This is a genomic window from Campylobacter sp. BCW_6468 (assembly GCF_001762865.1).
GTDB classification, from domain to species: Bacteria; Campylobacterota; Campylobacteria; order Campylobacterales; family Campylobacteraceae; genus Campylobacter_D; species Campylobacter_D jejuni.
The window spans coordinates 172,553-230,223 of record NZ_MJXQ01000030.1 but is presented as its reverse complement, the minus strand read 5'-3'; the positions used below and the strand labels follow the sequence as shown (position 1 = coordinate 230,223).

55 protein-coding genes, 1 other RNA gene and 2 pseudogenes (2 of these 58 running past the window's edge) are annotated in these 57,671 nt (G+C 30.8%); 45 read left to right on the top strand and 13 right to left on the bottom strand.

Going from position 1 to position 57,671, the window contains the following annotated elements; genetic code table 11:
- On the top strand, positions 1-476 hold the 3' portion of the coding sequence (locus AJ889_RS03955; RefSeq protein WP_002855055.1) for an ammonium transporter. 760 nt of this gene lie to the left of the window's left edge; 476 of the gene's 1,236 nt are visible here — the last part of the coding sequence; its start codon lies off the left edge, out of view; it ends in the stop codon at positions 474-476.
- Between the two features lie 59 nt (positions 477-535).
- Here AJ889_RS03955 and hemH read toward each other — a convergent pair whose 3' ends face one another.
- Genes hemH through AJ889_RS03940 form a run of 3 tightly spaced genes read right to left on the bottom strand, consistent with a single transcriptional unit; the run spans position 536 to position 3,388 of the window.
- Positions 536-1,447 carry a ferrochelatase gene (gene hemH / locus AJ889_RS03950; protein WP_002859048.1) on the bottom strand — a complete coding sequence of 304 codons (912 nt, stop codon included), beginning with the start codon at positions 1,445-1,447 and terminating at the stop codon, positions 536-538.
- On the bottom strand, positions 1,444-2,310 hold the full coding sequence (locus AJ889_RS03945) for a Gfo/Idh/MocA family protein (RefSeq protein ID WP_002859910.1): 867 nt from the start codon (positions 2,308-2,310) through the stop codon (positions 1,444-1,446). The genes hemH and AJ889_RS03945 overlap by 4 nt, the downstream gene beginning before the upstream one ends.
- A gap of 4 nt (positions 2,311-2,314) precedes the next feature.
- The gene (locus tag AJ889_RS03940) at positions 2,315-3,388 is read right to left on the bottom strand and encodes a DegT/DnrJ/EryC1/StrS aminotransferase family protein (protein ID WP_032584726.1); all 1,074 of its coding nucleotides are present in this window, start codon (positions 3,386-3,388) and stop codon (positions 2,315-2,317) included.
- A gap of 114 nt (positions 3,389-3,502) precedes the next feature.
- On the opposite strand from AJ889_RS03940, the gene alaS reads away from it, so the two are divergent.
- The 3 genes from alaS to AJ889_RS03925 are packed head-to-tail and all read left to right on the top strand — an operon-like array spanning position 3,503 to position 8,510.
- Positions 3,503-6,031 (top strand): alanine--tRNA ligase, encoded by a 2,529-nt coding sequence (gene alaS / locus AJ889_RS03935; protein ID WP_032584724.1) that lies wholly within the window; start codon positions 3,503-3,505, stop codon positions 6,029-6,031.
- A complete protein-coding gene (maf, locus tag AJ889_RS03930) occupies positions 6,031-6,582 on the top strand; it encodes a septum formation inhibitor Maf (RefSeq protein ID WP_002886141.1) in 552 nt (183 codons plus the stop codon). Before alaS ends, maf begins: the two co-directional genes overlap by 1 nt.
- On the top strand, positions 6,579-8,510 hold the full coding sequence (locus AJ889_RS03925; RefSeq protein WP_032584039.1) for a penicillin-binding protein 1A: 1,932 nt from the start codon (positions 6,579-6,581) through the stop codon (positions 8,508-8,510). The genes maf and AJ889_RS03925 overlap by 4 nt, the downstream gene beginning before the upstream one ends.
- A 27-nt stretch (positions 8,511-8,537) precedes the next feature.
- On the opposite strand, the gene AJ889_RS03920 is transcribed toward AJ889_RS03925, so the two are convergent.
- Together AJ889_RS03920 and AJ889_RS03915 are read right to left on the bottom strand one after the other, a co-directional pair.
- Positions 8,538-11,111 (bottom strand): ATP-dependent Clp protease ATP-binding subunit, encoded by a 2,574-nt coding sequence (locus tag AJ889_RS03920; protein WP_002867667.1) that lies wholly within the window; start codon positions 11,109-11,111, stop codon positions 8,538-8,540.
- Between the two features lie 111 nt (positions 11,112-11,222).
- On the bottom strand, positions 11,223-11,513 hold the full coding sequence (locus tag AJ889_RS03915) for a metal-sensing transcriptional repressor (RefSeq protein WP_002869864.1): 291 nt from the start codon (positions 11,511-11,513) through the stop codon (positions 11,223-11,225).
- Between the two features lie 126 nt (positions 11,514-11,639).
- Between AJ889_RS03915 and AJ889_RS03910 the strand changes: the two genes are divergently transcribed.
- From AJ889_RS03910 to AJ889_RS09175, 12 genes and pseudogenes are all read left to right on the top strand, one after another.
- Complete coding sequence (locus AJ889_RS03910; protein WP_002859915.1) at positions 11,640-12,974, top strand: S41 family peptidase; 1,335 nt, start codon at positions 11,640-11,642, stop codon at positions 12,972-12,974.
- A 1-nt stretch (position 12,975) separates the two neighbouring features.
- Positions 12,976-13,686: a phosphoribosylaminoimidazolesuccinocarboxamide synthase gene (purC, locus tag AJ889_RS03905; RefSeq protein WP_002854922.1), complete on the top strand. Its 711-nt coding sequence runs from the start codon at positions 12,976-12,978 to the stop codon at positions 13,684-13,686.
- An 8-nt stretch (positions 13,687-13,694) separates the two neighbouring features.
- Entirely contained in the window at positions 13,695-13,940 is a 246-nt protein-coding gene (gene purS, locus AJ889_RS03900; protein WP_002858611.1) for a phosphoribosylformylglycinamidine synthase subunit PurS, read from the top strand.
- 1 nt (position 13,941) lies between these two features.
- Positions 13,942-14,614: pseudogene (gene purQ, locus AJ889_RS03895) on the top strand (phosphoribosylformylglycinamidine synthase I).
- Entirely contained in the window at positions 14,586-15,782 is a 1,197-nt protein-coding gene (locus AJ889_RS03890; protein WP_002935280.1) for an SH3 domain-containing protein, read from the top strand. The pseudogene purQ and the gene AJ889_RS03890 overlap by 29 nt, the downstream one beginning before the upstream one ends.
- A complete protein-coding gene (locus AJ889_RS03885; protein ID WP_002867672.1) occupies positions 15,763-16,455 on the top strand; it encodes a lysophospholipid acyltransferase family protein in 693 nt (230 codons plus the stop codon). Before AJ889_RS03890 ends, AJ889_RS03885 begins: the two co-directional genes overlap by 20 nt.
- Entirely contained in the window at positions 16,449-16,817 is a 369-nt protein-coding gene (gene crcB, locus AJ889_RS03880) for a fluoride efflux transporter CrcB (RefSeq protein ID WP_074484744.1), read from the top strand. The genes AJ889_RS03885 and crcB overlap by 7 nt, the downstream gene beginning before the upstream one ends.
- Positions 16,818-16,889: 72 nt before the next feature.
- Positions 16,890-18,716: a molecular chaperone HtpG gene (htpG, locus tag AJ889_RS03875; RefSeq protein ID WP_002866408.1), complete on the top strand. Its 1,827-nt coding sequence runs from the start codon at positions 16,890-16,892 to the stop codon at positions 18,714-18,716.
- Positions 18,713-19,030: a rhodanese-like domain-containing protein gene (locus AJ889_RS03870; RefSeq protein ID WP_002870957.1), complete on the top strand. Its 318-nt coding sequence runs from the start codon at positions 18,713-18,715 to the stop codon at positions 19,028-19,030. Before htpG ends, AJ889_RS03870 begins: the two co-directional genes overlap by 4 nt.
- Complete coding sequence (locus AJ889_RS03865) at positions 19,030-19,464, top strand: hypothetical protein (RefSeq protein WP_002858595.1); 435 nt, start codon at positions 19,030-19,032, stop codon at positions 19,462-19,464. Before AJ889_RS03870 ends, AJ889_RS03865 begins: the two co-directional genes overlap by 1 nt.
- Before the next feature lie 142 nt (positions 19,465-19,606).
- Positions 19,607-20,359 (top strand): annotated as a pseudogene (locus AJ889_RS09640) (Na/Pi symporter).
- A gap of 37 nt (positions 20,360-20,396) precedes the next feature.
- The gene (locus tag AJ889_RS09175; protein WP_140442134.1) at positions 20,397-21,239 is read left to right on the top strand and encodes a hypothetical protein; all 843 of its coding nucleotides are present in this window, start codon (positions 20,397-20,399) and stop codon (positions 21,237-21,239) included.
- A gap of 14 nt (positions 21,240-21,253) precedes the next feature.
- On the opposite strand, the gene AJ889_RS03850 is transcribed toward AJ889_RS09175, so the two are convergent.
- The 5 genes from AJ889_RS03850 to mltG form a co-directional block, all read right to left on the bottom strand.
- Positions 21,254-23,044 (bottom strand): penicillin-binding protein 2, encoded by a 1,791-nt coding sequence (locus AJ889_RS03850; RefSeq protein ID WP_070293268.1) that lies wholly within the window; start codon positions 23,042-23,044, stop codon positions 21,254-21,256.
- 6 nt (positions 23,045-23,050) lie between these two features.
- Complete coding sequence (fliE, locus tag AJ889_RS03845) at positions 23,051-23,347, bottom strand: flagellar hook-basal body complex protein FliE (RefSeq protein ID WP_002856884.1); 297 nt, start codon at positions 23,345-23,347, stop codon at positions 23,051-23,053.
- 6 nt (positions 23,348-23,353) lie between these two features.
- A complete protein-coding gene (gene flgC / locus AJ889_RS03840; protein WP_002855235.1) occupies positions 23,354-23,848 on the bottom strand; it encodes a flagellar basal body rod protein FlgC in 495 nt (164 codons plus the stop codon).
- Between the two features lie 9 nt (positions 23,849-23,857).
- Positions 23,858-24,289, bottom strand: a complete 432-nt coding sequence (flgB, locus tag AJ889_RS03835) for a flagellar basal body rod protein FlgB (protein WP_002935284.1) — start codon at positions 24,287-24,289, stop codon at positions 23,858-23,860.
- Between the two features lie 80 nt (positions 24,290-24,369).
- A complete protein-coding gene (gene mltG / locus AJ889_RS03830) occupies positions 24,370-25,371 on the bottom strand; it encodes an endolytic transglycosylase MltG (RefSeq protein WP_002935286.1) in 1,002 nt (333 codons plus the stop codon).
- Between mltG and AJ889_RS03825 the strand changes: the two genes are divergently transcribed.
- The 21 genes from AJ889_RS03825 to AJ889_RS03725 all read left to right on the top strand — a co-directional run bounded on the left by AJ889_RS03825 (position 25,286) and on the right by AJ889_RS03725 (position 47,013).
- Positions 25,286-27,856, top strand: a complete 2,571-nt coding sequence (locus AJ889_RS03825; RefSeq protein ID WP_002935287.1) for a DUF3971 domain-containing protein — start codon at positions 25,286-25,288, stop codon at positions 27,854-27,856. The two genes, mltG and AJ889_RS03825, sit on opposite strands and share 86 nt — an antisense overlap.
- 116 nt (positions 27,857-27,972) lie before the next feature.
- The gene (locus AJ889_RS03820) at positions 27,973-30,177 is read left to right on the top strand and encodes an NADP-dependent isocitrate dehydrogenase (RefSeq protein WP_002867678.1); all 2,205 of its coding nucleotides are present in this window, start codon (positions 27,973-27,975) and stop codon (positions 30,175-30,177) included.
- Complete coding sequence (locus AJ889_RS03815; protein WP_032584719.1) at positions 30,174-31,076, top strand: malate dehydrogenase; 903 nt, start codon at positions 30,174-30,176, stop codon at positions 31,074-31,076. Before AJ889_RS03820 ends, AJ889_RS03815 begins: the two co-directional genes overlap by 4 nt.
- Complete coding sequence (gene sucC / locus AJ889_RS03810; protein ID WP_002858590.1) at positions 31,077-32,240, top strand: ADP-forming succinate--CoA ligase subunit beta; 1,164 nt, start codon at positions 31,077-31,079, stop codon at positions 32,238-32,240. It begins immediately after the preceding gene.
- Positions 32,241-32,249: 9 nt separating this feature from the next.
- On the top strand, positions 32,250-33,119 hold the full coding sequence (gene sucD, locus AJ889_RS03805) for a succinate--CoA ligase subunit alpha (protein WP_032584717.1): 870 nt from the start codon (positions 32,250-32,252) through the stop codon (positions 33,117-33,119).
- 13 nt (positions 33,120-33,132) lie between these two features.
- The gene (locus AJ889_RS03800) at positions 33,133-33,444 is read left to right on the top strand and encodes a 4Fe-4S binding protein (protein ID WP_002854819.1); all 312 of its coding nucleotides are present in this window, start codon (positions 33,133-33,135) and stop codon (positions 33,442-33,444) included.
- A gap of 8 nt (positions 33,445-33,452) precedes the next feature.
- Positions 33,453-34,577 (top strand): 2-oxoglutarate synthase subunit alpha, encoded by a 1,125-nt coding sequence (locus tag AJ889_RS03795; RefSeq protein WP_032589522.1) that lies wholly within the window; start codon positions 33,453-33,455, stop codon positions 34,575-34,577.
- Positions 34,578-35,423: a 2-oxoglutarate ferredoxin oxidoreductase subunit beta gene (locus AJ889_RS03790; RefSeq protein ID WP_002854895.1), complete on the top strand. Its 846-nt coding sequence runs from the start codon at positions 34,578-34,580 to the stop codon at positions 35,421-35,423. It abuts the gene before it with no gap.
- Positions 35,420-35,977 carry a 2-oxoacid:acceptor oxidoreductase family protein gene (locus AJ889_RS03785; RefSeq protein WP_002812564.1) on the top strand — a complete coding sequence of 186 codons (558 nt, stop codon included), beginning with the start codon at positions 35,420-35,422 and terminating at the stop codon, positions 35,975-35,977. The genes AJ889_RS03790 and AJ889_RS03785 overlap by 4 nt, the downstream gene beginning before the upstream one ends.
- A 138-nt stretch (positions 35,978-36,115) precedes the next feature.
- Positions 36,116-36,379: a DUF2018 family protein gene (locus AJ889_RS03780; RefSeq protein ID WP_002854834.1), complete on the top strand. Its 264-nt coding sequence runs from the start codon at positions 36,116-36,118 to the stop codon at positions 36,377-36,379.
- Positions 36,380-36,381: 2 nt separating this feature from the next.
- Complete coding sequence (locus AJ889_RS03775) at positions 36,382-36,918, top strand: hypothetical protein (protein ID WP_002858491.1); 537 nt, start codon at positions 36,382-36,384, stop codon at positions 36,916-36,918.
- A gap of 13 nt (positions 36,919-36,931) precedes the next feature.
- Positions 36,932-37,825: a hexaprenyl-diphosphate synthase gene (locus tag AJ889_RS03770; RefSeq protein WP_002864642.1), complete on the top strand. Its 894-nt coding sequence runs from the start codon at positions 36,932-36,934 to the stop codon at positions 37,823-37,825.
- Positions 37,825-39,123, top strand: a complete 1,299-nt coding sequence (gene hemA / locus AJ889_RS03765) for a glutamyl-tRNA reductase (protein WP_002854989.1) — start codon at positions 37,825-37,827, stop codon at positions 39,121-39,123. The genes AJ889_RS03770 and hemA overlap by 1 nt, the downstream gene beginning before the upstream one ends.
- On the top strand, positions 39,107-40,816 hold the full coding sequence (locus tag AJ889_RS03760; RefSeq protein ID WP_074484741.1) for a proline--tRNA ligase: 1,710 nt from the start codon (positions 39,107-39,109) through the stop codon (positions 40,814-40,816). The genes hemA and AJ889_RS03760 overlap by 17 nt, the downstream gene beginning before the upstream one ends.
- Positions 40,813-41,202: an FxsA family membrane protein gene (gene fxsA / locus AJ889_RS03755; protein WP_002854991.1), complete on the top strand. Its 390-nt coding sequence runs from the start codon at positions 40,813-40,815 to the stop codon at positions 41,200-41,202. Before AJ889_RS03760 ends, fxsA begins: the two co-directional genes overlap by 4 nt.
- The gene (gene hemC / locus AJ889_RS03750) at positions 41,199-42,122 is read left to right on the top strand and encodes a hydroxymethylbilane synthase (RefSeq protein ID WP_002820769.1); all 924 of its coding nucleotides are present in this window, start codon (positions 41,199-41,201) and stop codon (positions 42,120-42,122) included. The genes fxsA and hemC overlap by 4 nt, the downstream gene beginning before the upstream one ends.
- Complete coding sequence (locus AJ889_RS03745) at positions 42,119-43,921, top strand: menaquinone biosynthesis decarboxylase (protein WP_002935291.1); 1,803 nt, start codon at positions 42,119-42,121, stop codon at positions 43,919-43,921. The genes hemC and AJ889_RS03745 overlap by 4 nt, the downstream gene beginning before the upstream one ends.
- A gap of 156 nt (positions 43,922-44,077) precedes the next feature.
- Positions 44,078-44,443: a FlaG family protein gene (locus tag AJ889_RS03740; protein ID WP_002858519.1), complete on the top strand. Its 366-nt coding sequence runs from the start codon at positions 44,078-44,080 to the stop codon at positions 44,441-44,443.
- A 2-nt stretch (positions 44,444-44,445) separates the two neighbouring features.
- Positions 44,446-46,359 carry a flagellar filament capping protein FliD gene (gene fliD / locus AJ889_RS03735; protein WP_070293266.1) on the top strand — a complete coding sequence of 638 codons (1,914 nt, stop codon included), beginning with the start codon at positions 44,446-44,448 and terminating at the stop codon, positions 46,357-46,359.
- Positions 46,360-46,370: 11 nt separating this feature from the next.
- Positions 46,371-46,757 carry a flagellar export chaperone FliS gene (gene fliS, locus AJ889_RS03730; RefSeq protein WP_002776169.1) on the top strand — a complete coding sequence of 129 codons (387 nt, stop codon included), beginning with the start codon at positions 46,371-46,373 and terminating at the stop codon, positions 46,755-46,757.
- Positions 46,738-47,013 (top strand): hypothetical protein, encoded by a 276-nt coding sequence (locus AJ889_RS03725; RefSeq protein WP_002776186.1) that lies wholly within the window; start codon positions 46,738-46,740, stop codon positions 47,011-47,013. Before fliS ends, AJ889_RS03725 begins: the two co-directional genes overlap by 20 nt.
- Here AJ889_RS03725 and rnpB read toward each other — a convergent pair.
- An RNA gene (rnpB, locus tag AJ889_RS03720) (RNase P RNA component class A) lies at positions 47,011-47,331 on the bottom strand. The two genes, AJ889_RS03725 and rnpB, sit on opposite strands and share 3 nt — an antisense overlap.
- A gap of 113 nt (positions 47,332-47,444) precedes the next feature.
- Here rnpB and efp point away from each other — a divergent pair.
- The 6 genes from efp to AJ889_RS03690 all read left to right on the top strand — a co-directional run bounded on the left by efp (position 47,445) and on the right by AJ889_RS03690 (position 53,040).
- Positions 47,445-48,014: an elongation factor P gene (efp, locus tag AJ889_RS03715; protein ID WP_002855210.1), complete on the top strand. Its 570-nt coding sequence runs from the start codon at positions 47,445-47,447 to the stop codon at positions 48,012-48,014.
- 160 nt (positions 48,015-48,174) lie between these two features.
- Positions 48,175-48,867, top strand: a complete 693-nt coding sequence (locus AJ889_RS03710; protein WP_002856730.1) for a DUF969 domain-containing protein — start codon at positions 48,175-48,177, stop codon at positions 48,865-48,867.
- A complete protein-coding gene (locus AJ889_RS03705; RefSeq protein ID WP_002859936.1) occupies positions 48,854-49,807 on the top strand; it encodes a DUF979 domain-containing protein in 954 nt (317 codons plus the stop codon). Before AJ889_RS03710 ends, AJ889_RS03705 begins: the two co-directional genes overlap by 14 nt.
- Before the next feature lie 9 nt (positions 49,808-49,816).
- Positions 49,817-50,821 carry a DUF2891 domain-containing protein gene (locus tag AJ889_RS03700; protein WP_070293263.1) on the top strand — a complete coding sequence of 335 codons (1,005 nt, stop codon included), beginning with the start codon at positions 49,817-49,819 and terminating at the stop codon, positions 50,819-50,821.
- Positions 50,822-50,939: 118 nt separating this feature from the next.
- On the top strand, positions 50,940-52,232 hold the full coding sequence (locus AJ889_RS03695; RefSeq protein WP_074484738.1) for an SLC13 family permease: 1,293 nt from the start codon (positions 50,940-50,942) through the stop codon (positions 52,230-52,232).
- A 10-nt stretch (positions 52,233-52,242) separates the two neighbouring features.
- Entirely contained in the window at positions 52,243-53,040 is a 798-nt protein-coding gene (locus AJ889_RS03690) for an amidohydrolase (RefSeq protein WP_002887670.1), read from the top strand.
- Here the strand turns inward: AJ889_RS03690 and AJ889_RS03685 are convergent.
- Positions 53,037-54,122 carry an FUSC family protein gene (locus tag AJ889_RS03685; protein WP_032584712.1) on the bottom strand — a complete coding sequence of 362 codons (1,086 nt, stop codon included), beginning with the start codon at positions 54,120-54,122 and terminating at the stop codon, positions 53,037-53,039. The genes AJ889_RS03690 and AJ889_RS03685 overlap by 4 nt on opposite strands.
- Entirely contained in the window at positions 54,119-55,351 is a 1,233-nt protein-coding gene (locus tag AJ889_RS03680; protein ID WP_002887669.1) for a glutamate-5-semialdehyde dehydrogenase, read from the bottom strand. The genes AJ889_RS03685 and AJ889_RS03680 overlap by 4 nt, the downstream gene beginning before the upstream one ends.
- Before the next feature lie 70 nt (positions 55,352-55,421).
- Between AJ889_RS03680 and AJ889_RS03675 the strand changes: the two genes are divergently transcribed.
- Both AJ889_RS03675 and AJ889_RS03670 read left to right on the top strand, forming a co-directional pair.
- Positions 55,422-56,357 carry an NAD(P)-binding domain-containing protein gene (locus AJ889_RS03675; protein WP_002908986.1) on the top strand — a complete coding sequence of 312 codons (936 nt, stop codon included), beginning with the start codon at positions 55,422-55,424 and terminating at the stop codon, positions 56,355-56,357.
- Positions 56,358-56,537: 180 nt separating this feature from the next.
- On the top strand, positions 56,538-57,671 hold the 5' portion of the coding sequence (locus AJ889_RS03670; RefSeq protein WP_002935306.1) for an MATE family efflux transporter. Its footprint extends 195 nt past the window's final position; only the first 1,134 of its 1,329 coding nucleotides appear in the window; it begins with the start codon at positions 56,538-56,540; its stop codon lies off the right edge, out of view.

Genomic DNA, 57,671 nt, shown 5'->3' with positions numbered 1-57,671 from the left:
TTTTAGGTGGACTTAGTGGGCTTGTAGCAGGGCTTGTGGGAATTACTCCAGCTTGCGGTTATGTAGATATTTATGCTTCTCTTGTTATAGGGACTTTGTCTTCTGTGTTTTGTTATTTTGGTTTAAGTTTTATTAAATACAAACTCAAATGGGATGATTCTTTAGATGCCTTTTCTTTACATGGAATCGGAGGTATTTGGGGAGGAATTGCCACAGGGCTTTTTGCAAGTGCTAAAGTAAATCCTAATGTGATTGCCCAAAATGCACTTGGCGAGGGATTTTTTATCAGCGGAAGTTTGGAACTTTTAAAAGAGCAAATTTTTGCTATTGTGATTTGTGTGGTTTTGTCAGCTCTTATAAGCTTTGTTATTTTTAAGATTATCTCTTGTTTTACAGACTTAAGAGTAAAAGAAGAAGTAGAGCAAAAAGGCTTAGATGTGAGTTTGCACGGAGAAAAAGCTTATACTTTAGCTTAGTTGGCTAAATTTTTACTAAAAAGTCCTTGTAATCATAAACAAGGACTTCAAAATCATTCTTAATTAAAATCAGACAAATACTTTAAAATAAAGTGGATAAATTCATCACTATCATTTGGGCAAGTGATTAAATCATAATCGCACTTTGCTAAATGTTTATACTCCATACCTAGCTCAAAAATCGTTTCAGAACAATCAATGCAAAAAGAAATAGGGTAAATCAGAGCTTTATCGTTTAAATTTGCCAAAACATCGCTTGTATTTGGTTCAAGCCATTTTACAGGGCCTAGTTTAGACTGATAAGCTAAAATAAATTCATCAAAATGATCTTTTAGCTTTTCTTTTAAAATTTCTACATGATCATTTACATGCTTTTCATATAAATCACCTTTATCAATAATGCTTTGTGGTAAAGAATGCGCTGAAAAAATCAAAATTTTGGCATCAAATTTACTTTTTTTAGCCAAAATGTGCGAAACTATCATCTCGTTATAAAGCTCATTTTTGTAAAAAATATCTATAGTTTTTACTTTTGCTTGAATTTTTTGCTTTGAAATTTCATTTTGCAGAACTTCTAAAGATGAAGTTACTGTGGTGCAAGAATGGTGCGGATAAAGTGGAAAAAGAATGATTTCATCACTTGCATTTAAAGTGTATTTTTGCAAAATTTCTGTGGCAAAAGGAGGAACATAAAGATTTACAAAATCAAATTTAAATTCATCTTGTTTTAAATTAAGCTTGTCACACAGGCTTTGAGTAAGTTCGTTTAAAGGGGATTTTCCGCCCATTTTTTTATAGTTTTCTTGCATGGCTTTAACGCGAGCCTTTGTTATGATCCATGCTACAAATTTTCTTAAAAATCGATTTTTGATTCCTAAAATATAAGGATCATTAAACATATTTTTTAAAAAAACTTCACAATCTTGTAAATTCGTAGCTCCGCCCATATTTAAAAATAAAACTAATTTCACGCAAACCTTTCTAAAATTTCTTGAACTTTGTAAGCATCGCTCGTGCTGGCTAAATGATTGGGTTGATTATCGATAAGTTTTAACAAAGCTTCGTGTTCTGAAAAAAGTGGACTTTGTTGAGTAAGTTCTATAAAATTTCCATCTTTTAATAAAGAAAAGTCATTTAAATTGGCTTCATAAAAATGATTTTTAGTAATAAGATGAATTTTTCTTAGTTTTTGTGTGCTATTCCAACTTTGATGTATGCTAGCAATACATTTTTCAAGCTCACATAGAATAATGCTTTCACTTTCTCTTGTTTGATCTTGGGTGTATTTTTTAAGCAAATTGGTTTTTGTTATTTCTTGTTTGCTTAAAAAACAAAGCAAATCAAGATCATGCACAGCCAAATCTTGCAAAATCCCTACATCGCTGATTCTTTGTGGGTAGGGTGAAAATCTTTGTATGTTAATGCTGATAATTTCTTCATTTTCAAGCTCTTTTTTTAGGGCTAAAACCGCAGGATTAAATCTTTCGCAAAAACCTACACCTACTTTTATGCTGTATTCTTTAGCTAAATTTGAAATTTCGTCTATTTCTTTTAAATTTAGAGCTAAAGGCTTTTCGATTAAAACGCATTTGCATTGTTTAAAAACTTTTTTTGCTATTGTTAAATGTGAATTTGTAGGTGTTGCTATGATGATAATATCATTATTTTGATTTAAAAATTTATCCAGATCATCATAAAAAATATCATCAAAAATATTTAGGTTTGGATTTTTGCAAAGATCAAAAAGTGCATTAAGTTTAAAATGAGAATTTTTACTAAGTTCATTTAAGTGGTTTTGCCCCATTTTTCCAAGGCCTATGATACCTATTTTCATGGAATCAATCTTTAAAAATACAAATAACTTGCTCTTGCTCTTCTTCACTTAAAAAAGGTGAAAAAGGCAAAGATAAGATGTGTTCGCTTGCGTATTCTGAATTTTTAAGTTCTAAATTTGAAAACTCACTAAAGCAAGGTTGTTTATGCAAAGGGGTTGGATAGTGTATAGCATAAGGTATATTAGCTTTTTCAAATTTTTGCAATACACTAGCTCTATCTTCAACTAAAACGCTGTATTGTGCATAAGCACTAAAAGCATTTGGATTAATTTGTGGAATTTGGCAGTTTTTTAAATTTGCATTATAAATTTGTGCTAATTTTTGTCTTTTGTCTAATTCTTTTTCTAGGTATTTTAACTTAACATTTAAAATCGCTGCTTGTAAGGTGTCAAGGCGTCCATTTATACCTATAAATTCATGTTTATAACGCTGAGTTTGTCCGTGATTGAGTAAAATTCTTATTTTTTTAGCAATTTCATCATCATGGCAAAAAATAGCCCCGCCATCGCCATAAGCTCCCAAAGGCTTCGAAGGAAAAAAGCTTGTGCATGAAATTTTAGCTATAGAGCAGGATTTTTCTCCTTTGAAACTTGCGCCAAAACTTTGTGCACCATCTTCGATCAAAGTGATATTTTTATCTTTTAAAATTTCTTCTAAAGCCCTTAAATCACTCATTTGTCCAAACATACTCACTGCTATAACAGCTTTAGTTTTTGGAGTTATTGCTTTTTGCACTGCTTTAAAATCAAGATTGTAATTTGATAAATTTATATCTACAAAAACAGGTTTTGCACCTACCAAGGCCACAACTTCAGCTGTTGCTATGAAAGTAAAACTAGGCACTATAACTTCATCATCTTTACCAATATCTAAGACTCTTAAGGCAAGGTATAAAGCACTAGTTCCACTTGAGCAACCTATAGCGTGTTTAACACCTAAGAAATGAGCTAAATTTTGCTCAAATTCGTTAAGCTTTGCACCGCCTATGAAAGAAGAGCTTGATAAAACGCTTTCAATTTCAGCATTGATTTCATCTTTGTATGCGCGATATTGGGCTTGAAGATTGATAAAATTCATAAAAAACCTTAGAGAAATAAAATTAAATAAAAATGTTTATTGTATTTTAGTTTTACTTAATTTAAAGTAATTTTGGTATGATATGTTTTTATAAAAATTTCTTTAGGAAAATTCATGGATATTAGAAAAGCTTATTTGGATTTTTTTGCATCAAAAGGACATGAGATAACCCCGTCAAGTCCTTTAGTTCCTGATGATGCAACTTTACTTTTTACCAATGCGGGCATGGTGCCTTTTAAAAGTATATTTACAGGAGAAATTCCACGCCCAAACCCTCCACGCAAAACAAGCTGTCAAACTTGTATAAGAGCAGGTGGAAAGCACAATGACTTAGATAATGTTGGCTATACCGCACGCCATCATACTTTTTTTGAAATGCTTGGGAATTTTAGTTTTGGAGATTATTTTAAAGAACAAGCCATAGCTTATGCTTGGGAATTTGTAACTGAAGTTTTAAAACTACCTAAAGATAAACTTTATGTAACCGTGCATGAAAACGATGATGAAGCTTTTAATCTATGGCAAAAACACATTCAAAAAGAAAGAATTTACAAATTTGGCGATAAAGATAACTTCTGGCAAATGGGCGATACTGGTCCTTGTGGTCCTTGTAGTGAGATTTTTTATGACCAAGGACAAGAGCATTTTAACTCAAGCGAAGATTATATGGGCGGAGATGGAGATAGATTTTTAGAAATCTGGAATCTTGTTTTTATGCAATACGAAAGAAGTGCTGATGGAGTGCTTAGCCCACTGCCAAAGCCAAGCATTGATACAGGAATGGGGCTTGAAAGGGTAACAGCGATTAAAGAAGGTAAATTTAGCAATTTTGATAGCTCGCTTTTTATGCCAATCATCAATGAAATTTCAAAACTTTGTAATAAAACTTATGTTTATGAAAGCGGAGCAAGTTTTAGAGTCATAGCTGATCATATAAGATCAAGTGTATTTTTGCTTGCACAAGGGGTAAGTTTTGATAAAGAAGGTAGAGGTTATGTTTTGCGTCGTATTTTGCGTCGTGCTTTAAGACATGGATATTTGCTAGGTTTTAAACAAGCTTTTATGTATAAACTAGTTGATATTGTGTGCGATTTAATGGGCGGACATTATACCTATCTTAATGAGAAAAAAGACTTTGTAAAAGAACAAATTCGCCTTGAAGAAGAAAGATTTTTAAGCACTATAGAAAATGGGATTGAAATTTTTAATGAAGAGCTTAAAAACACTAAAGAAATTTTTAGCGGAGAAGTAGCCTTTAAGCTTTATGATACTTATGGTTTTCCGCTTGATTTAACGGCTGATATGCTAAGAGAAAAAAATCTTAAAGTTGATGAAGAAAAATTTGAACTTTTCATGAATGAGCAAAAAGCACGCGCTAAGGCTTCTTGGAAAGGAAGTGGAGATAAAACTGCAAGCGGAGATTTTAAAAACTTACTTGAAAAATTTGGAGAAAATCATTTCGTAGGTTATGAAAAAGCAGAATGCGAAAGTAAAATTTTAGCCCTTTTAGATGAAGATTTTAAAGAAGTTTCCACCCTTAAAGATGCGGGTTGGGTGATGCTTGAAAACACACCTTTTTATGCAACAAGTGGGGGGCAAAGTGCTGATAGTGGATTTATAGCTAAGCGTGAAGTTTTAGATACGCAAAAGTTTTTTAATCTCAATCTTAGCTTTATAAAAGCAGGCGAAGAACTAAAAGTTAACGATATAGTTCATGCAAGAATCGATACAGAAAAAAGAGAGCAAATCGCACGCCACCACTCAGCCACTCATCTTTTACATCATGCTTTAAGAGAAATTTTAGGTTCTCATGTAAGCCAAGCAGGATCTTTGGTTGAAAGCAATAAACTAAGATTTGATTTTACTCATCATAAAGCTTTAAACAAAGAAGAGCTAGAAAGCATTGAAAAAAGAGTCAATAAAATGATTATAAACTCAAGCGAAGCTATCTTAGAAAATATGCCTTTAGAAGAAGCTAAAAAAAGCGGTGCTATAGCATTGTTTAATGAAAAATACCAAGGCAATGTGCGTGTTTTAACTCTAGGTGAAAGCAAAGAACTTTGCGGGGGAACTCATGTTAAAAATACTGCTCAAATAGGAAGTTTTTACATAGTTAAAGAAAGTGGTGTGAGTGCTGGGGTGAGACGCATTGAAGCTGTAGTTTCTAAAGCGGCTTTAGAATTTGTAAAAAATCAACTCGAAGAACTTTCTAAAGTAAAAGATGAACTTAAAAATAATGATATTTTAAGCGGGGTTAAAAAAATTAAAAATGAAATTTTAAGTTTAAAAAATGAGCTTAAAAACTCAAGTAAAACAGAGCTTGATTCTAAAAATATCCAAGGTGTTGAAATTTGCGTAAAGCGTATAGATAATGGCGATATTAAAGCTATGATTGATGATTTTAAAAACAAATTTGCTAAAGCGGTGATTTTACTTATCCAAGTGAAAGATGAAAAAATCACTTTAGCAGCTGGTGTTAAAGATGCACCTTTAAAAGCAGGAGCTTTGGTTAAAGAAGCGGCGCAAATTTTAGGCGGAAATGGCGGTGGAAGAGATGATTTTGCTACTGCAGGTGGAAAAGATTTAAGCAAAATTGATGAAGCTTTAAAACAAAGCTTAGAAACGATAGAAAAAGCACTTTAATGTTAATTCTTGCTTCAAATTCCATTTCAAGGGCTAACTTGCTTAAAACCGCAAAGATTGATTTTAAGCAAGTTAGTTTTGATTATGATGAAAATTTAAATAAAAATATTTCACCTTTTTTATATGTTCAAAAAATAGTTCTTGAAAAAGAAAGACAATTTTTAAGTACTTTAGGCAAAGATTTTCAAAACCAAAATTTGCTTTTTGCAGATAGTATAGTTTGTATAGATGAAAAAATTCTTACCAAAACAAAGGATAAAAAAGAAGCTTATGAAATGCTTGCCTTGCAAAATGGAAAGTATGCAAGTATTTTATCGGCTTTTTTGCTTGTAAAACCTGAAAAAAGAGTTTTTTCTCTTTCAAAAACTACGCTTTATTTTAAAAATTTTGATGAAAATGCTTTAAGAGATTATGTAGAAAATGATCTTTATAAAGGCAAGGCGGGTTGTATTATGTGTGAGGGTTTTCATCAAAATTTCATCACCCAACAAGTAGGAAATCTAAGCACTGCTTTAGGGCTTGATATCCAAACTTTAAAGGCTTATTTATGAAAATATTAAAATATATTTTTTCATTTTTTACTCTTTTGTTTATAGCTGGATTTATTTATGCGGCTTATCTTTTCACAAGTGTTGATACTGAGGGTTATACTTTTAAAGAATATAAACCTCCTCTTACAACACAAATTTATGATAGAAATGGTAAGCTTGTGGCTAATATTTTTGAACAACATCGTTTTTATGCTCCTTATGAAGAGCTTCCTCCACGCCTTATAGAAGCTTTGGTTGCTATAGAAGATACAAGCTTTTTTGAACATAATGGAGTTAATATCGACGCCATTTTTAGAGCTGCCGTAAAAATTATAAAAAGTGGTGGAAAAACCATGGAAGGAGCTTCCACTCTTACTCAGCAATTTATTAAAAACACGGAATTAACCCCAGAAAAAACTATTACGCGTAAAATTCGAGAAGCTTTGCTTGCTTATAAAATGGAAACCATTTTAACTAAGGAACAAATTTTAGAAAGGTATTTAAATTTTATCTTTTTTGGACATGGGTATTATGGAGTAAAAACCGCAGCTTTGGGGTATTTTCATAAAAATTTAAATGAACTAAGCCTTAAAGAGATTGCTATGCTAGTAGGTATGCCAAAAGCACCTAGCAGTTATGATCCTACAAAGCATTTAGATCTTTCCATCTCAAGAGCAAATAATGTTATTTCAAGAATGTATAATCTAGGTTGGATTTCAAAAGCAGATTATGATACAGCCATTAAAGAAATTCCGCAAGTTTATGATGATACGCTTACTCAAAATGCTGCTCCTTATGTTGTAGATGAAGTGATTAAACAATTAAGCCCTAATATCAAAGACTTAAAAACAGGTGGATATAAAATCATTTTAAATATAGACTTAGATGTTCAAAATATGGCGCAAAATGCTTTAAAATTTGGTTATGATGAGATAGTAAAACGCGATAAAGATGCAAATTTAAGCACTTTAAACGGAGCTATGGTCGTGGTAAATCATCAAAGTGGTGATGTTTTAGCTTTGGTAGGCGGGGTTGATTATGAAAAAAGTAATTATAACCGTGCTACTCAAAGTATGCGTCAACCTGGAAGCTCTTTTAAACCTTTTGTGTATCAAGTGGCGATTAATTTAGGATATTCGCCTATGAGTGAAATTGCTGATATTTCTAGAATTTTTGAAGGTGGAGCGGGTAATAATGAGGATTGGAAACCTAAAAATGAAGGGGGTAAATTTTTAGGTTTAATTACCTTAAAAGAAGCTTTAACAAGATCAAGAAATTTAGCTACCATTAATCTCGCACTTGATATGGGGCTGGATGTTCTTTACTCTAAGCTAATGGAATTTGGATTTAAAGATATACCGCCTAATTTATCAATCGTATTGGGAAGTTTTGGTATTTCTCCTTTGGAGTATTCGAAATTTTATACCATGTTTGGGAACTATGGTACGATTAAAGATCCTCAAATTATCAGACAAGTTCAGGATAAAACCGGTAAAACCATCATGGAATTTAACTCAAATGAGCGTAAAGTCAGCGATGAAGCGCAAAGTTTTCTGGTTTTAGATATGATGAGAAATGTTGTTGAAAAAGGCACAGGGCGTAATGCAAGAGTAAAAGATATAGAAATAGCAGGAAAAACAGGAACAACGAATAAAAGTGTTGATGCTTGGTTTTGTGGACTTACGCCTGAAATAGAAGCAATCATTTGGTATGGAAATGATAACAACAAGCCTATGCGTTATACAGAAGGTGGGGCTAGAACAGCTGCTCCTGTGTTTAGAGAATTTTTAACTCAATATATAGAAAAATTCCCTGATACAACTAGAAAATTTAGCATTCCTAATGGAGTTTATCGTGGAAATTATAAAGGAGAAAGTGCTTATTATACCACCAAATCACCATTACCAAAAGCAAATATGAAATTTAATGAAAGCGAGATTATATTTTGAAAGTAGAAAGATCTACTTTCAAAATGATTAAGCTTTTTTGATGATTATTTCATCATCTTTTGCATCAATGATAATGCTATCATTTTCATGAAGTTCATCAGCAAGTATCATATCGCTTAATTTATCTTCTATAAGATCATAAATAGCTCTTCTTAAAGGTCTAGCGCCAAAATCAGGGTCAAAACCATCTTTAGCGATTAAAAGGGCTGCATTTTCGCTTAAACTTGCTTTTATTCCCTTGTTTTCTAAGCTCATTTGTAAATCTTTAAATAAAAGCTTGACTATTTCATAAGCTTCATCTTTTCCAAGTGGATTAAAGGTGATAATATCATCTAAACGGTTTAAAAACTCAGGTTTAAAGAAATTTTTTAACTCATTTTTTACCGCATCTTCTTGTTCTTTTCCACTTAAATTCATAATGGCACTTGAGGCGATATTAGAAGTTAGAATGATAATGGTATTTTTAAAATCCACTGTTACACCTTTGCTATCGGTTGCTCTACCATCATCTAAAATCCCTAAAAGCACATTAAATACATCTTTATGTGCTTTTTCAACTTCATCAAACAAAAGCACGCTATAAGGTTTTCTTCGTACGGCTTCAGTAAGCTCTCCACCTTCTTCATGTCCTATATATCCTGGAGGCGCACCTAAGAGTCTTGAAACACTATGTTTTTCCATAAATTCACTCATATCAAAGCGAATCATTGCTTTTTCATCATCAAATAAAAATTTTGCCAAAGCTTTAGCCGATTGTGTTTTTCCTACCCCTGTTGGCCCTAAAAATAAAAAGCTTCCTATAGGTTTATTGTCCGCATTAAGCCCTGCTTTGTTACGTTTAATGGCTCTAGCTAAAGCACTTAAGGCCTTATCTTGTCCTATGACACTTTCTTTTAAATGTTTTTCCACTTCTAAGAATTTTTGTTTTTCAGAAGTTAACATTTTTTGCACGCTAATACCCGTCCATTTGCTTAAAATTCCAGCAACCAAATCCTCATCCACTTGATTTTTAAGTAAAACTCCATTTTCACTCATTTTTTTCCATTTATCTTCTAAGATTTCTACTTCTTTTTCAAGACTTGGAATTTTTCCATACTCTAGCTCGGCTGCTTTTTGAAATTCACCTCTAGCTTTAGCCAAAGAAGCTTCATTTTTAAGCAGATCAATTTCTTTTTTCTTAGCACTTATGCCATCAAAAACACTTTTTTCATTTTCAAACTGTGAATTTAGGGCATTTTGTTTTTCTTTTAAATTAGCTAGTTCTTTTGCGATTTCATCGAGTCTTTTTTGATTTTTTTCATCATTTTCCATTTTTAAAGCTTCATTTTCAACTTCTAAAGTTTCTATATCTTTGCGTACTTTTCTTAAAGAACTTGGTTCGCTTTCAATTTGCATTTTTAGTTCAGCTGCAGCTTCATCGATTAAATCAATGGCCTTATCAGGTAAAAAACGATCTGTTATATAACGCTTTGAAAGTTTAGCTGCGGCTACTAAAGCACTATCATTTATGGTTACATTATGATGAATTTCAAGCTTTTCTTTTATACCCCTTAACATAGCCAAAGCCTCATTAACACTTGGCTCACCTACATTTACAGGTTGAAAACGGCGTTGCAAGGCTGCATCTTTTTCAAAATATTTACGATATTCTTTTAAAGTAGTTGCACCTATGGTATGGAGTTCACCTCTTGCAAGAGCAGGTTTTAAAATATTTGCCGCATCCATGCTGCCTTCACTCGCTCCAGCTCCTACTATAGTGTGAATTTCATCGATAAAAAGAATGATATTTTCACTTTTTATCACTTCATTAACCACAGCTTTTAATCTATCTTCAAATTCTCCTCTGTATTTTGCACCTGCAATTAAAGCACTCATATCAAGAGCGATGACTTTTTTATTTTGCAAAGATTTTGGAACATCTTTTTTAATAATTCTTTGTGCTAAAGCTTCTACTATAGCTGTTTTTCCTACGCCTGGTTCACCTAAAAGTATAGGGTTGTTTTTGGTTTTGCGTATTAAAATTTGCATTAAACGTTCGATTTCTTCTTCTCTGCCTATAACAGGATCAAGTTTACCCTCGCTTGCCTTTAAGGTTAAATCTATACCAAATTTATTTAAGCTGTCTAAGGTTTCATCGCTTGTTTTGCTATCGATTTTGCGTCCCGCTCTTAGACTTTCAAGCTCTTTTTGAAATTCTCTTAAATCTAAAAATTGCGCCAAAATTTCTTTAATAGGACTTTTTTGACTTTCACTTATAAGCCAAGTATCCACACTTAAATAACTATCTCCATTAGCACTCATTAATCCTTTAGCATTTTCTAATGAATTTATAAGTTCATTGGAAAAGCGTATATTTTCACGGTTTACATTTGAACTCGTTGCAAGTTTTGAAATTCTGCTTTTAATTTCAAGCTCTAAGGCTTCTTTAGAAATATTTAATTTATTTAAAATTTGATTTAAAATACTTGCATTATCTACGCTTAAAGCCCATAAAAGATGTAAAGGTACAACTTCATTATTTTTAGAATGTATAGCTAAAGATGCTGCACTTTCAAGGTTTGAAAGCATATTATCAGTTAAAAAATCTTGTATATTTGCCATGTTTTATCCTTTATTTAGTTTATATACTTGCTATTATATAACTTTAGTCATATAATGTCAAGTTAATTGAGTAAAATTTTTTAAATAATAGGACAAATGACTAATTTTAGATTATTTCATAAACATATCTATAGCCTTGTTTAGTTCTTTTATACTTTGAATATCATTTTCTTCTATAGCATGTACCATACAATGAGCTAAATGTTCTTTTAAAACTACTTTTGCAGTATTGTTAACTTCGGCTTTTACGGCAGCAAGCTGGATTAAAATTTCACTACAGTCTTTGTCATTTTCAACCATTCTTTTAATAGCGCTTAAATGCCCTATGGTTCTACTTAGACGATTGCAAACTGCTTTAAGATGTTTTTGAGAATGTGTATGAGTATGTTTTTCTTGGCACATTGTATTAACTTTCTTTTTGGAATTTTTAGTCTATTTTAACATATTTTTAAGAATTTAAATTTATTTACGAAGTTTTAAGCAATTTTTATTAAAATTTACTCTTTAAACTAATTAAACTAAAACTCAATGATGGAGCTTATTTTGAAAACAAAACGATTTTTTGCGGGTCTTGCAGGCTTTGCCACTACTTTTATTTTATGTCTATTTTTAACAAGTCATTTACAAGCTAAAGTTGATCAAAAAGAAGAGCAGGTTCAAAAACGCCTAGAAGCTTTAGATAAGCTTACAAAAACTCTTGCTATAGTAGAGCAATACTATGTGGATGATCAAAATATCAGCAATTTGGTGGATAAATCTTTATCAGGACTTTTAAGCAATCTTGATGCGCATTCTTCTTTTTTAAATGAAAAAGATTTTAATGATATGAAAATTCAAACCAATGGTGAATTTGGTGGCCTTGGTATAACCGTAGGTATGAAAGATGGCGCTTTAACAGTTGTTTCTCCTATAGAAGGAACACCAGCAGATAAAGCAGGGATAAAATCAGGAGATATTATTTTAAAAATTAATGATAAGGCCACTTTAGGAATTAATCTCAATGATGCTGTAGATAAAATGCGTGGTAAGCCAAAAACTCAAATCACTTTAACCATTTTTAGAAAAGGTACAACAAAACCTTTTGATGTTACACTTACAAGAGAAATTATTAAGATAGAAAGTGTTTATGCAAAAATGATAGAAAATGAAAACATTCTTTATCTTAGGGTTACAAATTTTGATAAAAATGTTGTAGATGTGGCAAGTAAAGAACTTAAAAAATATCCTAATGTTAAAGGAGTTATTTTAGATCTTAGAAATAATCCTGGTGGACTTTTAAATCAAGCCATAGGACTTGTAAATTTATTTGTAGATAAAGGTGTTATTGTTTCTCAAAAAGGACGCATCGCAAGTGAAAATCAAGAATATAAAGCCGATCCTAAAAACAAAATTTCTAATGCTTCTTTGGTTGTGCTTGTAAATGGTGGAAGTGCTAGTGCAAGTGAAATCGTAAGTGGAGCTTTACAAGATCTTAAACGCGGTGTTATTGTGGGTGAAAATACTTTTGGAAAAGGTAGTGTTCAGCAAATCATACCTATTAATAAAACTGAAGCTTTAAGGCTTACTATCGCAAGATATTATCTTCCAAGCGGGCGTACTATTCAAGCAGTGGGTGTAAAACCTGATATTGAAGTTTTTCCAGGTAAAGTAAATACTCAAGAAGATGGTTTTTCTATAAAAGAAAGCGACTTAAAACAACATTTAGAAAGCGAGCTTGAAAAAATAGATAAAAATAAAAAAGAAGATAAACAAGAAAATAAAGACAATAAAAATCTAATCAGTCAAAAACAAATCAATGATGACGCGCAGTTAAAATCAGCTATTGATACTATTAAAATTTTAAATATCAAACAAGGACAATAAAATGACAAAAAAAGAAATGCTTTACGAAGGAAAAGGTAAAAAACTTTTCAAAACTGATGATGAAAATTTACTAATTAGTGAGTTTAAAGATGATTTAACTGCTTTTAATGCAGAAAAAAGAGGCAATGAAAGTGGAAAAGGTGCATTAAACTGTAAAATCAGTACTGAAATTTTTCATTTGCTCGAAAAAAATGGGATTAAAACCCATTTGGTAGAAACTATAAGCGATACAGAGCAAGTGGTTAAAAAATGTAAAATTGTTCCTATTGAAGTTATAGTACGCAATGTTGCAACAGGTTCTCTTACAAAAAGACTGGGCATTAAAGATGGCACTGTGCTACCTTTTGCTTTGGTGGAATTTTGTCTTAAAGATGATGCCTTAGGCGATCCTTTTATCAATGATGAGCATTGTTTGATTTTAAATTTAGTGCAAAATGAAGCTCAAATTAGTGAAATTAAAAATATGGCTAGAAAGATTAACTCTATTTTAACTCCATTTTTTGACAATAAAAATTTAAGGCTGATTGACTTTAAAATCGAACTGGGTTTAACTAAAGATAATGAACTTGTTTTAGCCGATGAAATAAGCCCTGATAGTTGTAGATTTTGGGATAAATTTAGTAATGAAAAATTAGACAAAGATAGATTTCGTCAAGATCTAGGTAATGTAAAAATGGCTTATGAAGAAGTTTTAAAAAGAATATTAAATTAAGGAAAAATATGGAAGTTATTGTAAATATTTCTTTAAAAAATGGGGTTTTAGATCCACAAGGCAAAGCGGTGGAAAAAGCTTTGCATTCTTTAAATTTTAATAGTGTTAAAGAAGTAAAAATAGCAAAACAAATCAAAATTTCTCTTGATGAGAAAGATGAAAAATTAGCCAAAGAACAAGTAAAAAAAATGTGTGAAGAGTTGTTGGTAAATAGCGTCATTGAAGATTATGAGCTTATAATTGAGAAAGAGTAAAATGAAAGTTGCTATTATTAGATTTCTAGGGACAAATTGTGAATTTGATACAGCTTATGCCTTTGAAAAACTTGGAGTAAAAACGCAGATTATTTGGCATGAAGAAAAAGAATTTGATGCAGATTTAGTTGTTTTGCCAGGCGGATTTTCTTATGGAGATTATCTAAGATGCGCAGCTATTGCAAAACTTGCTCCTGCTATGCAAGGTGTTTTTAATCATGCAAAAAAAGGAGGATATATCTTAGGTATTTGTAATGGTTTTCAAATTTTACTTGAAAGTGGTCTTTTAAAAGGTGCAATGAAGCATAACAACAATCTTAGCTTTATCTCAAAAAACCAAAGTTTAAGAGTGGTTTCTAATGATAATGCCTTTTTGAAAAATTTCAAAAAAGATGAAATTATTAGTTTACCAATTGCCCATGGAGAGGGAAATTATTACGCTGATGAGACTACTTTAAAAGAATTGCAAGATAAAGATCTTATTATTCTAAAATACGAGCCAAATCCAAATGGTTCTGTATTTGATATCGCAGGAATTTGTGATGAAAACAAAAAAATCTTTGGACTTATGCCCCATCCTGAGCGTGCTTGTGAAAAAGTTCTAGGTAATGATGTAGGTTTAAAAATGCTTAAAGGCTTTTTATCTTGAAAATTTTATTAACTTTAATTTTTAGCATTGTTGTATTGTTTGGCAGGGGTGAAATTTCTGTATTTAGCGGCCAAGATGAAAATATGCAAAAAGAATTACAAAAATTACCCCAAGAAGAACAAAAAATTTATCAAAATATTCCGCCAAGTGATGAAAACAATGACTTTGAAAGCAATGTAGATGATCCTTTTGTAGCCAAAGGGAGTTTGGTTCTTACAAATGATGAATATCCAAGTAGAGTATATGTTGGAGAAGTTTTTCCTATTACGATCTATGCTCGCACTACGGAAAATACAAAATTTGATTTTAACATAAGCGTAGAAAAAACTAATTTATCTTTTTTAAATCCAGATGCAAAATGGGAATTTATCAACAATGAATATAAAACAACTTTATGGTTTGAAGCCAAAAATTCAAATGCTAGTTTGAGTAAAATTTCTATCAAACTTCTTAGAAATAATGAAGCTTTTCAAGAGGCTGATATCAATCTTAATCCTATCAAATTTGAAAATACTTTATCCAATAAGGATTTTTCACACCTTGTGGCAAGTTCTTTGGAAATTAAAAAAGTTAAAGCGAGTTATTTTGATGATGCTAATATCATTATGATGGTAGAACTAAACGCAACCAATACAAATCTTAAAAGCTTTTTTATAGAAGGAATTCAAAAGCAAGGTATTGAAAATTTAAAAGGGGATTTTAATGCTTCTAGTGCTTTTTATTATGCTATTTTGCCATTAAGTAAAACAAATTTTGAATTTTCGTATTTCAATAAGGACAGTAAAAAGCTTGAAAATATAAATTTAAAACTAAAAATTAGTGACGATGAGATCAGCACTCAGAGTGATTTAAATCCTGTAAATAAAGACTTAAATATTTATAAACAATATACCTTATGGTTTTTAGCGGTTTTATTTGGAGCTTTATTTGTATGGAGAAAAAATTACATTATTCTGGCTTTGGCAGTTGTTTGTTTTGCACTTAGTTTTCTTGTAGATACCAATACTCAAAATGCAATTATCAAGGCTGGTTCTAGGGCTAAAATTTTACCTACAGAGCCTTCAACTTATTTTTATACGGCAAATGCAGATGAAAAAGTAGAAGTTTTAGGCAAACGACAAAATTATATTAAAGTACTGTTTTCCGATGGAAAAATAGGTTGGGTTAATAAAGATGATTTACAAAAAAATTAAAGCTCTTTATTTTTGGATTTTTTTTGTTTTAAGTGTTGCTTTGGTGATTTTTTGTTTTTGCTTTACAAAATCTCAAAACACACTTTGGAAAATCCGCAAAATTTGGGCTAAATTTCAAAGATATACCATCTCTTATAAACAAGAAATCATTGGTACTTTTAATCCACAAGCTCAGATGATTTTAATGAATCATCAAAGTGCTTTAGATATCATCGCTTTAGAAGAATTATATCCTAAAAATTTATGCTGGATTGCCAAAAAAGAATTAGGAGAAATTCCTATTTTCAAAGTTGCTATGAAAAAACCAAAACTTCTTTGTATAGATAGAAAAAATCCGCGTGATTTGGTACGAGTTTTAAAAGAAGCAAAAGAAAGAATTAGTGAAGATAGGGTTTTGGCTATTTTTCCAGAAGGAACTAGATCTAAAAATGAAAAAATGCTTAAATTTCAAAGTGGAGCAAAAATTTTAAGTGAAAAATTAAATCTTAAAGTTCAACCCATTTTAATTGTGGATTCTGCAAAAATTTTAGACACAAAAAGTTTTAGTGCAAGCAGCGGAGTGCTTAAAATCATTTGTATGGATTTAGTCGATACAAATGATGACAAATGGCTTGAAAACACTAGAAAAAAAATGCAAGAATTACTCGATCAAGAAAGAGCTAAGCTTTGCTAAATACCCTTTTAGTTGTTGGTTTTTGGGGATTTATAGGAGCAATCTTAAGAATGCTTTCTATAAATTTAGTGAATAAATTTTTTCCTTATTCTATCAGTTTTGGAACTCTTTTTGTTAATGTTTTGGGTTCTTTTATCATAGGACTTTTGTTTTCTTATGCACAAAATAAAGGTTTATCTCCTTTACTTAAAAGCTTTATAAGTACAGGTTTTTTAGGAGCTTTTACAACTTTTTCTACTTTTTCTTATCAAAATTTACTTCTTTTGCAAAGTGGAAATTATCTTCATTTTGCGTTAAATATTATCTTAAATGTCTTTCTTTGCTTATTTGCCGCATGGCTTGGTTTTATAATTTTCAAATAAATCTTTAAATTTACTTTAGAATTTGTATTTTTTGCTAAAATACCACTTTAAAAAATTACAAAGGAAGTTAAAATGCAATTTCAAACCGAAGTCAATCAGCTTTTACAGCTTATGATACATTCTTTATATTCTAATAAAGAAATTTTTTTAAGAGAGCTTATTTCAAATGCAAGCGATGCTTTAGACAAACTTAATTTTTTAAGCGTAAGTGATGATAAATATAAAAGCTTAAAATTCGAACCTAAAATTGAAATCAAAATTGACAAAGATAAAAAAACTTTAAGCATTAGTGATAATGGTATAGGTATGGATAAAGATGATCTTATTAACAACCTTGGAACCATAGCAAAAAGCGGTACTAAAAGTTTTTTAGAAAATTTAAGTGGTGATGCTAAAAAAGATTCTCAACTCATAGGACAATTTGGAGTAGGTTTTTATTCTGCTTTTATGGTGGCTAGTAAAATCGAAGTTTTAAGCAAAAAAGCTTTAGATGATAAAGCTTATCTTTGGAGTTCTGATGCAAATGGTTATGAGATTAATGACGCAAACAAAGAAGAACAAGGAACAAGCATTACTTTATACTTAAAAGATGATGAGTTTGCTAATACTTATAAAATCGAAAGCATTATAGAAAAATATTCTAATCATATTCAATTTCCAATTTTCATGGAAAAAGAAGAATTTACTCCTGCTAAAGAAGGCGAAGAAGAAGGAAAAACTGAACTTAAAATTTCTCAAATCAATAAAGCCAACGCTTTATGGAGAATGCAAAAATCAAGCCTTAAAGTAGAAGATTATGAAAGATTTTATGAGCAAAATTTTCATGATTCAAACAAACCTTTACTTTATCTTCACACCAAAAGCGAAGGAAAATTAGAATACAATTCTTTATTTTTCATACCACAAAATGCACCTTTTGATTTATTCCGTGTGGATTATCAAAGTGGCTTAAAACTTTATGTAAAACGCGTATTTATCAGCGATGACGATAAAGAACTTTTACCAACTTATTTGCGTTTTGTGCGGGGGATTATCGATGTAGAAGATTTACCACTTAATGTAAGTCGTGAAATTTTACAAGAAAATCAAATTTTAAAAGGTGTTAAAGAAGCTAGCGTTAAAAAGATTTTAGGTGAACTTGAAAAACTTAAAAACAATGATAAAGAAAAATACTTATCTTTCTTTAAAACCTTTGGCAAGGTATTAAAAGAAGGACTTTATGGTTTTGGCGGAGAAAAAGACAGTCTTTTAAAACTCATGCTTTATAAAAGCACCAAAGGTGAAAATTTACGCTCTTTAGAAGAGTATAAAAATGACCTTCAAGGCGAACAAAAGGAAATTTTTTATATAGCAGGAAATAATGAAAGTTTATTAAGAACCTCTCCTTTGCTTGAAGAGTATAAACAAAAAAATATAGAAGTTTTACTCATGGATGATGAGATTGATTCTTTGGTAACTCCTATGCTAGAATTTGAAGGTTTGAAATTTGTAGCTATTAATCAAGTAGAAGATAAAAATGAACTAAGCGATGAAGAAAAAAATACTTTTGCTCCACTTGTAGCTAAATTTAAAGAACTTCTAAAAGATCAAGTTGAAGATGTAAGACTAACCAGTCGTTTAAAAGATAGTCCAAGTTGTATAGTTTATGATAAAAATAAACCTGATTTTGCTATGCAACAACTCTTAAAACAAATGGGTCAAGAACAAAATTTCAAACCTATTTTAGAAATCAATCCAAAACATGCTATTTTTACAGGTCTTAAAAACAACGAAAGTTTTAGTGCAGATATAGCAACCCTAGTTTTAAATATGGCAAAACTAAGCGAAGGTATGGGAGTGGATAATCCTGCTGAATTTAATGCAAGCCTTACAAAAATTATCAATAAGGCTTTTTCATGATAGAAAATATCCCTGCAAGTCTTTGGACAAAGCAAGATTTAAACGCATATCAAATTTTTGATGTGCGTACTCCTTTAGAATGGGAAGAGGGTATTTTACCTAATGCGCAATGTGTGGCTTTATATGATAATCAAGGGCTTTTAAATGCTAAATTTTTAGATGAATTTCAAAGCAAAAGAGATGAAAGTAAAAAACTTGCTTTTATTTGTCGTAGTGGCCATAGAAGCATGGTTGCAGCTGAATTTATAGCTGAAAAATTGGGACTTGAAAGCATCAATTTAGATGGCGGAATGCTAGCCCTTAAGGGTTATTAATGCTAGGAATTTATTTACTTATAGCAGCTTTGTCTTTTTTAGCTCTTTATTTTGCTGTTAAAAAGCTTACTTTAAATATAGATGAGCGAACTCTTTTAGAGCCTATTAAAATGGATATTTATCCAAAATTTTGTGATTTAATCGATGAAAAAATCAGAGAATTTAAAGAAAATATCCAAAATGCTAATTTAACATTAAAAAATTCTAATCAAAAAGATGAATTTTTAGAAAAACTTGGGGATTTAAGCAGAGAGTTGACTTTCATACAAACCATGAATTTGAGCAATAAAAACGATAGTATCTGGCAAAATGAACTTTTTTCTTTTTTAAAAGAATTAGAAAATTTATTGCTTGAGTATCTAGAAAAAGGCGAAGAAGAAGCTGAAAATTTAAGAGAATTTCTGATGGATGAATTTGAAAAACTAAAAGGTTAGGCATTGCAAGAAGAAGGAAATTCTTTAAAATATTTTAAATTTATTTCATGAAGTATTTTTACTTTAGTTCTGATTTTTATTTTAATTCGTTATGACGAGCTTGCTAATCTTTTAGCAGGAGTGGCAATATTTCTTTATTGGAATGACTAATTTAGGTATAGGTTTTAAAGTTTTTAGTGGTGATTTGCTTGAAAAAATTTTAGCAAAGTCAACTGATACAAAGATAAAAAGTATACTTTTTGGTACTTTAAGTACTTTAATTATGCAATCTTCAATTTTAGTTTCTATTGTTACGATTTCTTTTTTGAGTGCAGGGCTTATTTCTTTGAGTGCGGGCATAGGGATTATTTTTGGAGCAAATTTAGGAAATACGGCAAGTTCTTGGCTGATTGTTGGTTTGACAAATATTAAAATTTCAATGTTGGCTATCCCGCTTTTGATTATTGGAGTATTATTTTTCTTTCAAAAAGATAGTATTTTAAAAAGGTTTGGGTAATATTTTTATTGGTATAGGTTTTTTCTTTTTGGGTGTGGATTATATTAAAAGTGGTTTTGAAAATTTTAAACATATAATTGATCTTTCTCGTTTTGATTTTGCTGGTTTTAAAGGAGTTTTTGTTTTTTAGGATTAGGTGCTTTGCTTACAGGAGTTATACAATCAAGCACAGTTATAATGGCTATTATTGTCGCTGCTTTACTTGCACAACAAATCAGTTTGGAAAATTCCTTAGCAGCAACTTTGGGTACTAGTGTTGGAGGAGTTGTAACGGCTGTTTTAGCTTCTTTAAGTACCAATATTGAAGGAAAGAAATTAGCGTTTGCAAATTGTATTTTTAATTTTGGTATAGCTTTTTTTAATAGTGCTTATTTTTCCTTATTTTATACATTTTCTTAATTTTTTATCCATTGTATTAAACATAGAAGATATAGCTTTGAAAGTAGCATTATTTCACACTTTGTTTAATTTAATTGGTGTTGTGCTTTTTTCATTCTTTACTCCTCAAATTGTTCTTTTTTTAAATAAGATAGTAAAAGCTCCTAAAGATAAGAATAAAGACAAGCCTTTATATCTTGATAGTAGTTTGGTTAAGTTTAGTGACACAGCCATCGAAGCTTTAAGGAAAGAAAGCGAGCATCTTTATAACAATACCTATGCAATTGTTGCTCATGCTATAGGTTTTAGTCGTAAAGATATACAAAGTGATAAAAGTTTTAAAGAAATTTTAGAAAATAAAAAGTGGTTTAGTAAAAATGTGGATTTGGACTATTTGTATCAAACTAGGATAAAGGTTCTTTTTGAAGCTATTATCGATTTTTCAACTAAAGCACAAGTTTATATTAACGATGAAACAAAGAATCATAAAATTTTTACCTTTAAGATGGCAGCTAAAAATTTAGCCGAAACAACTAAAAATTTAAAAATTATCCAAGCAAATATTAAGAAATATTCTAGTTCTTCTAATGAATTTTTGGCTTTAGAGTACAATAAAATTAGATCGAATTTAGGAGAGCTTTTAAGAAGTATCGAAGAGCTTAGAGTTGTTGAAGATCGTGAAAAGCTTTATTTGATTATTAAAAATCTTCAAAAAGGAAAAGAAATTTTAAAAGAAATCGATACTTTAACCTTGAGCAATGTTGAACATCTTATTTCAGTAAGAAAAATCACAACAGCTGAAGGAATTTCAATACTTAATGATACAACTTTTGCTGCTAAGATTGCTGAAGAACTTATAGGTGCTGTTGAGGTGATGTTTTCTAAAGATATATCAAACTAGTTGTTTGTGCTAGTTTAGTTATTGTCTTGTATAGGCGTTAGAAATTCTTCATTGATTAAAATATCAACAACATCTTTAAACATAGGCAAAGCACTTTGTGCAGCATAATAACTATAAGGTTTAGTAGGATGTCTTACGAGAACTCCTATGGTATAGGCGTGATTTAAATCATTTGCAAAACCAAAAAAGGATGCATTGTAGCGATTTGAGGTGTAACCTTGTCTTTCGGCTATTCTTGCCGTTCCTGTTTTACCTCCTGCAATAATACCTTGTGTAATTGCCTTTTTTCCTGTTCCTTTTTCTATAACATTTATAAGAACATTTTGCATCGTTTTAGCGGCTTCGCTAGAAAGAATTTTTTCTTTTTTTACATCATCATCAAGATTTGTAAAGCGTCCATTTTGATAGAATTTTTCAGCTAAACGTGGTGTGATATAAAACCCATCATTGTTGAAAACATTATAAGCTGCAAGGAGTTGTATAAAGGTTGTTTTAAGTCCATAACCATAACTTAAAACAGATTTTTCTATATCTCTTAAGCGCTTAGGATTTGGAATTTCTCCTTTTTGTTCATAGGGTAGATCAATACCACTTTTTTCGCCAAATTTAAATATTTTAAGCCCTGATACGATTTCTATATTGTTAAGTCTTTTAGCAATTTGTATCATGCCTATATTTGAAGAATATCTTATAACTTCCTCCATAGTCATTTTGTCCATTTTGTGATCGTCTTTGATGGTGAAACGTCCTAGCTTGTAAGAACCGCCATAAGTATTAATCACTTCATCCATTTTTATTTTACCAAGTCTTAAGGCTGTTGTAAAGATAAAAGGTTTGATAACAGAACCTGCTTCATAGCCGTATTCTATAGCGCTTGCATTAAGAACTGATAGATCCTTTCCGCGATTTTGTGGGTCATAACGCCTTGAGCTTGCTAGAGCTAAAATTCTTCCTGTTTTACTTTCCATTACCCCAACGATGATTTCATTGGCTTTTAAATCCTCATTTCTTTGATCTATAGCTTTCTCTATACTTTTTTGCAGTTTTAAAGAAAGATTTAAATATAAATCACAACCATTGATCTTTTTTTGTTGTAGTGAATTTAGATTTAAAATAATATTTCCACCTATATCTTTAAGTCCTTGAATTTTTTCATTTTGAACAGGGTTTAGACATGCATCGTAGTATTTTTCTAAACCTTTAACTCCTATATTTTTTAAAATTCCACTTTCTGGATCTAATATCATTTTAGTATAACCGATAATAGGAGTAAAAGAATCTTTTGACATGTAAATTCTATCTTCTTCATGTTCGATGATATTTAATCCTCTTGTTTCAACTCTTCCTGAGTTATTTGTAAAAGCTTTGAAAAAACCTTGTATATAAAGTTTTTTAGCAAGATCTTTAAGGTAGCTTGCTTGCTTGGAGTCTAAGTTTTGTAAAAGAACAAAATTATAAGAGCGTTTTTTTTGATTTTGCATTCTTTTTTTAATATCTGCTACTTGATCGTTACTTATCCCACTATAAATTTGAAAAAGCTTTAAAAATAGATCAAATTTATCTTTGTTAATGCTTCTAAGATCAATTTCAGCACGATAAATTTGTTTAGAACTTGTGATAGTAAAATTATCTTTGGTTATAATCGATCCTCTTAGAGCAAGAGCGTATTGATCTTTTTCAGTGTTAGGTATATGACGTTTTGATGTAAGAAAAAAAGTAGAGCTGATAAAAATAATCATAAACAAAAGTGCCATGCAGTAGGCAAAGGCAACTTTTGAAACCCTATTTTTTTTATATTCTTGCATTAGGGTTTAAATTTGAGTTCTTGTGATTTCTTTATAAGCACTGATCGCTTTATTTCTTACTTCTAGCATAAATTTCATGCTGCTTTCAGCTTTAGTGATAGCTATAGCTGCTTGATGTAAATCTTTTACTTGTCCTGTGGCAATGTCTGTCATTGCAGCTTCTCCACTTTCTTGTGCTTTATTTAAATCATCGATTTCATTTTTAAGCATCTTGGCAAATTCATCACCAATTCCTGTGGAATTTTGACTTTTGTTGGTATTTGAAATATTATTATTTAATCTTAAATCATTAATATTGTTCATTTTTTATTATCCTCTTAATAAATCAATCGCACTTTGAGCTATAGTTTTTGCACTTGTAAAAGCACTTACATTGGCTTGATAAGCTCTTGTAGCTTCAATCAAATCTGCCATTTCAATAACAGGGTTTACATTTGGATACGCTACATAACCTTCAGCATTTGCATCAGGATGGCTTGGATCATACTTCATACGAAAATCTTTGTCATCTCTGACCACTTTATCCACTACAACACTTTGAATAGCAGGTTTAGCTTCTTCTGGCGAACTTGGATCATTTAAAGGATTTTCATATTTTAAAAAATTATTATCTTTGTTAATTTGCTCATTTAAAAGCTTATCAAAATCTGTTGCTTTAAAGATCACTTCGCGTCTTCTATAAGGCCCACCTTCAGCTGTTCTTGTAGTGTTTGCATTAGCTATATTAGAGCTAATAACATTCATTCTAAAACGTTGAGCACTTAAACCATAACCACTAATATCAAAATCACTTAAGTATGCCATAATTTACCTTTAACTTAATTTAGAGCTTGCATCAAGTATAGAACTAAAGATATTGCTCTGTCTTCTTAAAACTCCATCAAGAGCTGTTATCATAACTGTATTTTTACTCATTTCTGTAGTTTCTACATCTAGATCAACAGTATTTGCATCATTTCTTGCCAAATGACCATCTCTTAAGTAAATAGTAGATTTACTAGGATCAGGAAATTTCCAAGGTTTTTGATGCCCTTCTTCGGTTACTGCCAATTCTAATTCTTTTTTGTCATTTTTTTTGAAAATTTCATTTGCACGATTTATCAAAGCTGTTTCAAATTCAATATCTCTTGCTTTATAAAAAGGAGTATCAACATTTGCAAGATTGGCATTGATGAGTTGATTTCTTAGATTTCTACCCGCTAAAGCACCAGTGACTAGTTCTTTTGATTTAAATGGGTTAATCATTTTTTATCCTTTTTATAATTTTTAATATTAACAAGCAAATACTGTTCCAATTTAACTATTTTGTATAAAAATATCAAAAATTATTTTCCTTTTTGTAAATTTATGGCTTTATTGTGATCATCTATATTTGTGCTAAAAATATGAACTCCAGTATTTTTATCACGCACAAAATATAAATAATCTGTCTTTAAAGGAAAAATAGCTGCACGAATAGCAGCTAAAGAAACATTACAAACCGCTTCTTTAGGCAATCCTGTAAATTTATAGGTATTATAAGAGCTATTATCTTGTCTTATTCTTTGTGGGGTAACTTTTACATGGGAATAAATTCCATAATTTAAAGTTCCATCCATTTGAAGTTTCATACCTTTTTTAAGTCGATTGTAAATTACGCTTGCAACTATAGGCATTTCATTGTCATTAGCAGCTTCTTTTTGTATTACAGAAGCGATGATGATATATTGGTGCCATTTTTTTGGATTATAATCACCAAAAATTTTCACAGAAGTTTTTTTATTGGAAATTTCAGCATGGTTTAAAAGCATTTGAATGAGTAGATTTTCTGTAATGCCTTTCGGGATTTTATAAGTTTCTGGTAAAAAAACTCCTTCATCATAAGGAGCTTGAGCTTGAAATTCTTTTAAAAGTATATCTTTATCAAGTCCAAGTTGTTTGGCTGCTTGTTCTAGAAAGATTACGCTTGTTTCTCCTGGGATAAGAGTAATGGTTTGAAGTGCTGCTTTAGCAATAGTGAGTTTATGTAGAAATTCAGCTCTATTTAAATCTTTTGTACCTATGTTGATCCAGCCTGATTGAGGGTGTCCTAAAAAAAATAAAATATATTTATCAATATTACTCATCTGATATTTATTTTGCTTTAAATATGTTATAATTTGAGAAATTGAACCTTGGGGAATAAATACCACAGAATTGCTTTTTAAAGGCTGAGTTAGATAATAAAAAATCCCCAAAATAAATATCAAAAAGAAGTTGCGTATGAAAAAGAAAATTTTATATATTGTTGTATTTTTTGTTGTGCTTATATTAGCTTTGTTTATAGTGCTTAAAAATGGAATTGTCATCTCTAGTATCCAATTTGATTTTTTAAAATTGGAACAATTATATATTAAATTAGATAAAAAATTAATTGTACGAGCAAAAAATATCACTATAAATGAGACTCAAAATTCCGAAATTTCATCACAAACCCACTCTTCTGATAATGCTTCAACAGAGATTTTAAAAATAACAAAAAATTTAAAATATCTATATACTTTTGTTAAAGAGATTGATATACAAAATTTAAATATAAAAGATAATCATGTGCGTATTTTATTTAAAGATAATGAATTTTTTATAGATAATGATTTGTTGTTTTTAAAATTAACATTACAGCGTCAAAATAAAGAACTTATAGCTGATATTAAAAAACTTTTATTAAAAGATTATGATTTAAATATTGATGGAAATTTAAGTATCAATACTAAGAGCGAGTTTTATTATTTTCAAGGTAGAGCAAGTGGAGAATTGCTTGACTTTAACGCAAGTATCTCTTATAAAGATAAAAATTTAGCTTATAAAATAGAAGATTTAAATATTAGAAATATTACGGAAATTTTTAAAAGAGTTAATAAAAGAATAGAACTTCCGCAGAGTTTAAATCTTTGGGTAGCATATAGGGCTAAGGGAGAATTTTATCATTTAGATTATTTGCGGGGCTTTATAGATTTTACTAAAGATAATTATTATTTAGACAATATTAGTGCATCAGGTTATGTTAATAATGTCAAAGTTCGCTTGGATGATAAAATGAATGCTATTGAAATTCCAAAACTCGATTTAAATTTAAACAAACAAAAGCTCGATTTTGTCTTTAATAAAGCTTTCTATAATGGTGCTGATTTAAGTTCTAGTAAGGTTTATCTATATGATTTGTTTGATGAAAAAAAAGTTGGGATTTATTTGCGCATTAAGTCTGATAATCTAAAATTTGACGAAAAACTTGCTAAAGCTTTAGAGGATTATCATTTTTCACTACCTTTTTATCAAAAAAGCGGAAAAATTAAAAGTGATTTGGAGCTTAAAATTGATTTTCATGATAAGGGTGAAATTTCTTATAGTGGTATTTTAGCTTTAGAGAATGCTAGTATTTCTTTGGCTGATTTTAATATTATAAAAGCATTTGTAAAATTAAATCAAAATGATTTAAATATAGAAAATGCCAGTGTTAAAAATGGCTTTTTAGAAGCTGATTTTAATGCTAAATTTGACTTACAAAAACAGCAAGGAAATTTCAATACTCAGATTTCAAGGCTTTATTTTGACAATGGAGAGCTTTTAGATTTAAAAAATCAAAATGTAGAAGTAAAATTAGATTATTCGCAAAATGTTAACATTAGCATTCCTCAGTGGAATTTGATTTTAAATTTTAAAGATGGACTTGAGGCTAATCTTAATAATCCTAAGATTTTATTTTCATTTTCTCCATTACTTAAAAAGCTTGGGTTTATCGATGCTAAAAATGTTTATTATAAAACTTTAAATTTTGAAGATTTTAATGCAAGTGTTAATGATGCTTATTTTAAAAATAATTTACTTATCAACGGTCAAACTCCTTATGAAAATGATAGCTTTGATATTGTAAAAAATAAGGGCATTATGGAAATTCATACTCAAAGTGATACAGCAAGTGCTAAAATAAGTTCTGATAATAAAGAAATTCATTTAAAAAATTTAAGTTATATTTATAGAAAACATTCCAACTCTTCAAATTCAACATTTGATATTGCTACTAATACCCAAAATATTAGTTTTGGTGGAGCAAATGTAGCTTTAATTTTGGCAGATTCTAATAAAACTTTGGCTTTTGATAGAGTAGAAGCTGATTTAAAAGGCAATGCTTTAGATCTTAAAGGTTCTAGAGGAAATGCAAAATTTGATCTTTATTATTCTTCTAATGATTTAAATTTAAACGTTAGCAATATTGATGATAATTATTTAAATGAGTTTTTACAAAAACAAGCTGTTCAAGATGGAGTGTTTAACTTAAGTATAAAAGGAAGTGGATTGGAGTATTTTGATGGACAGATCGATTTTAAAAATACTTATGTGAAGGATTTAAAAGGTATAAATCAGCTTATTTCCTTTATCGATACTGTACCAAGTTTATTGATGTTTAAATCTCCAACTTTTAATCAAAAAGGTTTAAGCTTACATGATGGAAAGATTATTTTTAATAGAAAAAAAGATCTTTTAAGTGTTTCGGCTATTAATTTAAATGGTGATAGTGTAGATATATATGGTTTAGGATCAGCAAATTTAAGATTAAATACAGTGGATTTTAGTTTAGAGCTTAAAACTTTAAAATCAGCTTCAGAAGCTATATCCAAGGTTCCAATTTTAAATTATGTAATTTTAGGTAAAAATCAAGAAATTAGCACAAACTTAAAAATAGATGGAAGTATAGATGACCCTAAATTTCATACCGAAATTTTAACAGATACTCTAAAAACCCCTTTTAATCTTATTAAAAATATCATACAACTTCCTGCTAATTTACTTAATTAAAAATATTTAAAGTTTGTTTGAAAACTAAAACAAACTTTAAACTTACTCTTGCATTTTTTTTTATTTGTAATATACTTAAAAATGAAAATAAAAATAAGTATTTTAAAGGACTAAAAATGCAAATTACTTATACCTTAACAGATGAGTCTCCAGCTCTTGCGACTTATTCGTTTTTGCCTATAGTGAAAGCTTTTTTAAGTAGGGCACATATAGGAGTAAAAACCTCGGATATTTCTTTGTCTGGAAGGATTTTAGCTACTTTTAGTGAGTATTTAAAAGAGGAACAAAGATGTGAAGATGCTTTAGAACTTTTAGGTGAGCTTGTCAAAAGATCGGATGCAAATCTTATTAAAACCCCAAATATTTCAGCTTCTATTCCTCAGCTTAAGGCGGCGATTAAAGAATTGCAAGATAAGGGTTACATGTTACCAAATTACCCAGATGAGCCAAAAAATGATGAAGAATTGCAAATTAAAACAAAATATCAAAAAGTTTTAGGTTCAGCGGTTAATCCTGTATTAAGACAAGGAAATTCAGATCGTCGTTCAACAAAAGCGGTAAAAGATTATGCAAAAAACAATCCTTATCGTGTGGTTGAGTTTAATCCAAACTCAAAAACTCGTGTTTCTTATATGAAAGAAGGGGATTTTTTCTCTAATGAAAAAGCGGTTTTAATCGATCAAGATTGTGTGGCTAATATAGAATTTACAAGCGTTGATGGTAAAAAAGAAATTTTAAAAGAGGGCTTAAAACTTGAAAAAAATGAAATTTTAGACGCTACTTTTATGGATGTGCAAAAACTTCAGGAATTTTATGCAAAAGAAATTAAAGCAAGCAAAGATGATGATGTGCTTTTTTCTTTGCATTTAAAAGCTACAATGATGAAAGTAAGTGATCCTATACTTTTTGGTTATGCGGTAAAAGTATTTTTTAAAGAATTATTTATCGAATTTCAAGATGAATTTGAAAAATTAGGCATTAATCCAAATAATGGTTTAAGTGAGCTTTTAAGTAAGATCGAAAATTCAAGCAAAAAAGATGAAATTTTAAAAAAATACAATGAAATTTTAGCTAAATCTGCAGATATTTCTATGGTAAATTCAGATAAAGGCATTACAAATCTTCATGTTCCAAGCGATGTTATCGTTGATGCTTCTATGCCTGCAATGCTTAAAAATGGCGCAAGATTGTGGGATAAGGAAGGTAAGGAAAAGGACACAAATGCTGTAATTCCTGATCAAACTTACGCAACTATTTATGAGGCAGTTATTGAAGATTTGCATAAAAATGGTACTTTAAATCCTTCAAAACTTGGCAGTGTATCTAATGTAGGTTTAATGGCTAAAAAAGCTCAAGAATATGGATCGCACGATAAAACCTTTGTGGCTAAAGAAGAAGGAACTTTTAAAATAGTTTCTAACGGTAAAGTTTTATTAGAACATAAGGTTAGAAAAGGTGATATTTATAGAGCTAATCAGGCTAAATTTGATGCAGTGTTAAATTGGATTGATTTAGGTATAGAAAGATCAGAACTTAGTGGAGCCGAAGCTATTTTTTGGTTAGATAGCAAAAGAGCTAGTAATAAAATCATGATAACTTTGGTACAAAATCGTTTAAAAGAAAAGGGTAAAAATGTAGCCATTTTAACTCCAAAAGAAGCTTGTTTAAGAAGTTTAGAGTTAATCCGAGAAGGTAAAGATGTTATTTCTATCACGGGTAATGTTTTAAGGGATTATTTAACCGATCTTTTTCCTATTTTAGAGCTTGGAACAAGTGCAAAAATGCTTTCTGTTGTGCCTATGTTAAATGGTGGAGCTATGTTTGAAACAGGAGCAGGGGGTTCAGCACCTAAACAAGTAGAACAATTAGTCGAAGAAAATCATCTGCGTTGGGATAGTTTGGGTGAATTTTTGGCTTTGCAAGCAAGTTTGGAATTTTATGCAAATAAGTGTGGCAATCATAAAGCTAAGGTTTTAGCAGAATGTCTTGATGAGGCTATAGGCGAATGGCTTGAAAATAATAAAGCTCCATCAAGAAAAGTCAAAGAAGATGATAATAGAACAAGTCATTTTTATTTAGCAATGTATTTTGCAAATCATTTAGCAAGACAGGCAAGTGATATGGAGCTTCAAAGCTTTTTTAAAGATATTGCCCTAGAGCTTTCTTCTAATGAAGAAAAAATCAGAGCCGAATTTAACGATGCACAAGGTGTGAAAGTGGATTTGGGTGGGTATTATAAATTTGATGATGAAAAAGCAAATAAAATTATGCGTCCAAGTGCAACTTTTAACGCTATTTTAGAAAAAATAGGACAAAGATGAAAATCACTGTTATAGGGGCTGGCAATGTAGGTTCAAGCGTAGCTTATGCTTTGATTTTAAGAGAAATAGCAAATGAAATTGTTTTAGTAGATATTAACGAGGATTTGCTTTACGCAAAAGAACTAGAGCTTACTCAAAGCATAGCTGCTTTAAATTTAAATATAGATTTACTTTGCACTAAAGATTATACTCATACCAAAAATTCAGATATAGTGCTTTTTAGTGCAGGTTTTGCTAGAAAAGATGGGCAAAGTAGAGAAGAATTGCTTCAGTTAAATACAAGCATTATGCTTGATTGTGCTAAAAAAATTAAAGATTTTACAGAAGATCCGCTTTTTATTATTTTAACTAATCCTGTGGATTTTCTACTTAATACTCTTTATGAAAGCGGGATTTTTTTATCAAAGAAAATTATAGCCATGGCGGGTGTTTTAGACAATGCAAGATTTAAGTATGAACTTGCCAAAAAACTTAATGTCAAAATGTCAAGAGTGGATACAAGACTTATTGGTTTTCATAATGATGATATGGTTTTGGTAAAATCTTACGCAAGTGTTAAAAATAAAAATATAAGCGAATTTTTAAATGAAGAAGAATTTGAGGATTTAGAAAATGAAGTTAAAACAGGTGGAGCTAAAGTAATCAAACATCTTAAAACTTCAGCTTATTTAGCCCCTGCTAGTGCTTGTATAAGAATGCTTGAGTCTATAAGAAGTGGCGAGTTTTTACCTATGAGTGTGATTTTACATGGAGAATTTGGAGTGCAAAACAAAGCCTTGGGAGTTATGGCAAGATTAGGACTTGAAGGTGTGATTGAAATCATGAAAATGGATCTTAGTTTGCAAGAAAAAGACAAATTAGAAAAATCTTTAATCAAATATCAATATAAAGGAGAATAAATGAACATACATGAGTATCAAGCAAAAGCAATTTTTGTAGACAATGGCATCCCTACCTTAAAGGGAAAAGTTGCATTTAGCGTAGATGAAGCTGTGGCTAATGCTAAAGAATTAGGCGGTAGTGTTTGGGCAGTTAAAGCTCAAATTCATGCAGGAGGCCGTGGTCTTGGTGGTGGTGTTAAAATCGCTAAGAATTTAGATGAGGTAAAAGATTATGCAAGTAAAATTTTAGGAATGAATTTAGTAACTCATCAAACAGGACCTGAAGGCAAACTTGTGCAAAAACTTTATATAGAAAGTGGTGCTAATATAGTAAAAGAGTATTATTTGGCTATTTTGTTTAATAGAATGGCAGAGCAAATTACCATTATCGCTTCAAGTGAAGGAGGGATGGATATAGAAAAAGTAGCCAAAGAAAGTCCTGAAAAAATTGCAAAAGTAGGTATTGATCCACAAATTGGATTTAAAATGTTTCATGGACTTGAAGTAGCGAGAGTTTTGGGACTTGATAAAGATGAAGGCAAAAAACTCATTTCTATGATAGCTAAACTTTATAAGCTTTACATGGATAAAGATATGAATATGCTTGAAATTAATCCTTTAATTAAAACTGCAGAAGGGGATTTTTATGCCCTTGATGCAAAATGCAGTTTTGATGATAGTGCGCTTTATCGTCATCCTGAAATTGCTGAACTTAGAGATACTACTGAAGAAAATCCTGCTGAAAGAGAAGCGGCTGAATTTGGCTTAAGCTATGTGAAATTAGATGGAGATGTAGCTTGTATGGTAAATGGTGCGGGTCTAGCAATGGCAACTATGGATATTATTAATTATAGTGGTGCAAAACCTGCAAATTTCTTAGATGTAGGTGGGGGAGCTTCTCCAGAAACTGTTGCAAAGGCTTTTGAAATTATTTTAAGAGATAAAAATGTAAAAGTTATATTTATCAATATCTTTGGTGGTATTGTTCGTTGTGATAGGATAGCAAATGGAATTTTAGAAGCTACTAAGAATGTTGAGGTAAATATTCCAATTGTAGTGCGTCTTGATGGCACTAACGCAGCAGAAGCAAAGACAATTTTAGATAATTCAAATCTTAAAAATATCAAAGCAGCAACCAATCTTAAAAACGGTGCAGAGCTTGTAAAAAGTTTAGTAGGATAAGGATGGAAAATGAGTATATTGGTTAATAAAAATACAAAAGTAATAGTTCAAGGTTTTACAGGTAAAGAAGCAACTTTTCACGCTGAGCAATGCATGGCTTATGGTACAAATATAGTTGGAGGTGTCACCCCTCATAAAGGCGGACAAACTCATTTAGGTAAACCAGTTTTTGATACCGTTGCAGATGCGGTTAAAGCAACAAAGGCTGATGTGAGCTTGATCTTTGTCCCTGCTTTTGCTGTGGGTGATAGCGTGATTGAAGCAGCTGATGCGGGTATTAAGCTTGCAGTTGTAATCACCGAGCATACGCCTGTAAAGGATATGATGTTTGCTAAGCAATATGCTAATAAAAAGGGTATGAAAATCATTGGACCAAATTGTCCAGGTATTATCACTTCTGAAGAATGTAAGTTAGGTATTATGCCAAGTTTTATTTTTAAAAAAGGTTGCGTGGGGCTTATTTCAAAAAGTGGAACTTTAACTTATGAAGCTGCTAATCAGGTAGTTCAAGGTGGTTATGGAATTTCTACTGCAGTAGGAATTGGTGGTGATCCTATCATAGGTCTTGCTTATAAAGAACTTTTAAGTGAATTCCAAAAAGATGATGAAACTAAAGCTATTGTAATGATAGGTGAAATTGGTGGTAGTTTGGAAGTGGAAGCGGCTAAATTTATTAAAGAAAATATTAGCAAACCTGTGGTAGCATTCATTGCAGGTGCAACTGCTCCTAAAGGCAAAAGAATGGGGCATGCAGGTGCCATAGTAGGAAGTGCTGATGAAAGCGCTGCAGCTAAAAAAGAAGCTTTAAAAAGCTATGGAATTCATGTGGTGGATTCTCCGGCTTTGATTGGTGAAGAAATTCAAAAAATATTAGGTTAATAAAGGAAAAAACATGAGTATGACAGCTCCAAAAGATACCCCTGTTTGGGTAGATGAGCATAGATGTAAAGCATGCAATATTTGTGTTAGCTATTGCCCCGCTGGGGTTTTAGCTATGCGCGATGATGTGCATGCGGTTTTAGGACAAATGATAGAGGTGGTACACCCTGAATCCTGTATAGGCTGTACCGAGTGTGAGACACATTGCCCTGATTTTGCTATTATGGTGGCAAAAAGAGATGAATTTAAATTTGCCAAACTTACTGCTGAGGCTAAAGATAGAGCTGTAGCCGTAAAAAATAACAAATACAAAAAATTAGCATAGGAAAAATAATGAGAGAAGTTATAGCAACAGGTAATGTTTTAATCGCCAAAGCTGCGATTGATTGTGGATGTAAATTTTTTGGAGGTTATCCTATTACTCCTAGTAGTGAGATAGCTCATGAATTAAGCCATATGCTTCCTGCAAATGATGGAACTTTTATACAAATGGAAGATGAAATTTCAGGTATTAGCGTGGCTATTGGTGCGGCAATGAGTGGAGTAAAATCCATGACTGCAAGTAGCGGTCCAGGAATTTCTTTAAAAGCAGAGCAAATAGGACTTGCATTTATTGCTGAAATTCCACTTGTGATTGTAAATGTTATGAGAGGTGGTCCTTCAACAGGTCTTCCAACTCGTGTAGCACAAGGAGATTTGTTTCAAGCTAAAGCACCAACTCATGGGGATTTTGCAAGTATTGCTATTGCTCCTGCAAGTCTTGAAGAAGCTTATACAGAAACCATTAGAGCGTTTAATTTAGCTGAAAAATATATGACTCCAGTATTTTTACTTATGGATGAAACTGTAGGGCACATGAATGGTAAAGCGGTTTTACCTGATTTAAAAGATATTAAAGTATATAACCGTAAAAAATTTGAAGGCGATAAAAAGGATTATAAACCTTATGCAGCAGGAGAAAATGAGCCTGCAACTTTAAATCCTTTCTTTACAGGTTATCGTTATCATGTTACAGGACTTCATCATGGAGATATAGGTTTTCCAACTGAAGATGGAGTTATAGTGAAAAAAAATATGGAAAGACTCATAGGTAAAATAAAAAACAATCAAGAAGATATTTGTACTTATGAAGAGTATATGCTTGATGATGCTGAATTTTTAATCATTGCTTATGGAAGCGTGAGTCGTTCAGCAAAAGAAGCTATACAAAGATTAAGAGAGCAAGGGATTAAAGTGGGGCTTTTCCGTCCGATTACTCTTTATCCAGTGGCTGAGAAAAAAATCGCTGAAGTTGTAAGCAAATTTAAAAAAGTAATGGTAAGCGAGCTTAATATGGGACAATATCTTGAAGAGATTGAAAGAGTAACTTCGTGTCGCGATTTTATTAGTTTGCACCGTGCAAATGGTCGTCCTATCACTCCAAGTGAAATTATTGCTAAGGTAAAGGAGAATATATAAATGGCTTTTAATTATGATGAATATCTAAGAGTAGATAAAATGCCTACTCAATGGTGTTGGGGATGTGGCGATGGTGTTGTTTTAAAATGTATTATCCGCGCGATAGAAAAACTTGGTTGGAATATGGATGATGTTTGTCTTGTTTCGGGTATAGGTTGTAGTGGCAGAATGAGTTCTTATGTAAATTGCAATACAGTTCATACAACTCATGGTAGAGCAATAGCTTATGCAACAGGCATTAAACTAGCCAATCCTAGTAAACATGTTATTGTAGTAAGCGGAGATGGGGATACTTTGGCAATTGGTGGAAATCATACTATACATGGTTGTCGCAGAAATATTGATTTAACCCACATTGTGATCAATAACTTTATCTATGGACTTACGAATTCCCAAACAAGCCCAACCACTCCAAAAGGTTTTTATACAGTAACAGCTCAATTTGGAAATATTGACCCTAATTTTGATGCGTGTGAATTAACTAAAGCTGCAGGAGCTTCTTTTGTGGCAAGGGGTAATGTGATCGAAGCTAATAAGCTTGAAAATTTAATTTATAAGGCTTTAGCGCATAAGGGTTATAGTTTTGTAGATGTTTTTTCAAATTGTCATATCAATCTAGGCAGAAAAAACAAAATGGGCGAAGCTGTAGCTATGCTTGATTGGATTAAAAATCGTGTTGTGGATAAAGCTAAATTTGAAAGCATGGATTTTGAAGAAAGAAAAGATAAATTTCCAACAGGAATTTTACATGAAGATAATTCTCAGCCAGAATACTGCCACGCTTATGAAGAAGTACGTCGTGCAGCCAAAGAAAAAAGAATGGTGGATTTAGGAGCTTTAAAATGAAATATCAATTAAGATTTGGCGGTGAAGGCGGACAAGGTGTTATCACCGCAGGAGAAATTTTAGCAGAAGCAGCCATTAAAGAAGGTCGTCAAGCTTTTAAGGCTTCTACTTATACTTCACAAGTGCGTGGCGGTCCTACTAAGGTGGATATTATCATTGATGATAAAGAAATTTTATTTCCTTATGCTGTAGAAGGGGAAGTAGATTTTATGCTTTCGACTGCAGATAAGGGTTATAAAGGTTTTCGTGGGGGTGTAAAAGAAGGAGGTATTATAGTTGTAGAGCCAAATTTAGTACATCCTGAAAGTGAAGATTATAAAAAATGGCAAATTTTTGAAATCCCTATTATTACCATAGCTAAAGATGAGGTAGGAAATGTGGCTACTCAATCAGTTGTTGCACTTGCAATTGCTGCTTATATGAGCAAATGTATAGATTTAGATGTTTTAAAAGAAACTATGCTTCATATGGTTCCTGCAAAAACTCGTGATGCAAATGCTAAAGCTTTTGATCTGGGTGTAAAATACGCCACTCAAGCAAAACCATATTCATAATAAATTCCGCATCATGCGGAATTTAACTTCTAAAATTTTACACATTGCAAATAAAATTTAAATTTTAATTATTTTAATTTAGCTACTTTTAACGATTAAAATTTTATAATCAAAAACTTATATTTTCAAGGAAAATTAATGGATTTTTTTGATGAAATGTTTAATAAAACTCCAAAAGAAAAATTTATAGAAATTATACAAAATGGAAATTTAGGAGCCTTAGAAAAAGTTTTTGAGGAATTTTTTGCTGATCATATTGCCATGGTGGAACTTTTGGAAAAACAAGGTTTAACAGAAATGGATGTAAAAAATTTCATATTAGAAAATGGTGATTTTATAGAAGAAAGGCAAAATGATATTTATATAGAATTGGGCGCAAAAATTTTAGGACACGAAGGCTAAAATTGTTTAAAATAAGCCCTTGTTTAATTTGTATTTTTTTTATTTTTAGTAATGTTTTAGCATCTGAACCAACTTTTGATTATACTTATAAATTTATACTTAAAAAAGATGAGAGAGCTAGTGTGCAGATTAAAGAAATAGGCTATGAAGATAAGGTGCAAAATTTTGATTTTTATTGGACTTTGTTTGATAATACTAATATCATCGTACATTCGAAATTTCGCAAATATCCGCGTCAATTTGTGATGAGTTTAAGAAGAAATTTAGATTGGGTAACTCAAACTTTAATACCTGATTATACTAATCCACATATTGATAGAGCAAGACTTATTTTAGAATTTAGTGGTTATAATAAAGGTTTGGCAACTTTTACGGTTTATATAGAAGATAAGGAATCTCGCTTAATGGTAGAATTTTTAGATCCGAGAAAAAAAGCTTTACAAAATCCACCGCAAAATAATCAGGTTGTTCCTATGATTAATTTTAACGAACCTCAGGTAAAACCATTAACAAGCAAAGAAAATAATAATAGCAATTAACAAGGAAAAGATAGTGCAAAAAATAGATGAATTAATAAAACAGTTTTTACAAGAGCTTGGCTATGAACCTATTTTAAATATGCTTTCAAATGTAAAATCAGGAAAGAAATTACGCTCTAAATTATTATTAGCTATCGCAGATGAGAGTGAGATTGCTTTTAAAATTTGCGCAGCTATAGAATTGATACATCTTGCTAGTTTATTACATGATGATATTATCGATGAGAGTGAATTAAGGCGTGGAGCAAGATCTGTTAATGCTGAATTTGGTACAAAAAATGCTCTTATGTTGGGCGATATTTTGTATTCAAAAGCCTTTTATGAATTAAGCAAAATGGATGCTAGATTTGCAAGTATTATTTCAGATGCTGTTGTAAAGCTTGCTATAGGCGAACTTATGGATGTTGATTTGGGAGAGAAATTTAATATCAATAAAGAAGCTTATTTGAAAATGATCTATAATAAAACAGCTGTTTTGATTGAAGCAAGTGCTAGATGCGGAGCTATTTTGGCTGGATTATATGAAAAAGATTTTGCAGAATATGGTAAAAATTTAGGACTTGCTTTTCAGATGATTGATGATATTTTAGATATTAAGAGTGATGAAAAAATTCTTGGAAAACCTGCTATGAATGATTTTAAAGAGGGTAAAACTACCTTGCCTTATATTTATCTTTATGAAAATTTACAAGAGCAAGATAGGATATATTTGCAGACTTTATTTAAAAAAGATTTAAATGAAAATGAAAAAGAATGGCTAAAAACTAAATTTGAAGAACAAAAAGCTTTAGAAAAAGCTATTTTAGAAGCTAAAACTTATGCAAAAAAGGCTAGAAAAGCAATTGAAAAATATGATAATAACAAGCTTAATGATATTATTAAAGCTATGATAGATAGGGAATTTTAATGTATTATTGTATATCTTTTACTCATAAAAATACAGATATTGCCTTAAGGGAAAAGTTAAGCTTTTCCAATGAAGCTAAAAAAAGTGAGTTTTTAAAAATCATTAGCACTCATGAAAATATTGAAGAATGTTTGGTTATAAGTACTTGCAATCGTGTTGAAATTGTTGCTTTTGTAAAAATGGCCTGTGCGGAGTTTATTGTTAAATCTTTGGCTTTACTTTGTGATGTTGATAAAGATATTTTACTTGAAAAAGCTGATATTTTTGAAGATAGTGGAGCAATCCACCATCTTTTTTCTGTAGCAAGTTCTTTGGATAGTTTGGTGGTTGGAGAAACTCAAATAGCAGGACAATTAAAAGATGCCTTTGCTTTTGCTGTAAAAAATAATTTTTGTGGAGTACACCTTTCAAGAGCAGTACATAGTGCTTTTAAATGTGCTGCTAAGGTACGCAATGAAACTCAAATTTCTAAAAATTCTATTTCTGTAGCTAGCGTTGCCGTGGCAAAAGCAAAAGAACTTGCAGATTTAACGCAAAAAAAAGCTGTTGTTATTGGAGCTGGAGAGATGGGAGAACTTGCGGCAAAACATTTAATTGCTGCGGGTGCTAAGGTGATTATTTTAAATCGTGATTTACAAAAAGCTAAAGATTTGTGTGAGAGACTTGGTGTTTTAAGCGAATATGATAGTTTAGAAAATTTAAAAAAATATTTAAATCAATACGAGTTTTTTTTCTCAGCTACCAATGCACCAAATGCTATTATTACAAATTCTTTAATAGAAGAACTTTCTTATAAAAGGTATTTTTTTGATATTGCAGTTCCAAGGGATATTGATATCAATGAAAATGAAAATATATCTGTTTTTGCTGTAGATGATCTTGAAATTGTGGTTCAAAAAAATTTAGCACTAAGAGAACAAGAAGCTCGTATGGCTTATGGGATAATAGGTCGTGAAACAAGTGAATTTTTTAGGTATTTAAACGATTTGGCTTTGATGCCTATTATCAAAGCTATACGCTTGCAAGCTAAAGAATATGCAGATAAACAACTTGAAATTGCGTTAAAAAAAGGATATTTGAAAAAATCTGATAAAGAAGAGGCTAGAAAGTTGATTCATCAAGTTTTTAAGGCTTTTTTACACACGCCTACTGTAAATTTGAAACATTTACAAGGTAAAATGCAAAGCGATACAGTGATTAATGCTATGCGTTATGTTTTTGATTTGCAAAATAATCTTGAAGGTTTAAATCAATATAAATGTGAATTTGATATGGAGAATAATGATGAGATTTACTAAATTTTATGCACCAAGTTTAAAAGAAGCGCCAAAAGATGCGAGTTTACCTAGTCATATTTTTTTAACGCGTGCGGGTTTTGTAGAACAAATTGGTAGCGGACTTTATAATTTCTTGCCTTTGGGAAAAAGAGTTTTAGACAAGATTAAAAATATAGTTAAAGAAGAAATGGATAAGGCTGGAGCACAAGAAGTAAATCTTAGTTTTATCACTCCTGCAAGTTTGTGGCAAGAAAGTGGGCGTTATAATGTTTTTGGAAAAGAACTTTTGCGTTTTAAAGACAGAAAAGAAAATGAATTTGTTTTAGGTCCAACACATGAAGAAGCTATGCTTTCTTTGGTAAAAAACAAAATCACAAGCTATAAACAACTTCCTTTGCACTTATATCAAATTGGACTTAAATTTCGTGATGAAGCAAGGCCTAGATTTGGGCTTTTAAGATGTCGTGAATTTCTAATGAAAGATGGATATAGTTTTCATGCTAATGAAGAAGATTTAGGGCGTGAGTTTGAGCTTATGTATAAAACTTATTCTCAAATTTTACAAAGAATGGGGCTTGATTTTAGAGCAGTTGAAGCTGATAGTGGGGCTATTGGTGGAAGTGGTTCTAAGGAATTTATGGTTTTGGCAAAAAATGGGGAAGATGATATTTTAATTTGTGAAAATTGTGATTATGCGGCTAATGTTGAAGCTGCAAAAAGAGCTAAAAAAACTTGTCAAGATGAGCGTCCTGAAGCAAATTATGCAAGTAAATTTCACACTCCAAATATTAAAACTATAGATTCTTTAGCACAATTTTTTAAAATTAATGCTTTTTATACGATTAAAGCAGTGGTAAAAAAAGCTATTTATGAAAATGAAAGCAAATTAGTTGTGTTTTTTATAAGAGGAAGTGATGATTTGCAAGAAATCAAGGCTCAAAATGCTTGCAGTGCCCTTGAACTAGTCGATGCGAGCGAAGAAGAATTGGAAAAAGCTGGCTTAGTAGCTGGTTTTATAGGTTTTGTGGGATTAAAAGATATAGATTTTTATATAGATTTTGAGCTTGAAAACGAAAAGCAAATGATTATGGGTGCGAATGAAAAGGATTATCATTTAATCGGTATTGATGTTGTAAATTTAAATAAAGATCGTTTTAAAGATTTGATTGAAGTTAAAGAAGGGGATTGCTGTGTTAAATGTGGAGCAAAATTAAAACAAAGTAAAGGTATAGAAGTAGGGCATATTTTTAAGCTAGGACAAAAATATTCCAAAGCGATGAATGCAAATTTCTTAGATGAAAATGGCAAAAGTCAGCCTTTTTACATGGGATGTTATGGCATAGGTGTTTCACGCTTGTTGGCTGTAGCTATTGAAGCAAGTCATGATGAAAAAGGATGTATTTGGAATAAAACTTTAGCTCCTTTTGTGCTTGAAATTATTGTTTCAAATCTCAAAGATGAAAAGGCTTTAGAATTTGCTAATAAGCTTTATGAGGATTTAACTAATCTTGGATTAGAGGTATTGCTTGATGATAGAAATGAGCGTTTTGGGGTTAAAATGAATGATTTTGAACTTATGGGCTTTCCTTATGCGTTAGTTGTTGGCAAGGGATTAGAAAAGAATGAAATAGAGCTTATCCAAAGAGAAGGTTTGATAAAAGAACTTATAAAAACTGATGAACTTATGGAAATTCTTAAAAAGAAAGTGTTATGAATTATAAATTAAGTTTAAGCCCTTTATTTGTACTTGAAATTATTGCAAGTATACTTTTTATAGTGTTTTTTGGTTTTGGTAATTTTTTATTTTTCATACTTTTGAGTATGATTTTTGGTGCGGTTTTATTGGGAATTTTTTGGAAAAATATGCTTGAATTTCAAATGGGTGGCTTAAAGGATATGTTAACACAATTTTCTTTTGTTATCGCAGGGTTTTTGCTTGTTTTTCCAGGGATTATTACAAGTGTTTTTGGAATTTTTGTATTTTTCTTTGGTATTGCTTTGAAATTAATAACTAAATCAAAATATCAATACACCAAGCAAGAGTATCAAAATTCTAATGAAGAAATTATTGATGTTGAAATTATAGAGGATAGAAAATGAAGCTTATTATCGCAACAAGAAAAAGTCAATTGGCTCTTTGGCAAAGTGAGCATGTAGCCCAAATTTTAAAAAATACACATCAAATTGAAGTGCTTTTAGAAGGTTTTAAAACAAAAGGCGATGTTTTGCTGGATTCTCCTTTGGCAAAAATTGGTGGTAAAGGACTTTTTACAAAAGAACTTGAAGAAAGTATGTTAAGAAAAGAAGCACATTTAGCAGTGCATAGTTTAAAAGATGTGCCTAGTTTTTTTCCTCAAGGTTTAGTTTTGGCAGCGGTAAGCAAAAGAGAGCAAAGCAATGATGCTATGCTAAGTCAAAATTATAAAGATTTTCTTTCTTTACCAAAAGGTGCAAAAATAGGCACTACTAGTCTTAGACGCAAGATGCAGCTTTTATTATTAAGACCTGATTTAGATATTATTTCTTTGCGTGGTAATGTCAATTCTCGTATAGAGAAATTAAAAAATAATGATTTTGATGCGATTATTTTGGCAATGGCGGGAATTAAACGCTTAAACTTAGATAAGCAAGTGAATTTTGTTTATGAATTTAGCAAAGATGAGCTTATTCCTGCGGCTTCTCAAGGAGCTTTAGGTATAGAAAGTATAAATGATGAAAAAATTTTAGAACTTTTAAAATGTTTAAATGATGAAAATGCTTTGATTGAAACAAGCATTGAAAGAGAATTTATTGCTACTTTAGAAGGAGGTTGTCAAGTTCCTATAGGTATTAACGCAGAGCTCTTGGGAGATGAAATTTGTGTGCGTGCGGTACTTGGACTACCCGATGGAAGTGAAATTTTAAAAGATAAGAGAATGATTAAAAAGAATGATTTTAAAGGTTTTGGAGAGAGTTTGGCTAAGGAGTTTATTGCTAAAGGTGCTAAAGAACTTTTAAAAAAAGCTGAGAGTATGATATGAAAGAATTTATTCAAATTTTAAAAGAAAATGATCTTTTAAGGGTAATTGAAGAACCTGTAGATGTAGATCTTGAAATCGCTCATTTAGCCTATATAGAAGCTAAAAAAGGAGAAAAAGGGAAGGCTTTATTATTTAAAAATCCTATAGATAAAAAATTAAATAAACAATATAAATTTCCTGTTTTGATGAATACTTTTTGCAATGAAAAGGCTTTAAATTTAGCTTTTGGACGTGATTATGAAGAGGTGGCTGAAGAAATTTCAAAACTCACCAAGCTTCATATTCCTACGAGTTTTAAAGCAAAAATGGATTTTTTTATGAATTTGTTAAGTTTTAAAAATATTCCTCCTAAAAGACTGAAAAAAAATAAAGCCTTGTATGATTATGAAATTTTAAACTCACTTGAAGAACTTCCCATACTAAAAACTTGGGAAGATGATGCGGGTAAATTTATTACCATGGGGCAAGTTTATACACAAAATTTAGATAAAACTCAAAATAATCTTGGAATGTATCGTTTGCAAATGAGTGATAAAAATGAACTTTTAATACATTGGCAAATTCATAAAGATGGGGCAAATTTTTATCACGAATACAAAAATGTTGGTTTTAAAAAAATGCCTGTAAGTATAGCCATAGGTGGAGATCCGCTTTATATTTGGTGTTCTCAAGCACCTTTACCTAAGGGAATTTTTGAACTTTTACTTTATGGTTTTATTAAAAAAACTCCTGCAAAACTTACTCCTTGTGAAAATGGTATTTTTGTACCTTATGATAGTGATGTGGTTATTGAAGGTTATGTGGATTTAGAAGAGTTTAAAATCGAAGGTCCTTTTGGAGATCATACGGGTTTTTACACTCCTGCTGAACTTTTTCCTGTGATGAAAGTAGAAAAAATTTATGCTAAAAAAGATGCGATCTATCAAGCAACGGTTGTAGGAAAGCCTCCTTTAGAAGATAAGATCATGGGGCTTGGTACTGAAAGAATTTTTTTACCCTTGCTTCAAACTTCAGTACCTGATTTAATTGATTATAATATGCCTGAAAATGGGGTCTTTCATAATCTTATCTTAGCAAAAATCGATGCAAAATACCCCGCTCATGCGCAACAAATTATGCATGCATTTTGGGGAGTAGGGCAAATGAGTTTTGTTAAGCATGCAATTTTTGTGGATAAAAATGCACCTTCTTTGAAAGATTATGATGCTTTAATTCCTTATATGTTAGATCGTTTTAATACAAAGAAAATTTTAATTTCAGAAGGAATTTGTGATCAATTAGATCATGCTTCACCTAATTCTTGTTTTGGGGGTAAAGCAGGACTTGATGCTTGCGAAGAAATACAAGTTGAAGAGCTTGAAATTTTAGAAGATGAAAAATTACTAGAACTTTTTAAAACTAAGGTAGAACTTTTAAATTTAAAGCAATTTTATAAAGAAAGTAAAAGTCCTATAGTTTGTATTTTGCTTGATAAAAAAGAAAAAATCGAACAAAGTTTTGACAAACTTTTAGAATTTAAAAAACATTTTAGGATTTTAGTGTTTTTAGATGCTGAAAATAAGCTTGAAAATTCTTATATGCTTGTTTGGCGTGTGGTAAATAATATAGATGCTAAAAGAGATATTTTTATCAAAGAAGAAAGACTTGGAGTAGATGCAAGTGCTAAAGGTGAAGCTGAGGGTTATTTAAGAGCTTGGCCTAAGCAAACAGATTGCACTAAAAGCGTGATAGAAGATTTGATCTTGCGTAATATTTTAGAAAATAATCCAGATCTTTTTAATAAATTTGAAATTTTTTAAGATAATTGAGATTTATTTTAAAATTTTGGCACAGTTTTTGCTTATTATTTTTTTATTATTGAAAAATAAAATTTTCTTTATAGGTGTTCATAAATTTATAAATTTGTCGATATAAGCTTTTAACTAGCAATAGGAAATTTTAAAAAGGATTTTAAAATGGAAATATCGAAGGCAAATGGGCAAATGGATACAGCTTTGGCAAACATTAGCCAAAGAACAAGTGAGACACAGGCTAGTTTAAACATTCAAACCGATAGAAGTCAAAGCCAAGGAGGCGATGATGGACAGCAACGAGGTGTGAGTGAAAAGTTAGCTGATATTACAAAAAAGTTAAATGAGCAAATGGATTCTCTAGATACCAATGTTCGTTTTGGTTATAGTGATAAAATCGGTTCTATGTATATTAGCGTGACTGAAAAAAGTACTGGAAGGGAAATCCGTCAAATTCCTAGTGAAGAAGCTATGAGATTAGCTGAGTATTTTAGGGATGTGATAGGAATGATATTTGATAAGGAGAGTTAAAAATGGCATTTGGTAGTCTATCTAGTTTAGGATTTGGTTCTGGGGTTTTAACTCAGGATACTATAGATAAATTAAAAGAAGCAGAGCAAAAAGCTCGTATTGATCCTTATACTAAAAAAATTGAAGAAAATACAACCAAACAAAAAGATTTAACAGAAATCAAAACTAAATTACTAAGTTTTCAGACGGCTGTTTCATCATTAGCTGATGCTACGGTTTTTGCGAAAAGAAAAGTTGTAGGAAGTATTAGCGATAATCCTCCAGCAAGTCTTACAGTTAATTCGGGTGTTGCTTTACAAAGCATGAATATCAATGTTACTCAACTTGCACAAAAAGATGTATATCAAAGTCAAGGATTGGCAAATGACAGTGGTTTTATTAATGCAAATTTAGCTGGAACCACCGATCTTACTTTTTTTTCAAATGGCAAAGAATATACTGTTACGGTAGATAAAAACACAACCTATAGAGATTTAGCTGATAAAATTAATGAAGCTAGCGGAGGAGAGATTGTCGCTAAGATTGTAAACACAGGAGAGAAAGGCACTCCTTACCGCTTAACTTTAACCAGTAAAGAAACAGGCGAAGACAGTGCGATAAGTTTCTATGCGGGAAAAAAAGATTCGAATGGTAAGTATACAAGTGATTCAAATGCAGAAACAATATTCAAAAATCTTGGATGGGAATTAGATACAACGAGTTCTATTGATCCAGCTAAGGATAAAAAAGGTTATGGCATTAAGAATACTTCTTTGCATATCCAAACTGCGCAAAATGCAGAATTCACACTTGATGGTATTAAGATGTTTAGATCAAGTAATACTGTTACCGATCTTGGTGTAGGAATGACTTTAACTTTAAATAAAACAGGTGAAATTAATTTTGATGTACAGCAAGATTTTGAAGGTGTGACAAAAGCCATGCAAGATTTGGTGGATGCTTATAATGATTTAGTAACCAATCTTAATGCTGCAACTGACTATAATAGCGAAACTGGAACAAAAGGAACTTTACAAGGCATCAGTGAAGTAAATTCAATACGCTCAAGCATTCTTGCTGATTTGTTTGATTCTCAAGTTGTTGATGGAACTACTGAAGATGCAAATGGTAATAAAGTGAATACTAAGGTTATGCTTTCTATGCAGGATTTTGGCTTAAGTTTAAATGATGCAGGCACTTTGAGTTTTGATTCTTCTAAATTTGAACAAAAAGTTAAAGAAGATCCAGACTCTACTGAAAGTTTTTTTTCAAATATTACTAAATACGAAGACATTAATCACACAGGAGAGGTAATTAAGACAGGAAGTTTAAGTAAATATCTTAATTCCAATGGTTTAGAATTTAAACCAGGAGATTTTACTATAGTTTTTAATAATCAAACATATGATTTATCTAAAAATTCTGATGGTACTAATTTTAAATTAACAGGGAAAACAGAGGAAGAATTGCTTCAAAATTTAGCTAATCATATAAACAGTAAAGGTATTGAAGGCTTAAAAGTTAAGGTTGAATCCTATAATCAAAACAATGTTACAGGGTTTAGGTTGAATTTTAGTGGAGATGGTAGCTCGGATTTTTCAATCAAAGGAGATGCTAACATTCTCAAGGAATTAGGTTTGTCTGATGTAAATATAACCTCTAAGCCTATAGAAGGTAAAGGTATTTTTTCAAAATTAAAAGCCACGTTGCAAGAGATGACTGGAAAAGATGGTTCAATTACAAAATATGATGAGAGTTTGACAAATGATATTAAATCATTAAATACCTCTAAAGACTCGACTCAGGCTATGATTGATACAAGATATGATACAATGGCGAATCAATGGTTGCAATATGAGAGTATTTTAAATAAACTCAATCAACAGCTAAATACTGTGACTAATATGATTAATGCGGCAAACAATTCTAATAATTAAGGATAAAAAAGATGCAAAATAATTTAGCCTATAATGCTTATTCTCAAAATCAAGTGGGGATAGAGTCCCCGCAAAAACTTATTGAAATGCTTTATGAGGGAATTTTGCGTTTTTGTGCAAGAGCTAAAGTAGCCATAAGAAATGAAGATATAGAACAAAGAGTGTATTTTGTAAAAAGAACCACGGCTATTTTTATAGAGCTTATTAATACTTTAAACTATGAAAAAGGCGGAGAAGTGGCACATTATTTAAGCGGGCTTTATACAAGAGAAATTCAACTTTTATCTTTGGCAAATTTAGAAAATAACGAAGATAGAATCAATGAAGTTATAAATGTAACCAAAGGTTTGCTAGAAGCTTGGAGAGAAGTGCATAACAATGAAACAGTGGCTCAGTGATTTTAAACTTGCATTAATCCAAGAAGATGTCAATAAACTTGAAAATTTACTTGATGAACTTGATATGAAAGCTTTTATTAAAAATTTAGCCAAAGAATCGCCTTCAGAAGATTTTTTAAAAGAAAATGCAAATGATGTATTCTATCAAGTTCAAGCTCTTTTGCAAGAAGCTGTTATACTGATTGAACAAAAGAAAAAAACAAAAGCTGTTGAAATTCAAAAATTTCAAAAAGCGTTGACATATTTTAAATCTTAAAAAAGCATAGCGATAAGCCGAGTTCTGTCTTGAATGCTCATTTATCTAGTTTTGTTTTTGCAAACAAAATCAAGCGAAGGGTTAAAACAAAGACGCTAACCATCCCTTCTTGCTGCACATTGGGTTTACATAGCCGAAATTGTTACCAAAATCGCTGGTGGGCTTTTACCCCGCCGTTTCACCTTTTCCACTTGCGTGGTAGTTTTCTTTCTGTTGCACTATCCCTTAGGTTACCCTAGCCATCTGTTAGATGGAATGTTTGTCTTTAGCAGCTCGGACTTTCCTCTCCTAAAAAGAAGCGAGCATTTACTATGCTTTAAATTTGGATTTTAACGTAATTTTACTTATTTTTTCATCAAATAAAATAATTTTATTGTGATATCAATCAAAATTTGATAAAATTGTTTTTTATTTTTTAACAAAGGAAATTTATGGCATCTTATTCAATGGGTGATTTAAAAAAGGGACTTAAAATAGAAATCGATGGAATTCCTTTTAAAATAGTCGAGTATCAGCATGTAAAACCAGGCAAAGGTCCTGCTTTTGTGCGTATTAAAATCAAATCTTTTATTGATGGTAAAGTACTTGAAAAAACTTTCCATGCAGGTGATAAATGTGAAGCTCCAAATTTAGAAGATAAAACTATGCAGTATCTTTATGATGATGGTGAAAATTGCCAATTTATGGATACGCAAACATATGAACAAGTAGCTATTAGTGATGATGATGTAGGTGAGGCGAAAAAATGGATGCTTGATGGTATGATGGTAGATGTGCTTTTCCATAATGGTAAAGCTATCGGCGTAGAAGTTCCACAAGTTGTTGAACTCAAAATCATCGAAACAGCTCCAAATTTTAAGGGTGATACTCAAGGATCAAATAAAAAACCGGCTACATTGGAAACAGGCGCAGTAGTGCAAATTCCTTTTCATGTGTTAGAAGGTGAAGTTATACGCGTTGATACTGTGCGTGGTGAGTATATAGAAAGAGCGAACAAATAATACAAAAAAAGCTTTTGGACTATTCCAAGGCTTTTTTTAAATTTATATAAAATTTATTTTGTTACTTAATTTCTCATTCCATTCTTAAAAATATTTTTTTAAACTTTTCTTCAATTTAAAATTTCTATAATATTTCTAATTCATATTGTGGAGATGGTTGATGGAATGGTTACTTCTTGCTTCTATACCTTTGATTGTTTTAGGTTTTGCTTTAAAGATTAACCCCTTTTTAGTGGTAACTTCAGTTGGAATTTATGCTGGACTTGTTTCAGGTTTTGATTTTGTTAAGGTTGTTAGTGATATAGGAAAATCTTTTGTAGATAATCGCTATGTTGCTATAATTTGGCTTATTTTACCTTTACTTGCTGTTTTGGAACGCAAAGGCTTAAGAGAGCAGGCTAAAAATTTAATATCCAAAATAAAAGTTGCCAGTACAGGACGAATTTTAATGTGTTATTTTGTTTTTAGACAAGTTACTGCAGCTTTAGGGCTTTTATCTTTAGGCGGACATGCGCAGATGATAAGACCTTTAATAGCCCCTATGGCAGAAGCTGCAGCTAAGCTTAAATTTAAAAACTTAACACATAAAGATAGTCAAAAAATCAAAGCTTTTTCTGCGGGAACGGATAATGTTGCTGTATTTTTTGGAGAGGATATTTTTATAGCCGTGCATTCTATTTTATTTATTAAAGCTTTTTATGAGAGCAATGGTATTATTGTTGAGCCATTGCATTTATCAGTTTGGGCTATACCAACTGGAATTTTGGCTTTAATTATCCATTGCTCTAGACTTTATTTATTTGATAAAAGATTGGAAAAAACTTATAAAGGGTTGAGTGATGATAAGTCTTGATTTACTTTATTATATTGTAGGAATTTTATTTTTAGTTTTTGGAATTTTAAGTTTTTCTAATCAAGCTAAAGATATAAAATCAAGAATAAGCGGCGGGGTATTTTGGATAAGTTATAGTTTTACTTTTTTACTAGCAGGAGTTTTGCCTCATTTTGTGATGGGTTGTATAGTGATTTTACTAGCACTTATAGCAGGGTTTAATTTATTAAAACCAGCAAAGATCGAAGTTAGCAAAGAAGAAAAAGAATACGAGATAAAACATGCAAATATTTATAAAAATAAACTTTTTATTCCTGCTTTAATGGTTCCTTTGATTACACTTATTGGGACTTTTTTATTTCCCCATTTGAGTTTTTTTGAAAATAAAAATGCTACATTGATGGCTTTGATTATAGGTATAATTATTTCTTCAATAGTTGCTTGTTTTATGTTTAAGGCTTCTCCTAAAAGAGCTGTTAAAGATGCAGCACATACTATGGATCACATTAGTTGGGCGGCGCTTTTACCGCAAATTTTGGCTACACTTGGGGTAGTTTTTGTTTCTACAGGAATGGGCGATCAAGTATCTAAACTTTTATCTAGTTATATTAGTTTGGATAATGCTTTTATTGCAGTAGCTGTGTATTGTATCGCTATGGCGCTTTTTACTATAGTAATGGGCAATGCTTTTGCAGCTTTTCCTGTGATTACTGCTGCTATTGCTTTGCCGATTTTAATCATACAAATGCATGCAAATCCTGCTATTATAGGTGCGATTGGAATGCTTAGTGGATTTTGCGGAACTTTAATGACGCCTATGGCTGCAAATTTTAATATAGTTCCTGCGGCACTTTTAAATTTGGATGATAAAAATGGCGTAATTAAAGCCCAGTTTATGTCAGGACTTGTTTTGCTTGTAGCTAATATCTTTTTAATGTATTTTTTAGCTTTTAGATTTTAAGGAGAAATAATGGAAAAATTTATAAAACAATTTAGCTTTATTGCACTAGAAAATATTTTTAGAGAATTGCCAAATAAAATCACACATTCTTTTAATGATATCAATGATATTAAACCGCCAAAACTTATGTATCCTATATTTTATGGTTCTTATGATTGGCATTCTAGCGTGCATTCTCACTGGCTTTTGGTGAAAATTTTAAAAGATTTTTCTCATTTTGCTCCAAAGGATGAAATCATCAAAGCTCTAGATTCTCAATTTAGCAAAGAAAAAGCAGAAGGAGAGCTTAAATATCTTCAAAACCCTGCACACAAAGGTTTTGAAAGACCTTATGGATGGGGATGGTTTTTAAAACTGACTTTGGAGATAAATTTACTTGCTAAAGAAAATGACAAAGCTGAAATTTGGGCTAAAAATTTAGAAGGCATAGCTGATTTCTTTGTTAAAGAATTTAAGGAGTTTTTACCTAAGATGGATTATCCTATACGAGTTGGAACCCATTTTAATAGCTCTTTTGCTTTGTATTTTGCTTTAGAATATGCAAGATTTAAAAAAGATCAAGAATTGGAGTATTGCATCATCCAAAGTGCTAAAAAGTGGTTTTTAAATGATAAAAATATGCAAGCTTTAGAGCCTTGTGGAGATGAGTTTTTATCTCCTGTTTTGATGGAAGCGGTGCTTTTAAGTGCTGTTTTACATAAAAATGATTTTGTAAAATTTTTTAAAGCATATTTGCCAAATTTAGAAGCAAAAGAGCCTGCAACTTTATTTACCCCTGTGAGTGTGAGTGATAGGAGCGATGGTAAAATAGCACATTTAGATGGGTTAAATTTAAGCCGTGCTTGGTGTTTTAAAATACTTTCAAATTTTTGCGATGAAAATTTAAAAATTCTTTTAAGAAGCAATGCTACAGAGCATTTTGATAAAGCTATAGCTCATATAGAAGATGATTATCTTGGGTCGCATTGGCTAGGAAGCTTTGCTTTGCTTGCTCTGGATGTGGATATTTTATAAAAAATTTCATAAGATGAGTAAATTTGTTGCTAAATAGATATTTTTTAAATTTAGATTTTGTTTTTATGCTTTGAAAAATATATTTTTTGATATTATAAGCTCTATAATATTTTAAAGGATGATAATGGTTTTTTTAATCATCTCTAGTATTATAGTGGCTATTATTTTGGGCTATATTACTAGACATAATGTTGGAATTTTTGCTATGATTTTTGCTTATATTATAGGAGCTTTTTTTATGGATTTAGCTCCTAAAAAAATCATAGCTTTTTGGCCTATTTCTATATTTTTTGTTATTTTTGCTGTCTCATTGTTTTATAATTTTGCAACCGTAAATGGAACTCTTGAAAAATTAGCTGGACATTTGATGTATCGTTTTGCTAATCATCCTTATTTGCTTCCTTTTGTTATTTTTGTGGTTAGTGCTATTATAGCTGCTTTAGGAGCAGGTTTTTATACAGTTTTAGCTTTTATGGCACCACTTACTTTTTTACTTTGCGATAAAATCGGTTTAAGCAAAATTGCTGGAGCTATGGCTATAAATTATGGTGCTTTGGGAGGAGCAAATTTTATGACTTCTCAAAGCGGGATTATTTTTCGAGGATTGATGGAAAATTCAGGCATTGAAGCAAATGAAGCTTTTGTAAATTCTAGTATTATTTTTGCTTTTACTATAATCTTGCCTATTGTGGTATTATCTTTTTTTGTGTTTAATGCTTTTAAAAATAATATAAAAATTAGTGTTATTTTAAAACCTGATCCATTTGATTATAAACAAAAAACTACTTTAATTCTCATGTTTATGATGATTGTTGTTGTTTTAATCTTTCCTGTGCTAAATATTATTTTTCCACATAATGAGACAATTAGTTATTTTAATAAAAAAATAGATATAGCCATGATAGCCATGATTTTTGTTGCCATTGCTTTATTTTTAAAATTAGCTGATGAGAAACAAGTTGTTGCTTTAATTCCTTGGGGAACCTTGATAATGATTTGTGGAGTAGGGATGTTAATTAGCATAGCAGTTGAAGCAGGGGTTATAAAATTATTTTCAGATCTTGTAGAAAATGAGATCAATGTGATTTTTATTCCGTTAATAATGTGTGCTATTGCAGCTTTTATGTCGCTTTTTTCAAGTACTTTGGGTGTGGTTACTCCAGCGCTTTTTCCTATAGTTCCAAGTATTGCTGCAAGCAGTGGATTAAGCGAGGCATTGCTTTTTTCTTGTATTGTTGTAGGGGCTCAAGCTTCTGCTATTTCTCCTTTTTCTTCTGGAGGAAGTCTAATTTTAGGATCTTGTCCTGACAAATATAAGGAAAAATTATTTAAAGATTTACTTATTAAAGCTGTGCCTATAGGATTTATAGCGGCGATTTTAGCCACTATTATAATGAGTTTTATTTTATAAGGATAATTTAATGAAGATTGATACTCATGCACATATATTTTTGAAAAAGTTAAATACGGTTGCAAATGCAAGATATAAACCTGATTATGACGCTAGTTTTAAAGATTATAAGGCAAATTTAGATCATTATGATTTTGATAAAGGGATTTTAGTTCAGCCAAGTTTTTTAGGTGTTGATAATGAATTTTTACTTCAGAGTATCGAAAAAGATGAAAATATAAAAGCTATAGTTGTGGTTGATGAAAATATTAAATTTGATGAGCTTAAAAAACTAAAAGAAAGAAAAGCTTGTGGAGTTAGATTAAATTTAATTGGCAAAGAATTGCCAAATTTTAAAAGTATGGTTTGGACTCAATTTTTTGAAAATTTAAGTAAGCTTAAAATGCAAATAGAAATTCAAAGAGATTTAGATAATAATCTTGTTGATATTGTTGAAAATTTAATTCCTTATGGTTGTAATATTGTTATCGATCATTTAGCAAGAGCTAATGCAAACTTAACAAATTTAGAGGATTTAATTTGCTTAAAAAACTCTAGAATATTTTTTAAAATTAGCGGTTTTTATAGAGCAAAAATAGATTATGCTAATAATGAACAAGCTGTAAAATTTGCAAAGAAAATATATGAAATTTTAAAAGAACATTTTCCACTTAGCAATTTTGTTTTTGGAAGCGATTGGCCACATACAAATTTTGAATCAAATGTTAATTTTTCATCGGCTCTAGTAGCTTTTAATGAAGTTGTCGTATCTAAAAAAGAACAAGAGCAAATTTTAGGGGATAATGCTTGTGCTTTATTTGGCTTTTAAGCTTTTTGTTTTATCCTAAAGATGTATTTTGCAATGCGTTCAAAATGCACTCTTAGATAAGGTTTGTAAATCACAAAACCACCTAAAAGCCCTAAAATGCTTCCTATTACAACATCAATTAAACGAGCGAGTATTAATTTATCTGCATTTTCACTCATAAAATTAGCTGCTTCCGAAAGATAAGTAGCATAAGGAGTAAAGAAAATCATAGCTAAAGCATAGTTTCGATTGACTAAAAATTGTCCTATAAAAAACAAAGACATCATAAGTAAAATAAGCTCTATATCGTGAAATTGTTTAGATAAAAGCCACCATGCAAAACATACTCCTAAGGCCGTTCCTATGATGCGTTGAATTTGTTTAATCCATATAGAATTTAAAGTTACACCTTGCATAATAGCTGTACAAGAAATGGCTATCCAATAACTTCTTTCAAGTTCTAAAAAAGTTCCTATAAATATAGAAAAAGCCACAAAAGAACCCATGATCAAAGAATCCACAAAAACTGCATCAAAACCTATGTATTCTCTAGGTGGAATTTCGCTAGGTAAAGCATTTTTAAATCCATAAATCACAACGATAGAATATAACAAAGCCATTAAATTAGCTACCATTGCTCCAAGAAAAACAAGACCTACTAAAAAGATAAAATCCTTAGCTTCAAAAGGAGAATAGGCTCCTAAAACACAAGAAAATACAAAGAAAAAATATCCAGGTGCACCAATGTTATAGTATCTAATTAAAATAGAACTTCCCATGGCCATAATTCCTATAGGGATGAAGGCAAAAATTGCAGGCAAAAAATGAGTTAAAATTCCTAAGAAAAAACTAGAAACTATGCCAAAAGAACAGCACATCACAACAGCCATTCTATGATATAAAGGAGTGTTTGGAACATATAAAAAAGACAAAGCTCCTGTCATGGCAATGAGTCCATAGTTTAATTTTCCAAAAAATACACTAAGCCCTAAAACTATACCTACGCCTAAAGCCGCAAAAAAAGGCATTTGCCAAACTTGTTCGCTTGAATTTAATTTAGCAATTTCTTTAAAGTGTTGCTTTAGTATTTCTATTTTATTCACTCTCGAATTTGTCCTTCCCCATTGATTATATATTTATAAGTGCAAATATCTTCAATCCCCATAGGACCTCTTGCATGCAATTTGCTGGTTGAAATTCCAACTTCTCCACCAAAGCCAAATTCTCCTCCATCGCTAAAACGCGTTGAAGCATTAGCATAAATACAAGATGAGTTTATAAGGCGTTGAAATTTAGCGATATTTGAAGCATCATTTGAGATAATGGTTTCAGAATGCAAGGAGCTGTGTTTATTGATATGCTCTATAGCTTCATCGCAATCTTTTACTAATTTTACACTTAAAGCAAAATCAAGCCATTCTGTATCAAAGGTATTTTCATTTGCTTTAAAAATTTCTAAATTTGAGTTGTTAAAATAAGCCAAAGCATTTTCATGGGCGTGAATTTTTACCTTAAATTTTTCAAATTCAGGTATTAAAAGACTTATAAAATTTTTAGCAATTTTTTCATGGATTAAAAGCGTTTCTAAAGCGTTACAAACACTTACTCTTTGACACTTTGCATTAAGGATTATTTTTAAAGCCATATCTAAGTTAGCACTTTGATCTACAAAAGCATGACACAAGCCTTTATTTTGCTTAATGAGAGGAATTTTGGTATTGTTTGCAATTTCTTGTATCATATTTGAACTTCCGCGAGGTATGATCACATCGATTAAATCATCAAAGGCTAGAATTTGCAAGATTTCATCTCTTTGGGTAAACATAGCAAAACAATCTTGCAAATCAAATTCCTTAAGTACTTTATTAACAAGAGTAAATATAGCCTCATTTGTAAATTTTGCTTCACTTCCGCCTTTAAATACACAAGCATTGGAACTTTTTATCATTAAAGCTGCGATTTCAGCGCTAAGACTAGGCCTTGCTTCGTAAATAACACAAATGAGTCCTAAAGGAATGCTTATTTTTTGTATGTTTAAACCCGCATAATTTTTCCAGCCTTTAGAAATTTTGCCTATAGGATCTTCGATGTAAGCGATTTTTTCTAGGCCTTCGCAAAGAGCTAAAATACGTTTTTCATCTAACAAAAGCCTATCTTTCATTGCTCCGCTTTTTGTGAAATTTGCCATATCTTTTTTATTTGCTTCTAGGATAATTTTGAAATTTTCTCTTAAAATTTGAGCTAATTTTAGAATAATTTTTTCTTTATCTTTGGGCGTTAAGTTAAGTAGTTTTTGAGAATTTTTCTTAATATTTTCAAGCAAATTTCGCATTTTTAATCCTTTATTTACAAAAAACTTGATAAATTATACAAAAAAATTTAGAATTGAAAGGTAAATATAAATGAAAAAAATAGATTTAATTGTAGTAGGTGCAGGTCCAACAGGGATAGGCTGTGCAGTTGAAGCCAAGCTTAAAAACAAAGAAGTTTTGATACTAGAAAAATCAAATAACATTTGTCAAACTTTAATGCAATTTTATAAGGATGGCAAAAGAGTAGATAAAGCTTATAAGGGATGCGAAGGAACCAATCACGGACATGTTCCTTTTGAAGATGGCACCAAAGAAAGCACTATAGAAACTTTTCAAAACGCTTTAAAAGAGCACAATATAGAAGTTGAATTTGGTTTTGAAGTTGAGAGCGTTAAAAATGAAAATGGAGTTTTTTTAGTAAGTACAGCTAAAGGTGTTTATGAGTGTAAAAACATTATTGTTGCTATAGGTAGAATGGGTAAACCTAATAAACCTGATTACAAACTTCCTATGACTTTAACAAAAATCATTAATTTTAATGCCAATTCAGTTTTGGGAAATGAAAAAATTCTTGTTGTAGGTGGCGGAAATTCAGCAGCAGAATACGCTGTGGATTTGGCAAATTCAAATCAAGTTAGCCTTTGTTATCGTAAAAAAGAATTTACAAGATTAAATGATATAAATCTTAAAGATATTCACGAAGCTGGAAATTCGGGTAAGGTAGAGTTAAAATTAGGAATTGACATTAATGAAGTAGAAGATGATAATGGCAAAGCTAAAGTAAATTTTACCGATGGTACAAGCGATATTTATGATAGAATCATTTATGCTATTGGTGGTTCTACTCCACTTGATTTTTTACAAAAATGTGGGATTAATGTTGATGATAAAGGCGTGCCTTTAATGGATAAAAACAAACAAAGCAATGTTAAAGGCATCTTTGTAGCAGGAGATATTGCTACTAAAAATGGAGCAAGTATAGTTACAGGGTTAAATGACGCTGTGAAAATTCTTTCTGTGCTTTAAAATTTAGCCTTTGGGCTAAATTTTTATTTTAGTTTAATCTAGAAAATTCATATGCAAAATAAAATAAATATTAATAAACTTATTGCGAAATTACTTTATTTAAATTCTTACATACTAGGACTTGTGGCATTTTATTAGCGGTTTAAAATATTTTTAATTTTAAATATTTTAAGGATTATTATGTCAAGTATTTTTAGCACCTTAAGCCCTTTTAGGCTTTTTGTAAAATGTGCCGTGCCAAATGTTATAAGCATGGCTTTTATTTCTTTTTATTATATAGTTGATGGAATTTTTGTTGGAAAATATCTAGGAAGTGATGCTTTAGCGGCACTAGCCTTGATTATTCCCTTTATCATGATGTCTTTTGCTTTGGCTGATATGATAGCCATAGGATCAGCAGTGCAAATTTCTATGCATTTAGGTTTAGGCAAGAAGAATTTAGCTAGAAAGATATTTAGCTCAAGTATGTTGATTATCTTTATAATCTCTTGTTTTATCGGAATTTTAGAGTATTTTTTAGGACCTGTTTTGATTGATTGTTTAAATGTTAGCGATGAGATTAAAACGATGGCTAAAGAATGTATGTTTGTTTTTGCTTTGTTTGCGCCCTTTACTATGCTTTCTTTTGCTTTGGATAATTATTTAAGAATTTGCGGAAAAACTGCTTATAGTATGGTAATGAATGTGATTATAGCATTAAGCAATATAGTGCTTGATTATATTTTTATAGTCGAGTTGGGTTGGGGCTTATTTTCAGCTGCTCTTGCAACTTGTTTGGGGCTTGTTTTAGGTGGTATTTTTGGAATTTTTCCTTTCTTGTTTCAAAATTTAGAGCTTAAAATTTCAAGCCTATACATGAATTTAAAAATTTTTAAAAATATTCTTTATAACGGAAGCAGTGAGTTTTTTGGCAATATTTCAGGATCTTTATATAGTATTTTTGCAAATTTTGTTTTATTAAAAATTTCTGATACTCAAGCCGTGGCAGCCTTTTCTATAGTTTTATATATTGATAGTTTTATTATAATGCTTATTATTGCTATGGGTGATGCAATGCAGCCTGCGCTTAGTTACAACTATGCTAAAAAAGATTTTTCAAGAATCAAAGCTATTGTAAAAGTGGTATTTTTTGCAGGGGGATTTTTATCTTTATTCTCTATAGTACTTATATTGATATTTGGAGAAAATTTAATCATGCTTTTTACAAAAGAAAACAATCAAGAATTTAAAACTTTTGCTTATACAGCTTTGATGCTTTTTGCTTTTAATTATTTTTTTGCATGGTTTAATGTTCTAAGTGGTTCTTTTTTGACA

What these genes read in the sequence shown, in the direction of transcription:
- AJ889_RS03695 (WP_074484738.1), top strand. Translation starts at nt 50,940, where the DNA reads ATGATAATGGTTTTTTTAATCATCTCTAGTATTATAGTGGCTATTATT.
- fliS (WP_002776169.1), top strand. Translation starts at nt 46,371, where the DNA reads ATGCAAAATAATTTAGCCTATAATGCTTATTCTCAAAATCAAGTGGGG.
- AJ889_RS03690 (WP_002887670.1), top strand. Translation starts at nt 52,243, where the DNA reads ATGAAGATTGATACTCATGCACATATATTTTTGAAAAAGTTAAATACG.
- flgB (WP_002935284.1), bottom strand. Translation starts at nt 24,289, where the DNA reads ATGATTAACCCATTTAAATCAAAAGAACTAGTCACTGGTGCTTTAGCG.
- purC (WP_002854922.1), top strand. Translation starts at nt 12,976, where the DNA reads ATGACAAAAAAAGAAATGCTTTACGAAGGAAAAGGTAAAAAACTTTTC.
- AJ889_RS03820 (WP_002867678.1), top strand. Translation starts at nt 27,973, where the DNA reads ATGCAAATTACTTATACCTTAACAGATGAGTCTCCAGCTCTTGCGACT.
- purS (WP_002858611.1), top strand. Translation starts at nt 13,695, where the DNA reads ATGGAAGTTATTGTAAATATTTCTTTAAAAAATGGGGTTTTAGATCCA.
- hemA (WP_002854989.1), top strand. Translation starts at nt 37,825, where the DNA reads ATGTATTATTGTATATCTTTTACTCATAAAAATACAGATATTGCCTTA.
- AJ889_RS03700 (WP_070293263.1), top strand. Translation starts at nt 49,817, where the DNA reads ATGGAAAAATTTATAAAACAATTTAGCTTTATTGCACTAGAAAATATT.
- hemC (WP_002820769.1), top strand. Translation starts at nt 41,199, where the DNA reads ATGAAGCTTATTATCGCAACAAGAAAAAGTCAATTGGCTCTTTGGCAA.
- mltG (WP_002935286.1), bottom strand. Translation starts at nt 25,371, where the DNA reads ATGACAATTCCATTTTTAAGCACTATAAACAAAGCTAATATAAGCACA.
- AJ889_RS03925 (WP_032584039.1), top strand. Translation starts at nt 6,579, where the DNA reads ATGAAAATATTAAAATATATTTTTTCATTTTTTACTCTTTTGTTTATA.
- AJ889_RS03740 (WP_002858519.1), top strand. Translation starts at nt 44,078, where the DNA reads ATGGAAATATCGAAGGCAAATGGGCAAATGGATACAGCTTTGGCAAAC.
- sucD (WP_032584717.1), top strand. Translation starts at nt 32,250, where the DNA reads ATGAGTATATTGGTTAATAAAAATACAAAAGTAATAGTTCAAGGTTTT.
- AJ889_RS03800 (WP_002854819.1), top strand. Translation starts at nt 33,133, where the DNA reads ATGAGTATGACAGCTCCAAAAGATACCCCTGTTTGGGTAGATGAGCAT.
- AJ889_RS03760 (WP_074484741.1), top strand. Translation starts at nt 39,107, where the DNA reads ATGATGAGATTTACTAAATTTTATGCACCAAGTTTAAAAGAAGCGCCA.
- AJ889_RS03710 (WP_002856730.1), top strand. Translation starts at nt 48,175, where the DNA reads ATGGAATGGTTACTTCTTGCTTCTATACCTTTGATTGTTTTAGGTTTT.
- AJ889_RS03885 (WP_002867672.1), top strand. Translation starts at nt 15,763, where the DNA reads ATGATTTACAAAAAAATTAAAGCTCTTTATTTTTGGATTTTTTTTGTT.
- AJ889_RS03915 (WP_002869864.1), bottom strand. Translation starts at nt 11,513, where the DNA reads ATGTGCCAAGAAAAACATACTCATACACATTCTCAAAAACATCTTAAA.
- AJ889_RS03725 (WP_002776186.1), top strand. Translation starts at nt 46,738, where the DNA reads ATGAAACAGTGGCTCAGTGATTTTAAACTTGCATTAATCCAAGAAGAT.
- AJ889_RS03865 (WP_002858595.1), top strand. Translation starts at nt 19,030, where the DNA reads ATGCTAGGAATTTATTTACTTATAGCAGCTTTGTCTTTTTTAGCTCTT.
- fxsA (WP_002854991.1), top strand. Translation starts at nt 40,813, where the DNA reads ATGAATTATAAATTAAGTTTAAGCCCTTTATTTGTACTTGAAATTATT.
- AJ889_RS03850 (WP_070293268.1), bottom strand. Translation starts at nt 23,044, where the DNA reads ATGCAAGAATATAAAAAAAATAGGGTTTCAAAAGTTGCCTTTGCCTAC.
- efp (WP_002855210.1), top strand. Translation starts at nt 47,445, where the DNA reads ATGGCATCTTATTCAATGGGTGATTTAAAAAAGGGACTTAAAATAGAA.
- sucC (WP_002858590.1), top strand. Translation starts at nt 31,077, where the DNA reads ATGAACATACATGAGTATCAAGCAAAAGCAATTTTTGTAGACAATGGC.
- alaS (WP_032584724.1), top strand. Translation starts at nt 3,503, where the DNA reads ATGGATATTAGAAAAGCTTATTTGGATTTTTTTGCATCAAAAGGACAT.
- AJ889_RS03680 (WP_002887669.1), bottom strand. Translation starts at nt 55,351, where the DNA reads ATGCGAAATTTGCTTGAAAATATTAAGAAAAATTCTCAAAAACTACTT.
- AJ889_RS03785 (WP_002812564.1), top strand. Translation starts at nt 35,420, where the DNA reads ATGAAATATCAATTAAGATTTGGCGGTGAAGGCGGACAAGGTGTTATC.
- AJ889_RS03910 (WP_002859915.1), top strand. Translation starts at nt 11,640, where the DNA reads ATGATGGAGCTTATTTTGAAAACAAAACGATTTTTTGCGGGTCTTGCA.
- htpG (WP_002866408.1), top strand. Translation starts at nt 16,890, where the DNA reads ATGCAATTTCAAACCGAAGTCAATCAGCTTTTACAGCTTATGATACAT.
- AJ889_RS03780 (WP_002854834.1), top strand. Translation starts at nt 36,116, where the DNA reads ATGGATTTTTTTGATGAAATGTTTAATAAAACTCCAAAAGAAAAATTT.
- AJ889_RS03870 (WP_002870957.1), top strand. Translation starts at nt 18,713, where the DNA reads ATGATAGAAAATATCCCTGCAAGTCTTTGGACAAAGCAAGATTTAAAC.
- AJ889_RS03940 (WP_032584726.1), bottom strand. Translation starts at nt 3,388, where the DNA reads ATGAATTTTATCAATCTTCAAGCCCAATATCGCGCATACAAAGATGAA.
- AJ889_RS03675 (WP_002908986.1), top strand. Translation starts at nt 55,422, where the DNA reads ATGAAAAAAATAGATTTAATTGTAGTAGGTGCAGGTCCAACAGGGATA.
- AJ889_RS03790 (WP_002854895.1), top strand. Translation starts at nt 34,578, where the DNA reads ATGGCTTTTAATTATGATGAATATCTAAGAGTAGATAAAATGCCTACT.
- AJ889_RS03745 (WP_002935291.1), top strand. Translation starts at nt 42,119, where the DNA reads ATGAAAGAATTTATTCAAATTTTAAAAGAAAATGATCTTTTAAGGGTA.
- AJ889_RS03815 (WP_032584719.1), top strand. Translation starts at nt 30,174, where the DNA reads ATGAAAATCACTGTTATAGGGGCTGGCAATGTAGGTTCAAGCGTAGCT.
- fliD (WP_070293266.1), top strand. Translation starts at nt 44,446, where the DNA reads ATGGCATTTGGTAGTCTATCTAGTTTAGGATTTGGTTCTGGGGTTTTA.
- flgC (WP_002855235.1), bottom strand. Translation starts at nt 23,848, where the DNA reads ATGGCATACTTAAGTGATTTTGATATTAGTGGTTATGGTTTAAGTGCT.
- maf (WP_002886141.1), top strand. Translation starts at nt 6,031, where the DNA reads ATGTTAATTCTTGCTTCAAATTCCATTTCAAGGGCTAACTTGCTTAAA.
- AJ889_RS03795 (WP_032589522.1), top strand. Translation starts at nt 33,453, where the DNA reads ATGAGAGAAGTTATAGCAACAGGTAATGTTTTAATCGCCAAAGCTGCG.
- AJ889_RS03945 (WP_002859910.1), bottom strand. Translation starts at nt 2,310, where the DNA reads ATGAAAATAGGTATCATAGGCCTTGGAAAAATGGGGCAAAACCACTTA.
- AJ889_RS03825 (WP_002935287.1), top strand. Translation starts at nt 25,286, where the DNA reads ATGAAAAAGAAAATTTTATATATTGTTGTATTTTTTGTTGTGCTTATA.
- AJ889_RS03705 (WP_002859936.1), top strand. Translation starts at nt 48,854, where the DNA reads ATGATAAGTCTTGATTTACTTTATTATATTGTAGGAATTTTATTTTTA.
- AJ889_RS03920 (WP_002867667.1), bottom strand. Translation starts at nt 11,111, where the DNA reads ATGGCAAATATACAAGATTTTTTAACTGATAATATGCTTTCAAACCTT.
- fliE (WP_002856884.1), bottom strand. Translation starts at nt 23,347, where the DNA reads ATGAACAATATTAATGATTTAAGATTAAATAATAATATTTCAAATACC.